The organism is Aerococcaceae bacterium zg-252, assembly GCA_016237705.1.
Taxonomy (GTDB): domain Bacteria; phylum Bacillota; class Bacilli; order Lactobacillales; family Aerococcaceae; genus Globicatella; species Globicatella yangjingiae.
Genome location: CP066204.1, coordinates 346,028 through 403,698 on the forward strand (window position 1 = coordinate 346,028; position 57,671 = coordinate 403,698).

At 35.1% G+C, this 57,671-nt stretch carries 47 protein-coding genes and 1 tRNA gene (1 of these 48 cut by a window edge); 38 read left to right on the forward strand and 10 right to left on the reverse strand.

Annotated features, from left to right (window positions below; all coding sequences use genetic code 11):
- The first annotated feature begins 101 nt into the window (after positions 1 to 101).
- The 9 genes from spxA to JDW14_01755 all read left to right on the forward strand — a co-directional run bounded on the left by spxA (position 102) and on the right by JDW14_01755 (position 9,577).
- Positions 102 to 500, forward strand: a complete 399-nt coding sequence (gene spxA / locus JDW14_01715) for a transcriptional regulator Spx (protein ID QQD65865.1) — start codon at positions 102 to 104, stop codon at positions 498 to 500.
- Positions 501 to 623: 123 nt separating this feature from the next.
- Positions 624 to 1,325 (forward strand): adaptor protein MecA, encoded by a 702-nt coding sequence (locus JDW14_01720; GenBank protein ID QQD65866.1) that lies wholly within the window; start codon positions 624 to 626, stop codon positions 1,323 to 1,325.
- A gap of 52 nt (positions 1,326 to 1,377) precedes the next feature.
- Positions 1,378 to 2,448 (forward strand): hypothetical protein, encoded by a 1,071-nt coding sequence (locus JDW14_01725; GenBank protein ID QQD65867.1) that lies wholly within the window; start codon positions 1,378 to 1,380, stop codon positions 2,446 to 2,448.
- A 126-nt stretch (positions 2,449 to 2,574) separates the two neighbouring features.
- Positions 2,575 to 4,383: an oligoendopeptidase F gene (gene pepF / locus JDW14_01730; GenBank protein QQD65868.1), complete on the forward strand. Its 1,809-nt coding sequence runs from the start codon at positions 2,575 to 2,577 to the stop codon at positions 4,381 to 4,383.
- 191 nt (positions 4,384 to 4,574) lie between these two features.
- Positions 4,575 to 4,766: a hypothetical protein gene (locus JDW14_01735; GenBank protein ID QQD65869.1), complete on the forward strand. Its 192-nt coding sequence runs from the start codon at positions 4,575 to 4,577 to the stop codon at positions 4,764 to 4,766.
- A 296-nt stretch (positions 4,767 to 5,062) separates the two neighbouring features.
- Positions 5,063 to 6,745, forward strand: a complete 1,683-nt coding sequence (locus JDW14_01740) for a ribonuclease J (protein ID QQD65870.1) — start codon at positions 5,063 to 5,065, stop codon at positions 6,743 to 6,745.
- Between the two features lie 67 nt (positions 6,746 to 6,812).
- Positions 6,813 to 7,421 carry an energy-coupled thiamine transporter ThiT gene (locus JDW14_01745; GenBank protein QQD65871.1) on the forward strand — a complete coding sequence of 203 codons (609 nt, stop codon included), beginning with the start codon at positions 6,813 to 6,815 and terminating at the stop codon, positions 7,419 to 7,421.
- Positions 7,422 to 7,646: 225 nt separating this feature from the next.
- Positions 7,647 to 9,383, forward strand: a complete 1,737-nt coding sequence (locus tag JDW14_01750) for a hypothetical protein (GenBank protein QQD65872.1) — start codon at positions 7,647 to 7,649, stop codon at positions 9,381 to 9,383.
- 121 nt (positions 9,384 to 9,504) lie between these two features.
- Positions 9,505 to 9,577, forward strand: a tRNA-Val gene (locus JDW14_01755).
- 119 nt (positions 9,578 to 9,696) lie between these two features.
- On the opposite strand, the gene trmB is transcribed toward JDW14_01755, so the two are convergent.
- The 4 genes from trmB to JDW14_01775 form a co-directional block, all read right to left on the reverse strand.
- Positions 9,697 to 10,338 (reverse strand): tRNA (guanosine(46)-N7)-methyltransferase TrmB, encoded by a 642-nt coding sequence (trmB, locus tag JDW14_01760; protein ID QQD65873.1) that lies wholly within the window; start codon positions 10,336 to 10,338, stop codon positions 9,697 to 9,699.
- The gene (locus tag JDW14_01765; GenBank protein QQD65874.1) at positions 10,322 to 11,143 is read right to left on the reverse strand and encodes a phosphotransferase family protein; all 822 of its coding nucleotides are present in this window, start codon (positions 11,141 to 11,143) and stop codon (positions 10,322 to 10,324) included. The genes trmB and JDW14_01765 overlap by 17 nt, the downstream gene beginning before the upstream one ends.
- An 80-nt stretch (positions 11,144 to 11,223) precedes the next feature.
- Positions 11,224 to 11,556: a PepSY domain-containing protein gene (locus tag JDW14_01770; GenBank protein ID QQD65875.1), complete on the reverse strand. Its 333-nt coding sequence runs from the start codon at positions 11,554 to 11,556 to the stop codon at positions 11,224 to 11,226.
- 137 nt (positions 11,557 to 11,693) lie between these two features.
- Positions 11,694 to 12,767 carry a GntR family transcriptional regulator gene (locus tag JDW14_01775; GenBank protein ID QQD65876.1) on the reverse strand — a complete coding sequence of 358 codons (1,074 nt, stop codon included), beginning with the start codon at positions 12,765 to 12,767 and terminating at the stop codon, positions 11,694 to 11,696.
- 228 nt (positions 12,768 to 12,995) lie between these two features.
- Here JDW14_01775 and JDW14_01780 point away from each other — a divergent pair, with 228 nt between their 5' ends.
- From JDW14_01780 to araA, 3 genes are read left to right on the forward strand one after another with little or no spacing between them, the layout of a single operon-like run.
- The gene (locus JDW14_01780) at positions 12,996 to 14,582 is read left to right on the forward strand and encodes an FGGY-family carbohydrate kinase (GenBank protein ID QQD66472.1); all 1,587 of its coding nucleotides are present in this window, start codon (positions 12,996 to 12,998) and stop codon (positions 14,580 to 14,582) included.
- A 46-nt stretch (positions 14,583 to 14,628) separates the two neighbouring features.
- Positions 14,629 to 15,324, forward strand: coding sequence for an L-ribulose-5-phosphate 4-epimerase (locus tag JDW14_01785; protein QQD65877.1), 696 nt, complete (start codon positions 14,629 to 14,631; stop codon positions 15,322 to 15,324).
- A 38-nt stretch (positions 15,325 to 15,362) separates the two neighbouring features.
- Positions 15,363 to 16,781, forward strand: coding sequence for an L-arabinose isomerase (gene araA / locus JDW14_01790; GenBank protein ID QQD65878.1), 1,419 nt, complete (start codon positions 15,363 to 15,365; stop codon positions 16,779 to 16,781).
- Between the two features lie 180 nt (positions 16,782 to 16,961).
- On the opposite strand, the gene JDW14_01795 is transcribed toward araA, so the two are convergent.
- From JDW14_01795 to JDW14_01805, 3 genes are all read right to left on the reverse strand, one after another.
- Positions 16,962 to 18,506 (reverse strand): family 43 glycosylhydrolase, encoded by a 1,545-nt coding sequence (locus JDW14_01795; GenBank protein ID QQD65879.1) that lies wholly within the window; start codon positions 18,504 to 18,506, stop codon positions 16,962 to 16,964.
- A gap of 90 nt (positions 18,507 to 18,596) precedes the next feature.
- On the reverse strand, positions 18,597 to 21,398 hold the full coding sequence (locus tag JDW14_01800) for a family 78 glycoside hydrolase catalytic domain (GenBank protein QQD65880.1): 2,802 nt from the start codon (positions 21,396 to 21,398) through the stop codon (positions 18,597 to 18,599).
- 26 nt (positions 21,399 to 21,424) lie between these two features.
- Positions 21,425 to 23,119, reverse strand: a complete 1,695-nt coding sequence (locus tag JDW14_01805; protein QQD65881.1) for a glycoside hydrolase family 3 protein — start codon at positions 23,117 to 23,119, stop codon at positions 21,425 to 21,427.
- A gap of 148 nt (positions 23,120 to 23,267) precedes the next feature.
- On the opposite strand from JDW14_01805, the gene JDW14_01810 reads away from it, so the two are divergent.
- The 25 genes from JDW14_01810 to JDW14_01930 all read left to right on the forward strand — a co-directional run bounded on the left by JDW14_01810 (position 23,268) and on the right by JDW14_01930 (position 52,873).
- Positions 23,268 to 24,287 (forward strand): helix-turn-helix domain-containing protein, encoded by a 1,020-nt coding sequence (locus JDW14_01810; GenBank protein ID QQD65882.1) that lies wholly within the window; start codon positions 23,268 to 23,270, stop codon positions 24,285 to 24,287.
- 90 nt (positions 24,288 to 24,377) lie between these two features.
- Entirely contained in the window at positions 24,378 to 25,271 is an 894-nt protein-coding gene (locus JDW14_01815; GenBank protein QQD65883.1) for a family 43 glycosylhydrolase, read from the forward strand.
- A gap of 357 nt (positions 25,272 to 25,628) precedes the next feature.
- Positions 25,629 to 27,011 (forward strand): MFS transporter, encoded by a 1,383-nt coding sequence (locus JDW14_01820; GenBank protein QQD65884.1) that lies wholly within the window; start codon positions 25,629 to 25,631, stop codon positions 27,009 to 27,011.
- Positions 27,012 to 27,152: 141 nt separating this feature from the next.
- Positions 27,153 to 29,567 (forward strand): DUF4982 domain-containing protein, encoded by a 2,415-nt coding sequence (locus tag JDW14_01825; protein ID QQD65885.1) that lies wholly within the window; start codon positions 27,153 to 27,155, stop codon positions 29,565 to 29,567.
- A gap of 215 nt (positions 29,568 to 29,782) precedes the next feature.
- Positions 29,783 to 30,859 carry a glutamyl aminopeptidase gene (pepA, locus tag JDW14_01830; protein QQD65886.1) on the forward strand — a complete coding sequence of 359 codons (1,077 nt, stop codon included), beginning with the start codon at positions 29,783 to 29,785 and terminating at the stop codon, positions 30,857 to 30,859.
- A gap of 10 nt (positions 30,860 to 30,869) precedes the next feature.
- Complete coding sequence (locus JDW14_01835) at positions 30,870 to 31,499, forward strand: DUF4479 domain-containing protein (GenBank protein ID QQD65887.1); 630 nt, start codon at positions 30,870 to 30,872, stop codon at positions 31,497 to 31,499.
- Between the two features lie 40 nt (positions 31,500 to 31,539).
- Positions 31,540 to 32,100: a hypothetical protein gene (locus tag JDW14_01840; protein ID QQD65888.1), complete on the forward strand. Its 561-nt coding sequence runs from the start codon at positions 31,540 to 31,542 to the stop codon at positions 32,098 to 32,100.
- Between the two features lie 19 nt (positions 32,101 to 32,119).
- Complete coding sequence (locus JDW14_01845; GenBank protein QQD65889.1) at positions 32,120 to 33,454, forward strand: UDP-N-acetylmuramate--L-alanine ligase; 1,335 nt, start codon at positions 32,120 to 32,122, stop codon at positions 33,452 to 33,454.
- 30 nt (positions 33,455 to 33,484) lie between these two features.
- Entirely contained in the window at positions 33,485 to 34,405 is a 921-nt protein-coding gene (locus JDW14_01850) for a LysR family transcriptional regulator (GenBank protein ID QQD65890.1), read from the forward strand.
- A gap of 529 nt (positions 34,406 to 34,934) precedes the next feature.
- A complete protein-coding gene (gene trpB / locus JDW14_01855) occupies positions 34,935 to 36,122 on the forward strand; it encodes a tryptophan synthase subunit beta (protein ID QQD65891.1) in 1,188 nt (395 codons plus the stop codon).
- Between the two features lie 268 nt (positions 36,123 to 36,390).
- Positions 36,391 to 37,485: a glycerol dehydrogenase gene (locus JDW14_01860; GenBank protein ID QQD65892.1), complete on the forward strand. Its 1,095-nt coding sequence runs from the start codon at positions 36,391 to 36,393 to the stop codon at positions 37,483 to 37,485.
- 240 nt (positions 37,486 to 37,725) lie between these two features.
- A complete protein-coding gene (locus JDW14_01865) occupies positions 37,726 to 40,614 on the forward strand; it encodes an insulinase family protein (protein QQD65893.1) in 2,889 nt (962 codons plus the stop codon).
- 113 nt (positions 40,615 to 40,727) lie between these two features.
- On the forward strand, positions 40,728 to 41,876 hold the full coding sequence (locus JDW14_01870; protein QQD65894.1) for an AI-2E family transporter: 1,149 nt from the start codon (positions 40,728 to 40,730) through the stop codon (positions 41,874 to 41,876).
- A gap of 228 nt (positions 41,877 to 42,104) precedes the next feature.
- Positions 42,105 to 43,568 carry an alpha-amylase gene (locus JDW14_01875; GenBank protein ID QQD65895.1) on the forward strand — a complete coding sequence of 488 codons (1,464 nt, stop codon included), beginning with the start codon at positions 42,105 to 42,107 and terminating at the stop codon, positions 43,566 to 43,568.
- A gap of 123 nt (positions 43,569 to 43,691) precedes the next feature.
- Positions 43,692 to 44,414 (forward strand): hypothetical protein, encoded by a 723-nt coding sequence (locus tag JDW14_01880; protein QQD65896.1) that lies wholly within the window; start codon positions 43,692 to 43,694, stop codon positions 44,412 to 44,414.
- A gap of 204 nt (positions 44,415 to 44,618) precedes the next feature.
- Positions 44,619 to 44,720, forward strand: a complete 102-nt coding sequence (locus JDW14_01885; GenBank protein ID QQD65897.1) for a putative holin-like toxin — start codon at positions 44,619 to 44,621, stop codon at positions 44,718 to 44,720.
- Between the two features lie 325 nt (positions 44,721 to 45,045).
- Positions 45,046 to 45,147, forward strand: a complete 102-nt coding sequence (locus JDW14_01890; GenBank protein ID QQD65898.1) for a putative holin-like toxin — start codon at positions 45,046 to 45,048, stop codon at positions 45,145 to 45,147.
- Between the two features lie 323 nt (positions 45,148 to 45,470).
- Complete coding sequence (locus tag JDW14_01895) at positions 45,471 to 45,572, forward strand: hypothetical protein (protein ID QQD65899.1); 102 nt, start codon at positions 45,471 to 45,473, stop codon at positions 45,570 to 45,572.
- 312 nt (positions 45,573 to 45,884) lie between these two features.
- Entirely contained in the window at positions 45,885 to 46,373 is a 489-nt protein-coding gene (locus JDW14_01900; GenBank protein QQD65900.1) for an Lrp/AsnC family transcriptional regulator, read from the forward strand.
- Complete coding sequence (locus JDW14_01905; protein QQD65901.1) at positions 46,370 to 47,545, forward strand: aminotransferase class I/II-fold pyridoxal phosphate-dependent enzyme; 1,176 nt, start codon at positions 46,370 to 46,372, stop codon at positions 47,543 to 47,545. The genes JDW14_01900 and JDW14_01905 overlap by 4 nt, the downstream gene beginning before the upstream one ends.
- Positions 47,546 to 47,573: 28 nt before the next feature.
- Complete coding sequence (pepF, locus tag JDW14_01910) at positions 47,574 to 49,373, forward strand: oligoendopeptidase F (GenBank protein ID QQD65902.1); 1,800 nt, start codon at positions 47,574 to 47,576, stop codon at positions 49,371 to 49,373.
- A 329-nt stretch (positions 49,374 to 49,702) separates the two neighbouring features.
- Positions 49,703 to 49,918 carry a hypothetical protein gene (locus JDW14_01915; GenBank protein QQD65903.1) on the forward strand — a complete coding sequence of 72 codons (216 nt, stop codon included), beginning with the start codon at positions 49,703 to 49,705 and terminating at the stop codon, positions 49,916 to 49,918.
- Entirely contained in the window at positions 49,906 to 50,229 is a 324-nt protein-coding gene (locus JDW14_01920; protein ID QQD65904.1) for a hypothetical protein, read from the forward strand. The genes JDW14_01915 and JDW14_01920 overlap by 13 nt, the downstream gene beginning before the upstream one ends.
- Positions 50,230 to 50,528: 299 nt before the next feature.
- On the forward strand, positions 50,529 to 52,223 hold the full coding sequence (locus tag JDW14_01925) for an ABC transporter ATP-binding protein (GenBank protein ID QQD65905.1): 1,695 nt from the start codon (positions 50,529 to 50,531) through the stop codon (positions 52,221 to 52,223).
- 203 nt (positions 52,224 to 52,426) lie between these two features.
- Positions 52,427 to 52,873 carry a pyridoxamine 5'-phosphate oxidase family protein gene (locus JDW14_01930; GenBank protein QQD65906.1) on the forward strand — a complete coding sequence of 149 codons (447 nt, stop codon included), beginning with the start codon at positions 52,427 to 52,429 and terminating at the stop codon, positions 52,871 to 52,873.
- A gap of 68 nt (positions 52,874 to 52,941) precedes the next feature.
- Here JDW14_01930 and rpsP read toward each other — a convergent pair whose 3' ends face one another.
- Positions 52,942 to 53,205: a 30S ribosomal protein S16 gene (gene rpsP, locus JDW14_01935; GenBank protein ID QQD65907.1), complete on the reverse strand. Its 264-nt coding sequence runs from the start codon at positions 53,203 to 53,205 to the stop codon at positions 52,942 to 52,944.
- Positions 53,206 to 53,523: 318 nt separating this feature from the next.
- On the opposite strand from rpsP, the gene JDW14_01940 reads away from it, so the two are divergent.
- Positions 53,524 to 55,554, forward strand: a complete 2,031-nt coding sequence (locus tag JDW14_01940; protein ID QQD65908.1) for a M13 family metallopeptidase — start codon at positions 53,524 to 53,526, stop codon at positions 55,552 to 55,554.
- 61 nt (positions 55,555 to 55,615) lie between these two features.
- On the opposite strand, the gene JDW14_01945 is transcribed toward JDW14_01940, so the two are convergent.
- Together JDW14_01945 and JDW14_01950 are read right to left on the reverse strand one after the other, a co-directional pair.
- The gene (locus JDW14_01945; GenBank protein QQD65909.1) at positions 55,616 to 56,791 is read right to left on the reverse strand and encodes an iron-containing alcohol dehydrogenase; all 1,176 of its coding nucleotides are present in this window, start codon (positions 56,789 to 56,791) and stop codon (positions 55,616 to 55,618) included.
- 107 nt (positions 56,792 to 56,898) lie between these two features.
- Positions 56,899 to 57,671, reverse strand: the 3' portion of a protein-coding gene (locus JDW14_01950; protein QQD65910.1) for an MATE family efflux transporter. It continues 601 nt past the right edge of the window; 773 of the gene's 1,374 nt are visible here — the last part of the coding sequence; its start codon lies off the right edge, out of view; the stop codon is at positions 56,899 to 56,901.

Genomic DNA, 57,671 nt, shown 5'->3' on the forward strand with positions numbered 1-57,671 from the left:
TAATCATGAAGACAAGTGATTGATTCTTATTAAAAAATTGAAAAATTATAAAGAATTTGTTTTTGTTTCTACCGCCACAGATCGAAAGGATGATCAAATAAATGGTAACTTTATACATTACACCAAGCTGTACATCTTGTCGTAAAGCAAGAGCGTGGTTAGAAGAACATAACATTCCCTATGTAGAGCGTAATATATTTACTGAACCTTTATCATTAACTGAAATTAAAGAGATTTTACGTATGACAGAAGAGGGTACGGAAGATATTGTATCGACTCGTTCAAAAGCATACAGTGAGTTAAATATGGACATTAGTGAAATGCCTTTAAATGACTTTTTTGAAATTGTTCAACAAAAACCAGGATTATTGCGACGTCCAATTTTAATTGATGAAAAAAGATTACAAATTGGATTCAACGAAGATGAAATTCGTCGATTTTTACCACGTGAAGTGCGTGCATTAGAATTAGCACGTGCTCAGGCTTTAGTCAATGAATAGTATACAAGCAACGCTGAGTATTATTGCTCAGCGTTGTTTGTTTTAATTGAGTGGTTCAGCAAAGTTGCGTTGATAAAAGCAGTATAGTATAATTAACCATGAACTTTTAAGGGGGTGACGTAGATGGAAATGGAACGTATCAATGAAAATTTAATTAAGGTCATCATTGATGTAGAAGACTTAGAAGAACGTGGTATTAATTTTTTAGATTTGATTAGTGACCAAGCGAGTGTAGAGAAGTTTTTCTATTCAATTCTAACGGAAGTAGGCGTTGAGCAACAATTTTATGATTCTGAAACGATTACTTTCCAAGTAATTCCAAGCAATAATGGTATTGAGTTATACATTAGCCGTGCGAGTTTTGATGAAATGGAAAACTTTTGGGATACGGAGATATTTAAGCGTCTACGTGAACGTAAAGCAGAAAACTCTTCTGCCTCAATGACGCCACGTGAACGCATTGAGCAAATTAGAAAAAGTATGTTAGAAAACGGAAATGACTCAGATAGTGAAACTGATGAATTAGATGAGGATGCCTTTTATAGTTATCCAGTTGTGTGTTTTGAAACATTAGATGATTTTATTCAATTCGCACGTTTGGCTAAGGATTATGGTTTAGAAGGTGACTTATATGAAATGAATGGTCGCTATTTCTTCCATATTTATCATTTTGAAGATTTGGTTCCAGGCACTGAACCGTACTTTAGTGTCTTAAAAATGCTGGATTATGGAGAAGCACACCCAGCTACGCTTGCTATCTTGGAAGAATACGGTGATTTAATTCGCTCGGTAGACAGTATTTATTATTTTGGAACGCATTTTTAATAGAGTAATTTGCTCCTTACTTGTGTATTTACTCAAGTAGGGGGTTTTTAGTATGTATGCAGCATTAGATGAGGAAAATAATTTAATTTATGCACAGCAATTACAGTCACCATCAGGACGCTATGTTTGTCCGAAATGTCAACAGCCAGTAATCGTTAAAATGAGTAAAAAGCAGAAGTATTATTTTGCTCATCTTGAAGCTTGTCAATTGGCTGGACGAGCAATGAAACGACAAGGTGAGAGTCAACAACATCAAGCTGTAAAAACATTATTAGCTCAAGGATATGGCGGTGCACAGATTGAATATTGGCTTGATACGATTCAACAACAAGTTGATGTATGGTATGCAACAGAGCCGCCGATGATATTGGAGTTTCAAAAGTCAAAAATAAACGAAGAGATATTACAGAAGCGACATCAAGCGTATCGAACGGTAACACCGTATGTCTATTGGTTTGGTGATAATGCTGAGTGGCAAAGGTCGAAATTATCAAAGTGGCAAAAGCAATTGCTTTACTATCATCACTCATACGGCTATCATGGCTATGCTGTGGATATTTCAATGCAGGAAATTATTATTTATACCCATTTACCGATAATTTACTGTGCAGAATCTTGGCACTGTTGTCAGACTGTCATTTCGGAGATGAAACAATTACCGTCTGTTTTAACTAGTTCACCTTTACCGAATGCCACGAAACTTCATTATCGTACAAAACGAGATGTTCAGCCAAATCGTTTAAGACAAAGTTTGATGCAGGCAGAACTATATTTTCCTTTTCTCAATGGGTTACGAAAGCAGGGGGTTACTTTATATGATTTACCAGAATGGGTATTTGCTCACACATGGGAATGCTTGTTAATTGCTACACCAACTTGGCAATTATTCGGACTGGTTTGGCTCTATTTATATCGTCAAGCACCTAATGATTGTATTACATTTGAAGAGCTTAAAGAGCAGTTGAATGTATTAGTGGAGCAGCAACAGATTCAACTCTTGTCTATGCCGCTGGTTAATAAGGATAAGATAGATGATTTAACGCAGGCACTTATTCAATGTTTTGCTTATTTTGGGCATTTGGAAAGAAAAGAAAAAAATGTTTGGTTTGTCAAACATGATTAGCTATGTTAAACTTTGATTATAAATTAATTAGTGAGTTTGAGGATAAGTAAAGACAGTTGACAGTGACGATGATTTTGTCGGTGGGCTGGTTTTACTTTGAATCTCGAATTATCATAGTATGGAGGAATGACAGTGAGTACTTTAAAAACTCGTGAAGAAATGGACGTACAATACACTTGGGATTTATCAAGTATGTTTGAGTCAGACGCTGAACAAGAGGCTGAATTAGAAACGATTAAAGCCTTATTACCAGAAGTAGCAGCATTGTCTGGTACATTATCTCAAAGCAGTGAGCATTTAGCAGATGCGATTGATGCTTATTTGGCATTATCACGCAAAATATCAAAAGCCTATGTGTATGCACATTTAAAAAATGACCAAGATACAGCCAATGCAACTTACCAAGAATTAAATGCTCGTACTTTACAATTATATAGTCAAGTTGAAGAAGCAACAGCCTTTTTCTCACCTGAAATTAATAGTATCGAAGAAGAAACATTAAAAGCATTTATCGAGGGTAATGAACGTTTACAAGCTTATGCTCAATTTTTAGATAACATCACTCGTAAACGTGCACATGTGTTATCAAAAGAAGCTGAAACATTATTAGCACAAGCTGGAGAAATTTTCCAAGGTGCAAGTAGTACATTCAGTTTGTTAAATAATGCTGATTTAGTATTCCCTGAAATTGAAGATGAAAATGGCAATAAAGTTCAATTATCACATAGCTTATATGGAAAATTGTTAGAAAGCTCAAATCGTCGTGTGCGTAAAGATACTTTTGAACAATTTTACTCTGTCTACAATCAATTTAAAAACACAATGGCATCAGTATTATCTAATAATATTAAAGTCAATAATTTTAATGCGAAAGTTCGTGGCTTTAATTCTGCACGCCATGCAGCTTTGTTTAATAATAATGTACCAGAATCTGTTTACGATACATTATTAGATACAGTTGGGAAACGTTTGAACTTATTACATCGCTATACAGCGTTACGTCAACAATTATTAGGTATTGATGACTTACAAATGTATGATATGTATACTCCATTATTAGGCGAAGCACCAATTGAAATGACATATGATGAAGCAAAAGAAATCACTATGAAGGCATTGGCGCCATTAGGTGAAGAGTATTTAGCGATTATGGAAGAAGCATTTAATGAGCGTTGGATTGATTTATATGAAAACAAAGGTAAACGCAGTGGTGCTTACTCATCTGGTATGTATGATACAAAACCATATATTTTAATGAATTGGCAAGATAATGTTAATTGGTTATATACATTAGTGCATGAATTAGGTCATAGTGCCCATAGCTATTTAACACATAAATATCAACCGTATGTATATGGTAATTACTCAATTTTCTTAGCTGAAATTGCGTCAACTACGAATGAGAACTTGTTGACAGCCTATTTATTAGATAAATACGAAGATCCAGCAGTACGTTTATATATTTTAAACCATTTCTTAGATGGATTAAAAGGAACTATCTTCCGTCAAACACAATTTGCAGAGTTTGAACACTTTATGTATACATCAGATGCAGCTGGACAACCATTGACACAGCAATTCTTATCGGATAATTATCGTGAATTGAATAAGAAATATTATGGTGACGCTGTAAATTCAGATTCTGAAATTGCATTAGAATGGTCAAGAATCCCACATTTCTACTATAATTACTATGTATTCCAATATGCGACTGGATTCTCAGCAGCTACTGCATTCTCTAAGGCAATTTTAGAGGGTGAAGCAGGTGCATTAGAACGTTACTTAGGTTTCTTGAAATCTGGTAGCAGCCAGTATCCGATTGATACGATTAAAACTGCTGGTTTAGATATGACACAAAGTGATTATATTGATGCAGCATTAGATGTATTTGAAACACGCTTAAATGAATTTGAAGCCTTATTAAAAGAACAATAATTGTAAGCAAATATATAGGACTGTAATCAAAACATGGTTGCAGTTCTATTTTTATGTTTATCGTCATAACATGGTGAAATAAGTCAAAAATTTTAGTTATGCAATGTCTTTTTATTTTTATTGTGTGCTATAATTAATATTGTTGTAATCGTTTTATTTTGATTGAAATCACAAAATGGAGGCTGGACTGAATGAAGTATTTATTAATATTGTTATGTGTCATGCCATTGGTTAATATTGTTAACCAAACAAAGCGGGATATAGCTTTTTTTAGCGAACGCTTTTTATTAGATACAGAAACATTGTATCCTGAACCGTTTAATGACCGATTTTTGCTAAGTGAGGAAGAAATTGTTGAGCCTTATTATCAAAGTCTAGATTAAATAAGAATGTAGTTAAATTTAAAATAGATAATGATGTATCGTGTTATAAAAAAGATGCTAATTTGATTGATTAGTATCTTTTTTAGTATGTAAAAATGAGTTTAATAGTATAAATTCTGAATTTCCTTATCTCATTATAAAGCTGAAATTCAAAATGTATTGAGTTGTGCAAATTTAACGTAGTAATCTAATATATTTAACATGAAATTGTGGTATAATAATTCTTAACGAAAAGAGAAAGCTGCAAGTAGCATAACTCTTTTAAAAACAGTGGAAAAATAATTTAGAGGTGTAAAATGAGCAAAATACAAATCATCCCACTTGGTGGGGTGCGTGAATCAGGAAAAAATTTATATGCAGTTGAGGTGAACCAATCGATTTTTGTTCTTGACTGTGGATTAGTATATCCAGAGGGAGAAATGTTAGGGATTGATTATGTAATTCCAGATTTTTCTTATTTGGAAGAGAATAAAGAACGTATTGTTGGTATTTTCTTAACACATGGGCATGCTGATGCAGTGGGCGCATTACCGTATTTATTAGAAGTGGTAGATGCACCTGTTTTTGGGACAGAATTTACGATTGCGATTGCGTCCATTACAGCTAAGGCAAAAGGATTAGGTGACCGTTTAGAAAATTTCTTTAAAATTGATGAAAAAATGGAAATCGAATTTGAAGACGCACAGGTTACATTTTTTAAAACGACGCACTCGATTCCAGATTCAGTAGGGATTGTCATTCATACAGATGAGGGACAAATTGTTTATACGGGTGATTTTCGTTTTGATGCTGGTGCGACACCATTGTATCAAACCGAATTTGGTAGACTAACCGATATTGGTGAAGCAGGGGTATTAGCATTATTAAGCGACTCTGCTAATGCGGAAAGCAGTTTTGAAAATGTGAGTGATTTACGAGTATTGGATGAAATTGTTGAAACATTTTCGAATGCTGACGGCCGTGTCATCGTTGCTTGTATCGGAAGTAATATTTCACGTATCCAACAAGTAATGGATGCAGCTTACCATACGAATCGTAAAATCTTTTTCTCTGGTACTGAGTTATATGATATTGTTGATACAGCTTTAAAAATGGATAAAATCAAAATTCCTAGTCGCCGTATTTTAGGGCAAATTAAGCAGTTGAATACGACACCTGATGAAGAAGTTGTTATTTTAGAAACAGGTGATGTAGGCGAACCACTGAAAGCTGTTGAAGCAATGTGCCGTGGTCAACATCGTCAGGTAAAGATTAAAGAGGGCGATTTAGTCTATATCGCATCAACTCCGTCATTGGCATTTGAAACGACAATGGCACGCATTAAAGACCAAGTGTATCGTTGTGGTGCAACGGTTCAAGAGATTACAGACCATATTAGTACGAGTGGGCATGCTAGCCAAACGGATTTGAAATTAATGTTGAATTTCTTAAAACCAAAATATTTAATTCCAGTAAATGGTGAATATCGCATGCAAAATGCTCATGCAGTGTTGGCACGACAATTAGGTTATAAAGATGAACAATTATTGCTGCCGGCATTAGGTGATGTAATTGAATTGCATCAAGGTGTATTGCAAATTACAAAACAAGTTGAAGCCGGAGATGTGTTAGTTGACGGTATTGGTGTGGGTGATATTGGTAGTGTCGTTTTACGTGACCGCCGTATTTTGAGTGAAGAGGGAATCTTTATTGTAGTGGCAACAATTTCCCGACGCTTAGGAAGAGTTTTAGTAGGTCCACAAATTACTTCACGTGGTTTCATTTACGTTAAAGAAAATATTGAAATTTTACAAACATGTTCGACGATGACATTGGACACATTGGATAAACATTTAGCGAGCGATAATTTTGATTGGAATGAATTAAAGCAAGACATTCGTGATCAAATTGGACGCTACTTGTATCAAGAAACAAAACGTCGTCCAGTTGTATTGCCGATTATTATGGAAGCATCAAGCTATCAGATGCCAAATGAATAAATAGAATGTGAGTGTGGGTGTATGGGCTTGATGTCTACCTAAGCGAGCATAAATAAGGAGAATATATATGAACAAACGAATCGTTCGTTTATTAATGGACGGACTTATTGCGTTGGGATTAGTCGTTTTATGGCGTTTTCTCAATGTAGAACAAGGATTACGCTTGAATTATTCACTGCCTTTAATGTTAGGAATAATTCCATTGATTTGGTTAGCTCTCCGTCATGGAGGGGCATTTGCTATTCTAGTGGCAGCCGTTACTGGCTTAGTGAACGCTTTAATAACTTTTGATTCTGAATTGCCGGTGTTATCACGTTTATTACTAGAAATGACACCATTATTAGCAGTTGGATGTGCAGGATTCTTTGCAAAATACACGCAAAAAACACTGAATAACCGCCGTCTTTCATCAACACGGCTTAATATTGCAACAGCTAATTTAATTGTAGCGATATTAGCTTTTATGATTCGCTATATTGCATTGCCAATCATTTTAGTACTTCCACTACAAGGTGTTTTATGGAATGACTTAATTGCTTGGGGAGGGGCATTATTAACTGCTATCCTTTCATTTGTCGTGTTATCTGTCATAGCACAAATTAAACCAGATTGGATTATTCCTAAACGTAGTAAGTATTTATCACGCAAAGAGACGTCTCGCTTATTAAATGATTAAAACTTTATCAAAACAGCTTAGTTGACCAGTAGGGTATAACTAGGCTGTTTTTGTGATAGAGTGAAATAAGAATTTTTTATGATAATTGAATTAAAAGTTATTATTACTATTTACAATCGGTGCAATCATTGGTAAGATAAAAGTGTTCTTTATTAAATTGTAAATAATACGTTTTATGATTTGGTGTATAGAAAATAGAAATAATTGATTATGAGGAGAATTAAAATGAAAATAAAACGTTCAATATTAATTAGTGCATCGGCAATTTTATTAGCAAGTTATACTTCGCAGGCAGTTTTTGCAACAGCGAATATGAGAACGGTTGATGATATTAAACAAGAATTAGTGCATTTTGAAGATAAAGAAGATGTTCTTATTTATCAAATTAAAAAAGGTGATGAGCTTGAACAAATTGCAAAAGTTTTGAACATTGATGCAGATGTATTAAAAGCCATTAATACACGAGTAGAGGATCGAATTACTTTACTAGGAACATTTATTACGCTTGTTGAGGAGCGTTATGTTATTGTTGCTGATGCCTTTTTCCATGATGCAGTTGTTTTTGATTTAAATACGCCAGATGAAGAAACACATGAATCTTTTTCAAAAATTAAGCCAACAGAAGAATTGAAAAACTTAATTGATGAATTACATGAACATTATCATTCACATGGACATCACGAGCATGACCACGGACATGAAGGACATCATCACGACCATGACCACTCGCACGAGGGACACAGTCATGACCACGGACATGAAGGACATCATCACGACCATGACCACTCGCACGAGGGACACAGTCATGACCACGGACATGAAGGACATCATCACGACCATGACCACTCGCACGAGGGACACAGTCATGACCATGGACATGAGGGACATAATCATTCACATGACCATGCAGATGAGGAGCATAGTCACGATCATGAACATTCACATGACGGTCATGAAGATAGTGGGCACGAGCACCATGAAGGTCATAATCATGATGATTTAAAAGTTGGAATGGAAGCATTAGAAAAAATGGGTATAGATCATGAAATAGTGCATGCTTTAGTACATGCTGATTCAACAATACCATTTCCTGCAAATGAAACGGACCCTGTAAAATTAAAAGAGTATTTAGCAAGTGTTAAATCGATTAATATTGGTGAAATTGCTAATCCACTAACACGCAAAGGTTTAGAGCTTATTCCAAATATTGAAGTGTTAGGAATTGGATTTACAAAAATTGATGATGTAACGCCTGTATTACAATTCAAAAATCTTAAACAGTTATGGATGACAGCGACGGGTATTAAAAATTATGATTTCTTGCATCAATTTAAGTATTTAGAGGGCGTTGATATTTCGCAAAATGATTTAGAGTCTATTGAATTTTTACGTGATTTCCCTGATTTAAAAGTAGTGGCTGCAGCTGGAAATAAATTAACAAATGATAAGGTTGAGGTATTAAAATCTTTACTAAAACTTGAGGGGCTAAATTTAGATTATAATGAATTAACTTCATTAGATTTCTTGAAAGAACATCAAAATTTACGTCTTCTTTCTGTTGAGCACAATCATTTGACTTCATTAGAGGGTGTAAATAGTGCACAATTAGAAGGTGTTTATGCGAGTCATAATCATATTTCTGATTTAGCACCACTTGCAAATAAAGAAAAATTAGAATCTGTGGTAGCTTCGGATAATGAAATAGCATCACTTGCAACTTTAACGAATGTACCGAATTTAGGCCAGTTAAACGTTGATAATAATAAACTAACTTCTGATTCTGATATTAAACGCTTAGAAGCCGAAAATGTGAATGTTTCAGCTGAAAATAATCCAGTGTTAGAAGTAGCAAACGAAACAACTGCGTCTGAATTAAGTACTGAAATGACTCCAACTGAGACTAGTGAATTTGAAAAAGTTGTTGAGGAAGAAGTCACAACACCAGTAGTAGAGAACGAATAAGTCTTCTACAAAAATAAAAATGCCAGTAAGCGAGTATACTTACTGGTATTTTTTGTGTAGTTACAGTTGTTATGGTAGGATTGCAATCTTACCGTAATTGCGTATAATGAAATTATAGTTTGGTTCATTAGCTCAGTTGGGAGAGCACCAGCTCGACAAGCTGGGGGTCGCTGGTTCGAACCCGGCATGGACCATAGATGTGTGTGGAGATTATGCGATGTTGTTGCGTAATCTCCATGTTTTTGTGTTAGGGTAAATAAAAAATTTATCGCTCTGTAAGTAACGAGTAATCTTACTTACAGAGCGATATTTTTCATTCTCCAAAATATGCCTCAAGTCGATAAATTCTCTGACCACGACTTGAAAATTTCTCCTCATATTCCGTCATAATATTACCGTCAAAATTAGACTGATGTAAATCTAACCAAACTTGCTTCAATTTGACACCGTATTGCGAGAAAGCAAAGAGTGAATATTCGAATAAGCCTTGGTTATCGGTTTTGAAATGAATTTCGCCGTTCTCTGTTAAGATAGTTTGATACTGACTTAAAAAGCTTGGAGAAGTTAAGCGTCGTTTTTCATGACGTTTTTTAGGCCATGGGTCTGAAAAGTTTAAGTAAACACGACTGACTTCTCCGGGTGCAAAATATTGGTCAAGATTACGACCGTCAGCATGCAAAATTTGTAAATTAGGTAATTGAGCTTCTAATTGTAAGTCAAGTACGCTGACAATGACGCTTGTTTGAATTTCAATACTAATATAGTTCACATCTGGATGAGCTTTTGCCATTTCAGTAATGAAACGACCTTTACCAGATCCAACTTCGATATGGATTGGTTGGACTTTACTAAAGCGAGTTTGCCATTTTCCTCGTAAAGATTCAGCTTGTTGTGGTACATATTCTGGATGAGCATCGAGTTTGTCTTGTGCCCAAGGTTTATTTCTCAGTCGCATGCGTTTCCTCCTTTGATAAATCTTCTGCATCGTAGATTTTTTTTAATAATAATATATAGTGGTTCATTTGTTGTGGTCTATTTTCAATGGAGAATTGCTTAATCAATAATAAACAATTCATTAGGCTATACCATTTAACACGCTTATAAAATGTCTCATCAATTTCAAAGTCATATAATTCAAACCAATTCATCCATTCACTCGGCTGATAATATTGAAGTAAGAGCCAAGTAATATCACTAATTGGGTCAGCGATTTTAACTTCTTCCCAGTCAACTAAAAAGATTTCTCGTGAGTCATCAATCATAAAATTATTATGATTTAAATCTCCATGACACACAGCGTAACGGCAATGATAAAAATCATCATCTACCATATCTTCTAATGAACGAATTACCTGATTAAAAAATTGATGTGAATATAATGAAGGGGGTAGATTGTCAAAATAACGGTCGATAAAATCAATGGGAATAAAGGCTTCATTTTGAACTCGGCGTAACAACATTAGTAAATGATCCGATTGATGTATGTGTCGAATTAATTGAATAACTCGCTCATCATTCATATGTTGCTTGGTTAATTGTGTTGCATTTTTCCATTCTTGTGCTGTTAATAAATCACCAGAATAAGTGCGTTGTGTCCACATTAATTTTGGTGCTAAACCTTCAGCTGATAAGGAAGGAATAAATGGTGATGAATTGCGTTTGAAAAAGACTTTTTCATTATTACGAACGCCCATAAATGCTTCGCCAGATCCACCACTTAATGGATACATTTGCCATTCATTTCGGCCGTCAAATGCCATTCTATTATCCTCCTTATCAATTAAAATAAATAACACGCAACTTTCATTGTATCAAAGTATGCGTGTTGGTCAAGTGTAAATTATGCTTGGTATTCAAAAATATCTAAAATTTCGCCGGTGTAAGCATCACATGCAAATTGATAGGTCACAATTTTATCATCTTCTTTACGAGAGATGCCACCAAAATAAACAAGTGGTTTACTTTCAAATATTTCATACTCAACGGCGTCATAGTCAATCCATGAGCCGGTAATCGTTCCTTGTTCTTTAAATTGCTGTTTGACATCTTCTAATATTAAGGCTGGATTTTTTAATTTGATTTCTTTATAAAACAGTGCACCTGCTGCCCCGATGACTAAACCAGTTGCTAATAAAACTAGTCCTGCTAAGGTATTATTTTTATGTTTTGACATCTCATGAACCTCCGTTATTAAAAAACTGTTTGCTTATAGTAGTATACCATAATTTTAGCGTTTTGGCAGAGAAATGCCAGTCGTGAAAAGAAGGGATGAAGAACGGAATATTTATATTGAGATATCCCCTTCTTCATTTAAATAACTGTTAATTTTGCGACAGATTCTCTTGTTTTTAAGTGAGGTGGGTATAGTTTTGTGTGTAATGCTTTATGTTTTTCTAAAGAATCAATAATGTTTTGTGCTGCTTCGATGCCTAAATCTTTTTGAGGGTGAATAATGCTTGTTAAACGAAATACTTTAGCTAAATATGAATTGTCATGACTGATAATGGAAATATCTTTTGGTACATGTAGGTTACTTTTTTCAAGTTGCTGAATTAAATAACTAGCTACTTCATCGTTATAACAAACAATTGCAGAAGGGCGATTTTTTTGAATAACCAATTGGTGAGCAAATTGCTTAATTTTTTCTTTTTGGTTATGGGTATTAAATTGGATGATATTTTCCATTGTAAAAGTCAGATTATTTTTTTCATGAGCCCTAATGAAACCCTTCATCCTTAATTTTCCTTGAATGTCATCTGATTTTGTTAAGAGTGTTATATTGGTATGACCATATGTGATTAAATGTTGAGTAGTCATTTCTCCAGCGCTTGAGTCATCGATACTAATATAGGGCATATCCAATAAGTCGTAGTAAGCATTAAAAAATAAAATAGGGATATTTTTTTCTTTTAACTTCGAATAATAAGCAATATTAGGATTGAAAAGATTACTTGAAGTAGGTTCAATTAATAAGCCTTCAACACCTTGCTTAAGCATGGATTGAATGCAAATTTCTTCCTGTACAGGGTCATTGTTTGTGGCACCTACGAGCATTGAGTAGCCTTGAGCACGTAATGTTTCTTCGATGCCCTCAATAATTTTAGGGAAAATATAATCAGATAAATAGGTAGTGATCACACCAATTGTTTTTGTATTTTGAGCGCTGTCTAATTGAGGTTCCAGTACAAAAGTACCAATTCCTTTTTCAGCACGTAAATACCCTTTTTCTACTAATAAACTGATGGCTTGTCGTATCGTATGGCGACTAACTTGATATATTTCTTGCAGTTTACTTTCGGGAGGAATCATAGTGCCAACTTCAAATTCTTGATGAATGATTTTTTTTTGTATATCTTCTGCGATACGGCGATATTTTACAGTCATAATGAACCTCTTTCTATCATATACGTACATCTTATTCTATCCAATATTGAAGATGTATGCAATATTCATTCTAAGGCATTATTAGATGACACTGTAAAAATGTAGAAATAGTGCAAATTATAGCCATTAATTCACTTCTAGATGTTCGAACATTTTATTGAAACAGTTTTACATATACGTACATCTGTGTTAAAATTTTAATTACTAGAAAACGTTTTAGGAGGTATTATCATGGGTCAAGTCACACAAGCGATTCAAGAGGGGAACACAGCCTTAGGAATTGAATTAGGCTCAACACGGATAAAAGCGATATTAATTGATGACGAGCAAAATGTTATTGCGTCCGGTAATTATGAATGGGAAAACCAATTGAAAGACGGTATTTGGACATATGATTTAGAAGAAGTATGGAATGGTATTCAGTCGGCATATTCTGAACTTGCTGCAAAGGTTCAAAAACAATATGGTGTTGCGTTAACGACGATAGGTAGTATTGGCATTAGTGCGATGATGCATGGTTATTTAGCATTTGACCAAGAGAATCAATTATTAGTGCCATTTCGCACTTGGCGTAATACGATAACACATCAAGCTGCCAGTCTGTTGAGTGAAATATTTGAATTTAATATTCCAGAACGTTGGAGTATTGCCCATTTGTATCAAGCAATGTTGAATAAAGAACCTCATGTTGAGAATGTTGCCTATCTGACAACCTTATCTGGCTATGTTCATTGGTGTTTAACTGGTGAAAAAGTGTTGGGTGTAGGAGATGCTTCAGGTATGTTTCCGATTGATGCCAAGACAGCAGATTATCGCCAAGCATTTCTCGAACAATTTGATAGGCTAGTTTCTGAACAGGTGCCATGGCAATTGGTAACACGATTACCGAAAGTATTATCTGCTGGACAGGTTGCAGGAATCTTGACGCAAGAGGGAGCAAAACGTCTAGACCCAACAGGAGTATTAGAGGCAGGTATTCCATTATGTCCACCAGAAGGGGATGCAGGAACGGGTATGGTCGCAACGAATAGTATCGCACCTAAGACGGGAAATGTTTCAGCTGGTACTTCTATTTTCTCAATGGTTGTATTAGAACAAGATTTAAATTCTCAATACCCTGAAATTGATATCGTGACAACTCCGGTAGGGGATAATGTTGCGATGGTACATGCTAATAACTGCAGTTCGGATATTAATGCATGGGTCAAACTCTTTCATGAATACAGTCAATTCTTAAATCCACAACAAACATTAAGTGATACGTATGCACTTTTATTTAATCAAGCACTTGAAGGCGATAAAGATTGTGGCGATGTGATGAGTATTGGATATTTTTCAGGGGAGAGTATTACGAATGTTCAAGAAGGACGACCGCTTGTGATACGCACACCAGAGAGTCGTTTAACAGTAGGGAATTTAATGCGAAGTCATATTCTATCAGCTTTTACGACATTGGCGATTGGAATGGAGATATTGACTGAGAAAGAACAGATAAAGATAGAACAAATCTTAGGTCATGGGGGTATTTTTAAAACACCACGAGTGGCACAGACATTATTAGCAGCAAGTATTAATACACCGGTGTCGGTAATGGAAACGGCAGGAGAAGGTGGAGCGTGGGGGATTGCCTTATTAGCAGATTATCTTAAATATAGTGAGATGAGTTTGGCTCAATATTTAGATGAGATAGTGTTTAAAAACACAGTGATTGAAACGATTGAACCGAATGAAGCAGATGTGGAGGGATTTAAACGATTTAAGCAGCAATTCAAGTCAGCGATACAAGTAGAGAAAATAGCAGGAGAAGCGTGGTGAGTTTGAATAATTCAAGCTTACTTAGTACAAAGAGGTAGGTAGTAAAATGTTAGAAAAGTTAAAAGAAGAAGTGTTTCAGGCGAATTTAGAGCTGCCTCAACGGGGGTTAATAAAATATACTTGGGGAAATGTGAGTGCAGTTGATAGAGAATTGCAAGTATTTGTAATTAAGCCATCTGGTGTTGATTATGAACGAATGACTGCAGAAGATATGGTAGTATGTGATTTTGACGGTAATGTTGTAGAAGGAAAATTACGTCCTTCATCTGATATGCCAACACATGCTGTTTTATATAAAAATTTTGATTCGATTGGTGGTATTGTTCATACACATTCACCATGGGCAACAAGTTGGGCGCAATCTGGACAAGATGTACCTGCAATGGGAACAACACATGCAGATACGTTTTATGGAAGTGTTCCTTGTGCTCGTTTCTTAACGGCAGCTGAATTAGCAGCTGGATATGAACGTGAAACAGGTAATTTAATTGTAGAGACCTTTAAACAACGAGCAATTGATCCTGTTGCGATTCCTGCTATTTTATTGCAAGGGCATGGACCTTTTACATGGGGGGAAAATGCGAATGATGCGGTAATGCATGCTGTTGTTTTGGAAGAAATTTGTAGAATGAATTACTATACACGAATGTTAAATCCATTTGCGCCAGAATTGCCGCAGGAAATATTAGATAAGCATTATTTACGTAAACATGGTAAAAATGCGTATTATGGACAGAAATAAGTTTAATATAAGTAAAAATATTACGGAGGTATAATTTTATGGAAAATAAAGTATTTTGGTTTATTGTAGGAGCACAACACTTGTATGGACCGGAGGCATTAGAAGAAGTTCGTGAGCATGCGAGAGAAATGGCAGAAGTATTTAATCAGTCTGGTAAATTACCTTATCCAGTTGTGTTTCAAGAGGAATTAGCAGTTTCAGCTAAAGTGATTACTAAATTGATGAAAGAAATCAACTATCGTGATGAAGTAGCAGGTGTTATTACTTGGATGCATACTTTTTCACCTGCAAAAATGTGGATTCGTGGAACTTCTTTATTACAAAAACCTTTGTTGCATTTAGCGACTCAATATAATGAATCGATTCCTTGGGCATCAATTGACATGGATTTTATGAATTTAAATCAATCAGCTCATGGAGATCGTGAGTATGGCTTCATTAATGCGCGTTTGAAAAAGAATAATAAAGTGATTGCTGGCTATTGGCGTAATGAGTCGGTTCAAAGAGAAATTGGTGAATGGATGGATGTAGCAGTAGCCTATAATGAAGGATTCTCAATTAAAGTAGCACGATTTGGTGACAATATGCGTGATGTTGCTGTGACAGACGGTGATAAAATTGAAGCTCAAATAAAATTTGGCTGGACTGTTGATTATTTTGCTATTGGGGATTTAGTTGAAGTTGTCAATGCTGTGACGGAAGAAGAAGTTGATGCATTATTTGAATCTTATCGTGATTTATATGACTTTGATTACGCTGATTATGATATAGAAACATGGGAGCATCATGTTAAAGTGCAAGCGAGATATGAAATTGCATTAAAACGTTTCTTAGAAGAAGGAGGTTATACGGCATTTTCTAGTAATTTCCAAGATTTATATGGCTTAGAGCAATTGCCTGGATTGGCAGTGCAAAGATTAATGGCAGAGGGTTATGGCTTTGCTGGAGAGGGAGATTGGAAAACAGCAGCGCTTGACCGCTTTATGAAGATAATGTCACATAATCAAAATACAGGATTTATGGAAGATTATACGTATGAATTAAGTCAAGGGCATGAAGCAATTTTACAATCACATATGTTAGAGGTGGATCCAAGTTTAGCAAATAACAAACCGAAGATTTTAGTGTCTCCTCTAGGTATTGGTGATAAAGCAGATCCTGCACGTTTGGTTTTTGATGGTAAATCAGGTGCTGGAGTGGTGGTTTCAATGGCTGATTTTGGAACAGAGTTCAAATTATTGATTAATGAAGTTTCTGCCTTTGAGCCAACAGTAGATGCGCCTAAATTGCCGGTAGCTCGTGTACTTTGGACAGTAAAACCGAATTTCCAAGAAGGTGTCAAAGCATGGATTGAAGCAGGCGGTGGGCATCATACGGTTCTATCATTAAATGTAACCAGTGACCAAATTATTACATGGGCGAAAATGGTTGATGTTCCTTATGTATTGATAAAGTAGTAATTTAAGTGGAAAGTACCTGAGTGTAACAACTTGGGTATTTTTTAATATCTTATACATTGTATCCCTCACCAAAATTAAGTGTCAAATTTTGATGAGGGATAAATTATTGATTTTTATTTCTAGAAGATATGAATATCATATGTTTTTACAAGAATAAATAACACTTCATTGTATTCATTATTCTTCTATAGTTTCTCTCATCGCTTTCGTCACAACTGCCTTAGCATCACCTAATACATAAATCCCTTGCATATCACCAGTATTTAATGCTGCAATCGCCTCGTTTGAAAAATGCATCGCATGAACAGAGTACTCAACTGCTTCACTTTGATTACTTACATTGAATACTTTAGCGTCAACAGTATTGGTTAAGCTAAAAGTTGTTGGTTTTTGTCCCAATGTACCAATTTTTTCGTTGATTTCTAAATCTAAGATAGTAACTGCTTTATACACATCGTAACTACCCATTTCGTTTTCGGAAACTAAAATAGCAGCATGATGTGTATTATTAATCATACAAGCAATACCAATTGAACCATTTTGACAAGTGCTGTTCTCAGAAATCTCGATGTGGAAGACTTCTTGATGTTCAGTTTGTCGGATAGCTAAAAAACTTGGTGTCGCAATATCGGATAAGGTAAATGGACTACCTAATAAAGTTAGTTGATTCTTACTTAATGCCAAACGTTCACCTAAAGGCTGTCTTAAAGTAATCCACTCAGGATTTAATTGTTCATGCTCAAAGTTATCGATAAAGGCATTGATTTGTTGCTCGCCTAACACTTTTGCATGTTCACTAAAATCTTTTAGCGAAACCATTTCTTCGGGCACACCATTATAGATAACTGGCCATTCATCTGACCAATCGACAGGGTAGAGTAAAGTTTCACGACCGATATTGGTATAGTTAACAAATCCAACGGTAGCAGGGCGAGTACCTAAACAGGTTAGCCACCAATTTTGATGTTGGTCTTGGAATAAATCAGCATGGCCGATATTTTGTAATGGTTGACTTGCTCGGTCTCGGTTAGTGAAAAGTGGATTAGTTGGAGCACTTTCGAAAGGCCCCCATAATGATTTACTTCTAAACATAGTAATCATGTGTCCAATACCTGTTCCACCTTCAGCAGCGAGTAAATAATAATAACCTTTTTGGTTGAGAATGTGTGGGCCTTCTACATCACGTCCACCTGTTCCAAAACTGATAACTTCTGGGCCACGTAGAATTTCTCCGGTTGTTAATTCGATTTCTACTTGTTGAATCGCTTTAGTGCCTTTGTCATCAATATATCCAGTAAATTGAACATATGTACGGCCGTCTTCAAAATATAAATCAGGGTCAATACCCATAATGTTTAATTCAGTACGTTTAGATTCCCAAATAATGCTTTGTCCGTCTGCTGCTAATTTTCCTGCGATAATAAAGTTTTTAAATTCTGCAAAGTTTGTGGTAATAACATAAAATGTTTCATTAATGTAGCGAATACAAACGGCAAAAATACCTTCATTCGATTGAGCTTTTTCTAAATCAGCTTGACTTTTTTCTTGAATAATACTTGGTAATTTTGTCCAATTTAATAAATCTGTTGATTTAGATAAGGCGATTCCTGGAAAATATTCGAATGTTGAGTTTACCATATAATAGGTATTATCCACTCTGACAATGCTAGGGTCTGGGTACATTCCACGTAATATAGGATTGGTATAGTGTGTGACTGTCATCTTCTAAAATCCTTTCTGTTGTTATTAGTAAACTTGCTTTGACAACTTTAAACTACGCAAAAATAGTACTTTTTGCGTAGTAATTCAATATTATTTTCTTTGTGCTAATATCGGAGTGCTTTCTAGTAGTACATTAATTTTTTCTAAGTTCTCATCGGTAATATTGATGAATGGTAAGATTGAATTTACTTTTGTTAAGGACATTTTTCCGAGACCACCGTTCAATGCGTCGGCATCATTTTTAAAGAAATTTAAGACTGGGTCGATTTCATCGATTTGTTGTACAAGTTCGCTATCGGCAAAGATTTCAACTACCGATGTGTGACGTGAATAACGTTCAATATAGTTTTCCTGTGGAATGTACTCAATCTCATAATGTCCTGCATTTAACAGAATTTTTTCTTCAGAATGAAGTTGTTGATTAATATGAATATCAGAGCCTTTAGAACGTGGTAAGACAACATTTGCTTGACTTCCAAATGGCACATCAATAGAAAGTTTAATCAAGTGGTCTTTATTTGTTTCGATTTGGTAGGCAACGTTAATTTTTCCGTATGGGGAATCAAAGTAACCTGACACTTGGCTCAAGCGATAATCAAATTCTGGTGCAATATCAAAGGTTTGATAGCCATTTTGTGGGTTGCGAATACCTAAAACGTATTGATAACCCCAGTCCATAATCGCTCCGATAGAATAATGGTTTAATGAATTCATACCCTCTGGGTTCATACTGCCGTCAGCCTCAACTGAATTCCAACGTTCCCAAACAGTAGTTGCACCTAAATTAACGGCATACAACCATGATGGATAATCTTCGTGTAAGAAGATTTTAGTTGCTAATTTATGTTGACCGAATTTTGATAACATTTTGTTTAAGTATGGTGTTCCGACAAATCCAGTTTTTAGATGGTCATCGTCTTTATGCAATCGTGTCATTAAATCATTGACTACACGTAAATTTTGTTCTTCAGGTAATAATTCAAATTGTAAGGCTAGGGCATAGGCTGTCTGCGTATCAATGGTTAGACGGCCATTTTTTGAAATATATTCATCTTGTATTGCAGCTTTAATTGCAGCTGATAATGTAGTGTAATGGTCAGCCTCTGCTGCTAAATCTAACATTTTAGCTGTTTCTGCCACAATATGTGCTGAATAGTGATAGTAAATCGATGCGATAAAGTCTTCGTCTGTTTTACCAGTTGGCATGGCTGGGTTTTCACCGTCTAATGCTAACCAATCGCCGAATTGGAAACAGCCAGTCCACAGATTTTTTGTTTTAGTATTACGAGTAATCCAATCCACCCAGTGTTTCATTGAGTCGTAATATTCGATTAATAGACTGTTGTCACCGGTTGCTAGGTAAGTATTCCAAGGGATAAAGGTAACGGCATCTCCCCAAATTGCACCACCACCGTCCGGATTACCAAATGACGGTGCATACATTGGAGCACGTCCGTCATTTAGCTCTTGTTCAATCGCAATATCTTTTAAATATTTACGGTAAAAAGCAAAGGCATCCATATTGTGTAAGGCTGTAGTTGAAAAGACGTTTGCATCACCAGTCCAGCCAAGACGTTCATCACGTTGTGGGCAGTCGGTTGGCACATCGAAGAAATTACTCTTTTGTCCCCAAATAACATTTTCAAATAAGCGATTTACTTTTTCATTTTGTGTACGAATTTGTCCGGTACTTTCCATATCGGAATAAATAACTTTGGCTTTAAAATCATCTGGATTAAGCGATTGTGTTAGCCCCTCGACTTTGATATAGCGATAACCATAATAAGTAAAACGAGGGGTAACCCATTTTTCAATACCGTCTGAAATATACTCAAAGGCAGCTCGAGCTTCTCTTAAATTGTCACGATAAAAATTGCCGTCTTGTAAAATTTCTGAAACTTGTAAAGTAATCTTAGTACCTTTTGGCTCACGATTATAGAAAGTAAAGATACCAGCATGGTTTTGCCCAAAGTCTAAAATAGTTTCACCTTTTGGTGATTGAATCACTTCTTTAACTGATAAAATTTCTTTTTCTACTAATGGTAGGCTTAGACGGTCAGTTAATTGCTCGTATGATGCGTCGAGAATTTGTACAGGTTCCCAATTGGAAACAATAATGGTATCATCTAAATCTTCACCATAATAGATAGCTGATTTTGTTACTTTACCAGAAGTTGTCAACCAACTGTCATCGGTTTGGATGATTTCAGTACTGCCGTCGACATATTCGATATGATATTCAGCTAGGGCACGATGTTGGTCACCGTAGATACAATCTTTTCCTGCGATAAATCCATAGGCACCTTTATACCAACCGTCAGCAGTTGAAATAAGTAATTCGTGCTGACCTAATGTTAATTGATTCGTTACATCATAGCTTTGCACTTGCACCCATTCATCATAAGCTGTTTGTCCAGGTGCTAAGTATTCATTTCCAACTTTTTGTTCGTCAATGTAAGTTTCATAGACTCCTAGAGCTGTCATATAGAGTCGAGCTTTTGCGATAGGTTTGTCAATTGTTACTTCTTTTTTGAATAAAGTATTTTGAATTTCTTTATCTTGATTTGCAATCCATTTTGCAGTAAATGGTTCATTCATTTTCCCTGTTTCAAAGAAAGTATCTTGATGCACGTGAGAGCCGTCAGCTAATGTTAAATTAATGGTAACGTTATAGCGTGTACGAGGCTTTAGAGCAAAATCAGCAATAAAATAATTGTTATCAAAAGGTAAATGTTCTGTTTGGTAAACAATTTGCTCAGCATCTTTAATAATTAATTGTTTTTGAATTTGCTCAAATTTGTCAGATTCTACTTTAAAATCAATGCGAATACCGTTGAGGTCAAAACCAAGTGGTTCGATTAAATGGTTAATTTTAATACTTGAAATGTTCATGTTATGTTCTCCTCATTATTACTAAATTATAGTTTTGCGATAAAATCGCCACAGAAAGGGTCGACTGGATTGATTCCTTCAAATGTTTCTTTACCAGTTATTTTTCGTAAAACAGCTTGAATGCTTGGGATATTACCACTATATGCATTGATATAAGTAGAAATATATGGCACATCAAACAAATGATATGGATTGGCAGTCGAGATAAATAGTGTTGGAATACTTTGACAGAACCATGGACTATTGGCAGCCATTAATTGAATCCAATTAATACGAGTCGTTGTTTGGTTGCTGGCAGTTTCCACATTGGCAACATAAATTGCTAAATCAAATTTTGCTTGTAAGTCAGTTGGGCCTTCTTCAAATATTTCGTGGAAGTCCATATGGAACATCGATACTTCAAATCCTAATTGTGCTAAACCTTCTTTAAAGTGGTCAGTTACTTTACCACCTTCTTTAAAGCCGCCTTCATCGCTATCTCCTAATACTACTAAACGAACACGTGGTGTTTTTTCAGGTGAAATTGGTAATAATTTATCACGGTCTTTGACTAAAGTGATTGATTGTGTAGCGATTTTGTGAGCAATTTCAAGATGTTGTTCCGTTTCTAATTCTAATTCAGCAGGAATAGTATTGATGAATTTGCCGTCAGTATCCATTAAACCATGAGAGAGTTTAGTTGCTAAAATTCGTGTAACAGCTTCATCTAATCTTTCGCTCGAAATAATACCATTGTTAACAGCGTCTGTAATAATGGCATAGTCTTCATCAATATTTTTATTAAAGAGAATCATATCAATTCCGGCATTAATCGTTGTCGGTAATAAATCTTTACGTGGCATAATGACATTGTATCCTACCATTGGAGTAGCGTCAGTTATAGCTAAACCATTGAAACCTAACTTATTACGCAGAACTTGATTAATTAATTTTTCTGAAGCAGAAGCAGGTAAATGGTCTGCTAATGTCATTTGTGGGTCAATCAATTTTTCCATAGCTGGTTGGTAAATATGTCCAATCATCACACAAGGTACACCGTCTTCGATTAGGCTTTGATAGATATTACCATAAGTATTCAACCATTCATCAGCTGATAATGAATTGATACTTGATAATAGATGTTGGTCACGTTCATCAACGCCGTCACCTGGAAAATGTTTGATAGTAGGGATAATGTGATTCTTATTAAAACCAGATATTTGTGCTTTTGACATTTCTAGCACTCGTTGAGGGTCTGAACCGAAAGTACGAGTGTTCGTAATCGGATTTTTAAAATTATAGTCAATATCGACAATTGGTGAAAAAGCCATATTGCAGCCAACTTGTGCTGCTTCAAAACCAGCAACATTACCGAGTTGATAAGCATTGTTAAGGTCGTCAGTAGCAGCAATTTGTAATGGATTACCAATCCATGTTCCTTCACTAATAATTCCATTACCACCAGCTTCTAAATTCGCTGCAAAAAACAAAGGAATTGAACTTGCTGCTTGCATTGTCAAGATTTGACGTTTAATACTTTCAGCAGGACCAGGGCGAAACATTAGTCCACCGGGTTGATATTTATTGATATATTCTGCGAGATTCACATGTTGTTCATCCGGTGCAATACCAAAAAATAATTGACCAATTTTTTCTTGTTGAGACATGTTTGCTAATTTATTTTGGATAATGTTAATTTCCTTTTCAGAAAGGTTGTAAGGTTTTTCAGCTAAATTTATCATATCTATTCCACCGTTCTTTTTTGTATTTTAGTTAATTTTAGTATAGTAACCGTTTTATAACAATTGCGGAAGATTAGAATGCGTATGTTCTTTTCATAGATTTATTTTCTTTTGTGGTATAATAATATTCAAAAGGAGGTTTATCAGTATGCATGAAGCAGTATTCAATTTACTGAAAGAAAAGAATGTTCCAAGAGATTGGGATATGCTAAAAGAAATATGGAATCCTCAACCGTTTACTTATCACAATGGTGAACCGGTTTATCAGTTTTTTGAAACCTTTGATGATTCATTAGATATGAGCTTACAACCTATTTCATTATCTGTGAATCCGATAGAGTCCTTTGTTCCGTATCATATGCATAATTATGTCGAAATTATTGTACCGCTCAAGGGCTCTGTTCGCATTTTAACTGAAACGGAAGATTTATTAATTAGTGAAAATGATATTTTTATCGTAGGGCCTAATACGATGCATCAAAATTTACCGATTACGAAAGATGACTTAATTTTAAACATTGCGATTAAACAGACGGCTTTCTCGCAGTCCGATTTGGAGTTTTTACGTCGAGGGGGTAATTCAGATGTGTTATCAGACATGTTATTTTTCCAAAATCATGCTGATTCGCATTTAAAAGAAATCTATACGATTTTTACTTCAAAGGACGAAAATGGGTTAAAGCACACACTAGCGAATATGGTGTTTGAATATTATCGTGCCTCCGATTTGTACTCTAGTCGGATTATTCGGTATGAATTATTAGTTTTCTTAACGAAATTAATGCGTCTTAATCCGAGAATTAGTAAAGATTTGAAAAATTCCAAAAACACCGAATCAACGTTATTCTCTATCTTGATGTACATTGAAAAGTATTATGCTGATTTGTCATTGGAATCGTTAGGGGAGGAGTTTGGCTTTAATGCTAATTATTTATCGACTTATTTGAAACAAAATACAGGACACTCCTTTATTAAATTAGTACATATGCAACGAGTGAAAGTAGCATGTGAGTATTTAACTTATACACAATCGCCAATTGAACAAATAGCGATGAAAGTAGGCTACGAAAATCCATCGTATTTCTATAAAATTTTCAAAAAAATATTAGGAATGTCACCGGCTGAATATCGTATTCAAAATAGTAAAGAACGTTATCAGGCGAGATAAGTTTATCAGAATTTGAGTTGAGTCTAACGGCATTTAGTGCTACTCTAATATAAAGTGAATTATGACAAATATTTACTTAGGAGCATTGAGATGAAAAGAGAAGCAGTTAATATTCGAGACCCTTATGTTGTTGTACATAATCAGATGTATTATTTATATGGGACACGTAGTGAAACAACGTGGAGTGACGCTAATGGATTCGATTGTTATACGTCGAGTGATTTAGAAAATTGGGACGGTCCGATTGAAATATTTAAACGAAGTGATGAATTTTTTGCTACACAAAATTATTGGGCACCGGAAGTGTATTATCATATGGGTGAATTTTATTTTGTTACGACCTTTGGAGCTAAAGGAATTAATAAAGGAATTTATATGATGAAGTCAGCGAAACCGACTGGGCCATTTGAATTAATTAGTGGACGTTTGACTCCAGCAGATTGGTCTGCCATTGACGGTACGCTATATTTTGAAGACGGGAAAAATTATTTAATTTTCTCGCATTCATTTGAAACGTCACCAGACGGCGATATGTGTGTGGTTGAATTATCAAAAGATTTAACACAGACAGTTACGCAGCCTCAAAAATTATTTTCTGCTGCTGAAGCTGTTTGGGCACAGCCGATTCCTTTTGCTAAAGCAGAATTCGGATTAGACGGCGATGTTTATTTTACCGACGGACCTTCTCTTTTTAAAGATGAGGACGGAGAACTTTATATGTTATGGTCTAGCTGGGGAACGGAAGGGTATGCGGTAGGCTTGGCAGTATCAGAGTCAGGGAAAATATCAGGTCCATGGAAGCAAATTTCTGAACCAATTTTTAATAAGAATGGTGGGCATGCTATGATTTTTGAAGATTTAAGAGGGAAAAAGCGTTTCACCTATCACTCACCTAATGACATGCTTCATGAACGATTACAGTTTGCTGATTTAGTAAAAGAGAACGGCACCTATGTATTAAAAAATCGAACAGATAATCAATAATATAATTTTTTTAGTGGTAATTGACCACTACATGATATTAAACAGCACTAATTGCAGGTGAAGAAACTTTGTAATTAGTGCTGTTTTTATTGCAAGTATATAGCAGAAATATTCGGTACATAAACTTTGAAATGGATAGTTTCATATTGTCTAAATGTTTTAAAGAAAATTACATCACATAAGTAACTTATATTAATAAGGATTTTAAGGAAGATTTAATCTATATTGTTATGAATAAAATAATATCATCTACGAAAAGAACATACTGCTTCTGAAAATACAGTATAGAGTAATCGGTTTCTTGTGGATATACTGAGAGTGTCATAATTCATTAAATTAAGAAAAGGAGACATTATTATGAACAGTAATCAACCACAAGAGAAAATGGATTGGAAATTTGCTTGGTCACATGCTACATCAGTAAGTGGAGCTGCGATGATGATTGCAGCGACAATCGCTAGTTTCTTCGGTTTGTATATGACTGATAATATTGGTTTGTCAGCCGGTGCAGCAGCTAGTATTATGTTTATTGCAACTTTATGGGATGCTATCAATGACCCGATGATGGGTGTTCTTGCTGACCGTACTAAGTCACGTTGGGGACGTTATCGCCCATACTTTATTCCGGCACCATTATTATTAACATTTTTTGCAACAATGATTTGGGTGATTCCTAATTTTTCAACAACTGGAAAATACTGGTGGGTATTAGTAATGTACATTGGCTATGGTATGACAAGCACAATGTATACCATGCCTCAAATGGCAATATTACCGGCTCATGTGAAAGAAGATAGTCAACGTAACTTAATTATTGCAATGGGTGCTGCTTCAACAGCGATTGCTTTCACACTAGGTTCTTCTTTCGGTTTAGACATCAAAAACTTCTTTGAAACACAATTTGGTTTCTCAAATGGGTATATTCCTTATATGATTATGTTAGGAGCATTATCTTGCGTTTCATTTTGGAGTTTATTTGCAACGTCTAAAGAAAAATATATTGAACCACTTCCTGAGCGTCCATTGACAGATGATTTAAAACGTATTTTAAAACATAAAGAGTTATCACCATTCTTATTAGTTTGGGTATTAGCATCTTTAGGATATGGATTAGGTTTTGCTTCTTCTGTATATTATGTGATGTACTACTGGGCACGTCCAGATTTAATCGGTCTTTATATGGCAGCAACAGGGCCAGCAGGAATTTTATCAATGGCTGTCGTAATGCCTTTAGCGCTTAAATATTTGAAGAGTGCTCAAAAAGCATTAGCTTTCTCAGTTATTGCATCTGGTGTTTTCTTTGTAGGCTTATTCTTCTTTGGAAAAACAAACTTTACATTATTAATTGTATTAAGTTTCTTAGCATCAATGTTTTCAACAATGCAAAATGCATTAGTTAACGTTTTAGTTAATGATGCGATTGACTATATTCAATTTACAGAAGGAATTTCAGCGAACGGTATTATTTCAGCAATTAAAGGATTTGCACAAAAATGCGGTAATACATTAACCAATTCAGGACTTTTATTTGTTTTAGGTTTAGTAGGTTATGTGCCAAATGCTATTGGACAACAAAATGACGCTACGATGTTTGCGATTAACTTCTTACGTTTTGGTGCTCCAGTTGTTTTAGGGTTAATTATGTTATTCGCTTTACGCTTTAACCCAGTTGACAAACATCGTGAAGATATTGCATTAATGAAATCAATGATTCGTGACCATTCGAATGATAATCAATAATATAAATCTTTTAGTATAGAAAATCGTGACAACAATTGCTGTTGATAATAGCAGTTGTTGTCCTTTTTAATAGAGTGTAGGTATTGCACTGGAGATTTTTGACGTAGAAGACAATCTAAATGTGTTATAGGAGTGATAAAAATGAAGAAAAAACAGTTTAATGATAATTGGTTGTTTTGGAATAGTGGCGATTCATTTGCATTAGTATGGAATGTGCCAGAGCACGCACGAAAAGTGAATTTACCACATGATGCGATGTTGGAAGAGCAACCTTATGCTGAAAGTAAAAATGGTGGTAACACAGGGTTTAGAGATGGGCACAATTATGTGTATTTAAAACATATTGATTGTACGCAAGAAGATTTAGCCACAGTCAAAATTTTAAAATTTGAAGGTTCTTATATGAACACCTTTGTTTATGTCAATGGACAATTAGCAGGAAAACACCATAATGGTTATACAGTATTTTATGTACCGATTCATGAGTACTTACATATCGGACAAAATGAAATTCGTGTTGAAGTACGTAATGCAGCGATGAATAACAGTCGCTGGTATTCAGGTAGTGGTTTGTACCGAGATGTGTATTTATTAGAAAGTGATACCTTATACATTAAAGAAACTGGAACAAGGGTAACGACGCTTTCAGTTGAAAAAGATTTTGCTGAAATTGAAGTAGCTGTTCCAGTTGTAAATGCTAATTTTGGCTCAAAAGCATTTTCTGTCAAATTAGAGGTGTTCAATGCACAAAATGAAGTGGTACAAAGTGAATTGAGACCGTATTATATTAAATCACACGAACAATCTGATATTAAGCTGTGCTTAGGAATTGAAAATCCAGCCTTATGGTTTGCTGAAACACCGAATTTATACCAAGTGAAAGTACAATTGTTTGTCAATGAAGTAATTGTAGATGAAGATAGTCAAACATTTGGTATTCGCACGATTCAAGTAGATAGTCGACATGGGCTACGTATTAATGGTGAAGTCACTAATTTAAGAGGTGCGTGTATTCACCATGACAGTGGTTTATTGGGTGCAGCAACCTATGAAGCAGCGCATCGACGTCAAATTAATATTTTAAAAAATGCTGGTTTTAATGCGATAAGAATGTCTCATCATCCAGCTGCTTCAGCTTTATTAAAGGTATGTGATGAGCTAGGTATGTATGTGATGGACGAAACTTTTGATATGTGGACTCGCTTTAAGGGAGATTTCGATTATAGTTTAGTATTTGAAGATTATTGGCGTAAAGATGTTTTGTCAATGGTGCAAAACGATTATAATCACCCAAGTGTGATTTTATATTCGATTGGTAATGAAATTCCTGAAATTGCGACATTGGAAGGTAGTTTACTGGCGAAAAATATTCATGATTTTATCAAACAATATGATAAGACACGTCCAACTTTAGCTGGTATTAATGGGGTCTTTGCATCGGGAAATCAAATTCCGCAAATAACAAGAGATGTTGTGGAGCAAAATAAAGCTGAGGGTCAAGAAATTGTTGGTAATGTGAATGACTTTATGTCAATTATGGAGTCTAGTATGGACAAAATCGTTGTGCATCCTGCTATTACCAAAAATCTTGAATGGGCGACTGCTGCAACGGATATTGCTGGATATAATTATATGTCAGCACGTTATGAATTAGATGCTCAACAGTATCCGAATCGTGTAATGGTTGGTAGTGAAACTTATCCACCTGAAATTGCACGCAATTGGAAACTTGTTAAACAACTTCCTAGTGTCATTGGTGACTTTACATGGACTGGTTGGGATTATATTGGTGAAGCTGGTGTTGGTGTGCCGGCATATCAATTTGGCGAAGGTGGTTTTGGTGCACAATTCCCATGTCAGCTAGCTTATAGTGGTGATATTGATATTACTGGAACACGTCGTCCATTATCATACTATCGTGAAATTGTTTTTGGTCTAAGAAACGAACCGTATATTGCTGTTCAAAAACCAGAACATTACGGCAAAAAATTGATTAAGACACCTTGGGTATTGTCAGATGCGATTAGTTCATGGAACTGGAATGGTTTTGAAGCAAAACCGATTATTGTTGAAGTGTACGCACCAGGTGATGAAGTGGAATTGTATCTCAATGACCAACTGATTGCTAAAAAAGCTATTGGTGAGGCACTAGACTATCGAACATTGTTTGAATTAACTTATCAACCGGGTGAATTAAAAGCTGTCAATTATGCTAATGGAGAAAAAATAGCTGAAACTATTTTACAAACTGCTGATAGTGATAATCTTTCGATTGCAACTAAGGTGGAACAATTCGATGATTTGTCCTATGTGGAAATTGAATTGCATGATGCTAAAGGCAATCTGATTACGAATAGTGACCAAAATCTTACAGTAGAATTGAATGGTGCAGAGTTGCTTGGTTTTGGAACAGGTAATCCTAAGCCGGTAGAACATTATTTAAGTAATCGTACGACAACATTCTTCGGTAAGGCATTATTAATTGTGCGTAAACAGAATGCTCGTGCAGAAGTAAAAATTATGAGCGATATGTTACATAAGGAAATTGTATTTTAGTAAGTGCTAAATTTGGGATTTTATCTCACTTGAAAGACTATGCAGTTAATACTGTGTAGTCTTTTTTTAGTCTATATATTTGAATGGAAACATATAAATTATTCTCGACGAGTATGCGAGTGTGAGGAATAAATTCTTCAACTCCATTATTTGATTTTATACGCATTTTATGCGAAACTGTATAAGATAGAAATAATGAATGGAGACGATTCTAAGTGAATAATCAAACATTTCAATTAATTAAACAATTAACCGAAGTACAAGGGATTTCAGGTAATGAAAGACGTGTGCGTGAAGTCATTCGTGAGAAGATGACACCTTTAGTTGATGAAGTTCACCAATCGCCATTAGGAAATTTATTTGGGGTTAAACATAGCCAAATAGCAGATGCCCCACGTTTAATGGTAGCTGCGCACATGGACGAAGTTGGATTCATGATTAGTCGTATTACGGATAATGGGCTATTTGCTGTTATTCCAGTAGGTGGGTGGAATCCATATAGTATTTCAGCACAACGTTATACTTTGCAGACAAAAAAAGGGGATTATGTCTGCATTTCATCATCTGTTGCCCCTCATTTATTGCGTGGTAAATCAGAAGGACAAAGTGTGAAAGCAGAGGATATTCTCTTTGATGCTGGATTTACAAGTAAAGAGGAAGCTCTTGAGTATGGTGTGCGTCCAGGTGATTCAATTGTGCCACAAACGGAAACAGTCAAAACTGCGAATGGAAAAAATATTATTAGCAAGGCTTGGGATAACCGTTATGGTTGTGCCGTTATGTTAGAGACATTAGCATCTGTAAAAGATTTAGTTTTGCCGAACCATTTAATCGCTGGAGCTTCTGTACAAGAAGAAGTTGGTTTGCGTGGGATTAAAGGGGCAGTACATCAATTCCAACCAGATTTATTTTTAGCTGTTGACTGTTCTCCAGCTGGTGATGCGGAAGGTAAGAAAGATGAATTTGGTCAATTAGGACAAGGATTTTTATTACGTATGCAAGACCCAGGTCATATTACTCATAAAGGATTAAGAGATTATTTATTGGATATAGCTGAAAGTAATCATATTCCGTATCAATATTTCTTTTCTAAAGGTGGAACGGACGCTGGGGCTGCACATGTGATGAATAATGGAGTGCCAAGTGGTGTCATCGGTGTTCCAGGACGTTATATTCACGGACATCAGACATTATTTAGTATTTCAGACTATGAAGCAGCACGTGAAATGCTGTTGAAAATTGTGACAACATTTGATAGAACAACATTAAATTCAATTTTAAAACAAGGGTAGAGGTGTGACTATGTGGTTAGCATTTTATAATCAAGAGGGTATCGGTGATGTTTTATTATTAACAAGTGGAACGGTTGCTGATGAACATATCGAAACGAAGTCGAATGACAATGTTACAGTTATTTATGATGAAATAACAAAACAGCCAGTGTCGATTAATATTTTTGGTGTTGCTGAGACATTGGGTTTAACTGGTAATGGTGCGATTGAATTGCATGATGAGCAAGTTAAATCTGTAAATCAGTTGATTCAGAAAGCGGGATTCGATATTGAAATTTCGGTTGATAATTCGCCTAAATTTGTGGTTGGACATGTGGAAACATGTGTGCCACATGAAGATAGCGACCATTTGAGTGTCACAACCATTCGAGTGGCAGCAGACGAAGTATTACAAATTGTGTGTGGTGCTCGTAATATTGCCAAAGGATTAAAGGTATTGGTTGCCTTACCTGGTGCCGTAATGCCGAGTGGGTTAATTATTTGGCCAGGAGAATTGCGTGGTGTGGTAAGTAATGGTATGGTTTGCTCGACACGTGAATTAGAGTTAACACATATTGAAGATTATCCAGGCATTTGGGAATTGAAATCAGATTTGCCAATAGGTATGCCATTATCTGAAGTAGTTGCGCAATATGCGTAAATATGTAGAGCCAGTCGATATTAGAAAGTAGGTCGGATAGATGAATTATGATGGTCCTGTTTATAAAAAGGCAAACGAACAGAAAAAAAGACGATTTCAGTCACACTCTGTAAAGCAAAAACGTCAATTTGAATTGAAACAACCATCATTGCTTGATGATACTGCTCGTTCTACTACACGCTATACCTTGCCTGAGAGTGCAAAAGGATTACGTCAGTACCAAAATTTAACGCCACCAGTTAATGCTAAAACGCTTAATCATCGGATTGAACAAGCGAATTTAACTGATTCGGAAGCAATGGTGCCAGAGAGTGAGTACCAAGTCCCTTTTTTAAATAAAACAAAAAAGACGGCAGTGTGGAAGACAGCTGTCGCACAAGAAAGCGATGAGAAAGTAAGTGCTCCAAATAATAAACGCACACTTTCACATCACTATCAGCCGGCATTAAAATCTATTTTTAGTGAAGTTCCAAAAGTTACAGAAAGTGTAGTTGAAGCATCACCTGTAAAGTCGATTGATACGAAAAATATTCGGACTATTTCGACACGATTAATTAAAGATAAGAGTAGTTACTTATTGTTTGTTGAAGTAAGTAATTAGCATTGTAAAGGAGCAAATTATGTTATCACATGATACCCTATATCATTTTGTTGGAATAAAAGGTTCTGGAATGAGTGCATTGGCATTGATTATTCATGACAGTGGCTACAAAGTACAAGGTAGTGATATTCCAAAATATTTTTTCACACAACAAGAGTTAGAAAATAAAAAAATTACATTATTGGAGTTTGATGCAGCTAATATTCAAGCAGGGCAGACGATTATTGCAGGAAATGCGTTTACAGATGAGCATCCAGAATTGGTTCGTGCACGTGAATTAGGTTTGCCGATTTATCGTTACCATGAATTTTTAGGTAAATTAATTTCAGGTTATACTAGTGTTGCGATTACTGGTTCACATGGAAAAACATCAACAACTGGTTTGATGTCGCATACATTAAGTCACTTAGCTCCAATTAATTATTTAATTGGTGACGGAACAGGATTTGGTCAACTAAATGCAACCTATTTTGCGTTGGAAGCATGTGAATATCGTCGTCATTTTTTAGCTTATCAACCTGATTATGCTGTGATGACGAATGTTGATTTTGACCACCCTGATTACTATCAATCGATTGATGATGTTTTTTCAGCGTTTCAATCTTTTGCGAAACAAGCTAAAAAAGCTATTGTTGCTTGTGGAGAAGATGCGTATTTAAGAAAATTAGAAGCTGATGTTCCAGTTTACTACTATGGTTTCTCAAATGAATCTGATTTTTATGCTAAAAATATTGTGCGTACCGTTGACGGCTCGACCTTTGATGTGTATCGTGGTGAGCAATTATTGGGTCATTTTTCAATTCCAACTTATGGCGAACATAATATATTAAATGCGTTGTCAGTTATTGCGGTGTTGACACTTGAAGGATTTGCTCCAGCAGACATTAAAACTCATTTGGCGACATTTGGTGGTGTAAAACGTCGTTTTTCAGTTAAACAAGTGTATGATTTAACAGTGATTGACGATTATGCACATCATCCGTCTGAAATCCGCGCAACCATTGATGCTGCTAAGCAAAAATATCCGAATCGTAAAGTTGTTGCGATTTTCCAACCACATACATTTAGTCGAACAGTTGCCTTATTAGAAGAATTTAGTGAAGCATTGAATTTAGCTGATGAAGTTCATTTAGTAGATATTTTTAACTCTGCTAGAGAAAGTAAAGGCGCTGTGACGATTCATGATTTAGCAGCAAAAGTTAAAGGTGATGTTGAAATCATTTCTTCAGAACATTTATCACCACTGATGAATACTCAAGATGCCGTATTATTATTTATGGGTGCTGGAGATATTGATAACTTGGCACGTCAATTCGAAACGGCTTATGGGCAATTAAAAGGTAATAAATTATAGTAAACGAATGAGTTAGATTGGAGGAAGATGATGCGAATTCAACAATTGCAATATTTAGAAAAAATTGCTGAAACAGGGTCAATGAATGAGGCGGCAAAACAATTATTTGTTTCTCAACCCAGTCTAACTCAAGCAATTAAAGAGCTAGAAAAAGAGTACCAAATCCAATTGTTTTATCGCAGTAAGACAGGAATGACTTTGACGAATGAAGGGCGTGAGTTTATTAATTATACTCGAGCGATTCTTGACCAAGTGAATTTATTGGATACTAAGTATAAGTCTGGTACGATTCGTAAACAAATTTTTAGTGTATCGGCTCAGCATTATGCCTTTGTGGTACATGCTTTTGTTGAATTAGTAAAATTGGTCGGTGGCGATGAATATGATTTTACATTGCGAGAAACCATGACGCAGCATACGCTCGATGATGTGCAATCGTTTAAGAGTGAAATTGGTGTTATCTATTTAAGTCATTTTAATGAATCAGTATTGAAAAACTTAATTAATGAGAAAGAATTAGAATTTATTCCACTGTTCGAAGCATTTCCACATGTGTTTGTGGGACGAGATAATCCTTTAACGCAAAAAGAACGAGTGACATTAGAAGATTTAGAAGAGTATCCATATCTTTCATACGAACAAGGTGATACCAATTCGTACTATTTTTCAGAAGAAATTTTAAGTACATTGTATCGCAAAAAACATATTCAAATTAGTGACCGTGCGACGATTTTTAATTTAATGGTTGGATTGAATGGTTACACAATTAGTTCAGGAATCATTAGTAGTGCACTCAATGATGAAAAAATCGTAGCAATTCCTCTAGATGTTGATGAATCAATGACATTGGGCTATATTAAGCACAAAAAGATTAGTTTAAGTGCAATGGGTCAACAATATATTGAGTTATTGAAGCAAAATATTAGTGACTATGGATTTAATTTGTTATAAAGATAATACAAATTTTGGCTAGCTTGAACTATTGGGTTAAAAGGTTACGGATATATTAGGTGTAATGGGTAAGATGAAAAAAGGGACTGTGCAGAATGTCCAAAAATTTTAACAAATGAAATTAAAGATGCTGATTTAACAACATTCTTTTTCTTTAGATTGTTGAAATTTCTGACTTTTTGCCCAGTCCTGTTTGTGTTTTGAAAATTTTTTCATTGACATCGAATGTAAGCGATGTTATGATAGGGCTATCAAAAAGGAAGGAGCCACATTTATGTTATTCAATAAATTTACAAATGTATATCGTTGGCAAGCTTGGCATAGATAGGTTGTAGACTTGGAGAAACATAATCCATGGATACAGCCCAGTTTTGACTGCAGTTGTATCTATGTGGCGATTTTATCAGTTTACCACGTAGATGTTTTTGATACATACTATGTGGTTTTTTTGCTTAGCAATTTGTATCCATGTAGTATGAATACAAATTGTTAAGCGTTTTTTATATTTTAATATTAGGAGGAAATAAATATGTCAAATCAAGTGCAAAAAGGTTATTTTGGTGAATTTGGTGGAAGTTTTGTACCGCCACAAATTCAAACATTATTAGATGAGCTAGAGTCAGCATTTAATCAATATAAGGATGACGCAGCATTTTTAGAAGAATTTAGATCAAATTTACACGATTATTCAGGTCGTGAAACACCACTTTACTTTGCAGAGAGTTTAACAAAGCATTTAGGTGGAGCCAAGATATATTTAAAACGAGAGGATTTAAATCACTTAGGTTCGCATAAGCTAAATAATGTTTTAGGTCAAATTTTATTAGCTAAACGCATGGGAAAAACTAAAGTAATTGCAGAAACAGGTGCTGGGCAGCATGGTGTTGCGACAGCAGCAGCGGCAGCTAAATTCGGAATGGAATGTGATGTCTACATGGGTGCGGAAGATGTTGAACGTCAACGATTAAATGTCTTTCGAATGGAGATGATGGGGGCAAGAGTTCATTCAGTTGAAACAGGAACTAAAACACTAAAAGATGCTGTGGATGCGGCTTTTGGCGCATGGATGGCAGACCTAGATGCTTTTTATGTATTAGGTTCAGCTGTTGGACCACATCCATATCCAACAATTGTACATGAATTTCAAAAAGTAATTAGTTTAGAATCCAAACGACAAATTTTAGAAAAAGAAGGTAGATTGCCAGATGTTGTGATTGCATGTGTGGGTGGTGGTTCAAATGCTATTGGTGCTTTTTCGCAATATATCAATGAATCGAATGTACGCTTAATTGGTGTTGAAGCAGCAGGAAAAGGGGTTAATACTAACTTACATGCAGCGACTATGACGAAAGGTGTAATAGGGATTGTCGATGGCATGAATACAATTGTCCTTAAAGATGAAAATGGCGAGGTTGCACCTGTTTATTCAATTTCTGCGGGGTTGGATTACCCAGGAGTTGGTCCAGAACATGCGTATTTGAAAACTTCTGGGCGTGTAGAGTACCTTGCTGCTACAGATGATGAAGCGGTGGATGCTTTATTATTACTTTCTAAAACAGAGGGAATTATTCCAGCGATTGAAAGTTCGCATGCAATTGCTAAAGCTATTCAATTGGCACCGGCAATGTCCAAGGATGAAATTGTGATTATCAATGTATCTGGTCGTGGAGATAAAGACGTTGCTTCAATTGCGAAATATTTAGAAACACGACAATAATAATTCAAAATAGGGACTAGGCAAAAATTTTTATATTACACTAATGTAAAATGTATTTTCAGTTTGTTTTATTGTAATTAGCAATTTTTTGTCTAGTCTTTATATTTTAAAATAGATTCCTAGTACAATATTTTAAAGCTTCATTTTGTAATTTTTACGATTAAAACGATTGCAATAAACGGCATTTTGTTGTATGATTTAATCAAACAAAAGCAACTATGCTTTATAACACAATATGTGAAAATGGTCACATGGAAAGAAGGAAATTATGAAAGTTTTTGCAAGTCCATCACGTTATATTCAAGGTAAAGATGTTTTATTTACAAGTTTAGAACATATTAAAGCATTGGGTACAAAGCCACTCGTACTTTGTGATGATGTTGTATATGATATTGTCGGCGAAAAATATTTAGCTGCTTTAACAGAAAATGGCTTTAATGCGACTCGAGTAGCTTTTAATGGTGAAGCATCCGATAATGAAATCAATCGTGTTGTGACAGTTGGAAAACAAGAAGGTAATGATGTGGTAATTGGTCTTGGTGGAGGTAAGACATTAGATAGTGCCAAAGCAATAGCTGATTTAATGGTTGTACCAGTAGTGATTGCACCAACAATTGCTTCAACTGATGCTCCATGTTCTGCTTTATCTGTTATTTATACTGATGAAGGTGCATTTGATAAATATATTTTCTATTCGAAAAACCCAGAATTGGTTGTTGTGGATACACAGGTTATTAGCCAAGCGCCAACACGTTTGTTAGCATCAGGTATCGCAGATGGTTTAGCAACATGGGTAGAGGCACGTGCTGTCTTACAGAAAAATGGTGAAACAATGGCAGGTGGCTATCAAACACTTGCAGGAATTGCAATTGCTCAAACATGTGAACGGACATTATTTGCTAAAGGTTTAGAGGCAATGGCAAGTAATAAAGCAAAAGTGGTAACAAAAGCTTTAGAAGAAGTGGTTGAGGCTAATACTTTGTTAAGTGGTCTTGGTTTTGAAAGTGCTGGTCTTGCAGCGGCACATGCTATCCACAATGGATTTACAGCCTTAACAGGTGATATTCATCATTTAACTCACGGTGAGAAAGTTGCGTACGGAACATTAACACAACTTGTATTAGAAAATGCACCGAAAGAAGAATTGGATAAATATATTCATTTCTATCAAGCACTTGGTTTACCAACAACATTAAAAGAATTACATCTTGAAAATGCAACGTATGAAGATTTATTAAAAGTAGGTCAACAGGCTACAATTGAAGGAGAAACGATTCATCAAATGCCATTCAAAGTGACAGCAGAAGATGTAACAGCAGCAATTTTAGCAGTAGATGCTTATGTAACTAATTTAGCAAAATAATTTTATCTCTTTTTATTGAAAAATAATAGTAACATCAAACAAGGTTTGAATCCTATTAGTGATGATAACCTTGTTTTTATATGTACTTTTAATGGTGCCCACCACAACCATTTGTGTTTACTTTATTTTTATAAAACGTTACAATAATATCAATATTTTAAACAGATTCTTGACAATTATTTTGTTTTTATGTGGGTTATTGTCAGATTATGATATTAAAAATAAGTAGGAGTGATTTGCATGGTTTTTAAATTAATCGAAGAACGATTATTAGAAGATATTCAATCGTATGGTAAGTTATATGAACATGAAGAAACAGGGGCACAAGTGCTACGTTTAGAAAATGATGACCCTAATAAAGCATTCATGATTGCGTTCAAAACACCACCATATAATGATAATGGGATTGCCCATATTTTAGAACATTCAGTGTTGAATGGTTCTAAAAAATATCCGACTAAGGAGCCATTTGTAGAGTTAGTAAAAGGTTCGTTAAATACTTTTGTCAATGCGATGACATATCCAGATAAAACTTTATACCCAGTTGCATCAACGAATCAACAAGACTTCCAAAATTTAATGGCTGTATATTTAGATGCAGTTTTTCAGCCTAAATTATACGAAGATGCTCAAATTTTACAACAAGAGGGTTGGCATTATCATTTAGAACAACTAGAAGATGAATTGATTTATAAAGGGGTTGTGTATAATGAAATGAAAGGAGCATTGGCTGCACCTGAGCAACAACTATTTCATGATGTGATGCGTCATTTATATCCAGACACATTATATAGCTTTGAATCTGGTGGAGTTCCTAAAGCAATTCCGTCATTGACGCAAGAAGAGTTTGCTGCCTTTCATAAACGTTACTATCATCCAAGCCAATCATTGACTGTATTATATGGTGATTTAGATGATGCAGCTGCGTTTGAATCATTAGAAGAGTATTTTACAGGTGCAGGAAAAGGTGCTGAAAAAGTGAATTTAGCCATTGATGTGCCTTTCGTCGAAGATCATCATATTGAAGAATTATATTCGATTGCTGAAGGTGATGACGCTACGGATAAAGATTTCTTAGCATTAGCATGGCATACGAATGTAGCAGATGATATTTTAGAAGGCTTTGGTTTAGGTGTAATGATGGATGTTCTATTTGGGAACAACCAAGCCCCTGTGAAAAAAGCTCTTTTAGATGCTGGTTTTGCAGGAGATATTGTAGCCTATCATGAGTCAATTGGGTACTTTAGTATGATTAATATTATTGCAAAGTACACGCAAACAGAACATTTAGATAGATTTAAGCAAATTGTTGAAGATACTCTAAAACAAGTTGTGGCTGAAGGTATTGACCAAGAACTTGTGATGGCATCATTAAATGCATTTACGTTTAAGCAAAAAGAAATGGTAATTTCTGAAAGTAATCCACGTGGGGTGCTTTATGCGATAACAGCAATGCAAACATGGCTATATGATTTGAATCCCTTTGATAGTCTAGGTTTTACATCGTATTTTGATGAATTACGTACTCGTTTTGAATCAGGATATTTTGAAGAATTAGTGACTAATTACTTATTAGAAAATCCACACCGTATTTCCGTTGCGTTAAAAGCCACTCCGGGCTTAAATGACCGTTTAGAAGCTGAGCAACATGAAGCATTACAAGCATATAAAGCAAGTTTATCTCAAGAAGAAATTCAAACAATTGTTGATACAACACAAGCATTGATTAAACGTCAAACAACACCAGACCGTGAAGAAGATTTAGCGAAAATTCCAATGTTAACACGTGATGATTTGACGACCGAAGTAGAAGATTATCCACTTGAAGTATCCCAATTTTTAGGTGAGCAAGTCTTCTATCATGCACCACAATTTACAGCTGGAATTGATTATGTAGAATTATTATATCGTATTGATGATTTTTCAGCTGATGAGTTGAAATGGTTGAGTTTATTGTCACAAATTATCAATAAGTTAGCGACTAAGCATTACTCAAGCAAGGAATTACAAACAAAAATTGATTTGTATACAGGTGGTATCGATGCAGCTGTACAAGCATTCGAAAAAGAGGGAGGTCTTTCAATTTACTTTACAATTCGTGGTAAAGCATTGGAAGAAATGGATAGCCACTTACTCGATTTAATGCATGAAATTGCTGTAAATGTTAATTTAAATGATGTTGAAGAGATTACGAATATTGTGCAACGTGCGATTTCAGTATTTGAGCAACGAATGAATTATCGTGCTGACTTATTAGCAAGTCAACGAGCGCTTAGTCAAGTGAGTGTTGCGTCAAAATTAACGGAGTTATTGAGTGGTTTAGATCAATATTATTTCTTAAAAGAAGTATTGAAACAATTAAAATCAGAACAAGCTGCAGAAGTGATTGAGGAGGTACAAAACTTATACAGTCGCTTAGCAAATAAAGCACGATTGAATGCTTTCTACATCGGAAGTCAAGAACGTAAAGAGAAATTAGTGCCGATGATTGAAGAGCGATTTGATGATTTAGCAATTGCAACAATTGGCGAAAAAGTAATTCATCAAACCGGAGAAAAGCAAAAAGAAGCCTTTATTGCAGCTCAAGATGTCAACTATGTGGCGACAGCTAATGCTGTTAAGCCGTTTGAATACAAAGGTTCGAATCAAGTGATGATGAAAATCTTAAACTATGACTATTTATGGAATACGATACGTGTTCAAGGTGGCGCTTATGGTGCAGGGCATGCATTGCGTCGTAATGGAAATGTGACCTTTGCAAGTTATCGTGATCCTAATTTAGTTAATACATTAAATGTTTACCAAGGTGTGCCACAATATATTCAAGAATTTACAGCTAATGAAGAAGCATTATTGAAATATATTATCGGAACGCTTAGTGACATTGACCAGCCATTATCGGCAGCTGATAAGGGACATCAAGCGTTTGTGATGTATCATATTGGTTTGACAACAGACGAACGTCGTCGCTTTAAAGAACAAGTATTGAATACAACTTTAGAGGACTTGCAGCAAATGGCAGTCATTTATGAACAAGTTTTGACTAATCCAGCTATTGCAGTTATTGGTAATAAGACACAAATTGAAGCAGTAAAAGACCAATTTGATGTTATCCGTGAATTATATTAATTTGATGCTATTATGAAGTAGTATGAAAAGTACTGGAGTGCATTAGCACTCCCAGCTTTTTTGAAATATACGGTATTTTAGCTCACATAGAAACTGGAATAGGAGGGATATTGATGGCATACAATCGAAAGCAAGTGATTGGATTAGGTGTGTTTTTAGTCATCTGTTTTATTATTGTCCGTTATTGGAGTATTGCTGAGTCATTATTAGTTACTATTTTTAATGCGTCGAAACCATTTTTTGCTGGGGCAATGATTGCTTATATTGTTAATATTTTATTAGTAGGCTATGAGTCGTTATTTGAACGTTTTATTAAGATGCCTAAACTGTTAAAATTTAAGCGTGGATTGAGTTTATTATTGGCATACAGTACTTTTATAGTGGTTATTGCGATATTACTGGGTATTGTCATTCCAGAGTTGATTGGTGCGATACAGTCATTACTATCCATTGACCCAAGTAAGTTTCAAGAATTATTTGCTAAAGTTGAAAAAAATGAAACAATTCAGCAAGTATTGAAACTACTGCAAAGTGAGAATGGTGGTAGAATGGATATTGCGTCGACCGTAACGAATTATATCCAACAAATGTTATCGACATTAGGAAATCTATTACTTAATATTTTGACGTCGGCAACGGGTATTTTTTCAGCTGTGTTTAATGTGTTTATGAGCATTGTCTTTTCGATTTATTTATTAACAGGTAAAGAAAAAATTGCAGCTGAAAGTGAACGTTTAATTCTTGCTTATATTCCAAAATTATATCGATTAATTGTAGGTATCTTATCAGTGTTTGACAACTCATTTAGAGGATTTTTTGTTAGTCAATCATTAGAAGCAGTGATTTTAGGGTGTATGTGCATGCTTGGTATGTGGTTATTACGTTTACCGTATGCGACAACTGTCGGAATATTAGTTGGTAGCTCAGCTTTTATTCCAGTCATTGGGGCGTATATTGGTGCGGGTTTAGGGACTTTTTTAATCTTTACGCAATCTCCGTCGCAAGCCTTAATCTTTTTGATTTATATTATTGTTTTACAACAATTTGAAGGAAATGTGATTTTCCCACGTGTCGTAGGTGGAAAAGTTGGTTTACCAGCGATGTGGGTTTTAGTTTCGATTACGATTGGTGGTGCATTATTAGGTCTAGTAGGGATGTTAGTTGCTGTACCAATCGCAGCGGCGTTATATCGCTTATTAAAGGCAAATATTAATCATCGTTTGAACGTTAATTCTTATGCGGAAAATGCGACGAAATTTTAAGTTCATTTTAAATAGATGTAACATAATGAAAAAGGTCATCGGGCAGTTGTCATAGAACTCTCTCTCCCCCAATCATAACCATTGGCGACAATTGATTTGATGATAATGTTGAAAGAGGTTATTTAAAGCCTTATTCAAATAGTAAAACGGGCGTTAATGACATCATTTGATGAATTTAACGCTCGTTTTATTTTAAGATAGGCATAGTAGCAATTGTGGAGGTATTGAATGAAAAATCATACAATAATGCAATATTTTGAATGGTATTTACCAAGTGACGGAAAGCATTGGCGTCGCTTAGAAGAAGATAGTGAACATCTAGCAGCATTGGGAATTACAAAAGTGTGGATGCCACCTGCATTTAAAGGAACGAATGAACATGATGTGGGTTATGGTGTTTATGATTTATTTGATTTAGGTGAGTTTAATCAAAAAGGAACAGTTCGGACAAAATATGGGCTAAAAGATGAATATTTAGCTGCTATTAATGCACTAAAGGCTAATGGCATAGCACCGATTGCTGATGTGGTATTAAATCATAAGGCAAATGGTGACCATTTGGAGCGATTCCAAGTATTGAAAATGAATCCAACGAATCGTCAAGAAGCTATTAGTGAGCCGTATGAGATTGAAGCATGGACAAATTTTGAATTTGAAGGAAGAAACAATCAATATAGTGATTTTAAGTGGCATTGGTATCATTTTTCAGGAACTGATTATGATGCACTCAATCAAGAAACAGGTATTTTTATGGTCTGCGGTGAGAATAAGGGCTGGGCAGATGATGATAAGGTTGACAGTGAAAATGGTAATTATGATTATTTGATGTTTACAGATATCGATTATCGTCACCCTGATGTAGTTCAGCATATTGAAGATTGGATGTATTGGTTTGTGGATACGACTGGGGTTGAGGGATTTCGTTTAGATGCGATTAAGCATATTGACCACCAGTTTATTCAGCAATTAATGGCGAAGGCTCAAGAACGTTATGGTGAAAGTTTTTATATTTTCGGTGAATATTGGCATGCCGATACTGAAATTAAAAGTGCATATTTAGCTGATACGCAATATACGTTTGATATTTTTGATGTTGGTTTGCATATGAATTTCTATAATGCAAGTCAATCGGGTGCTGAATATGATTTAACACAATTATTTGATAATGCATTAGTGCAGGAATTGCCAATGTCTGCCGTTACCTTTGTTGAAAATCATGATACGCAAAGAGGGCAAGCACTAGAATCAACGGTAGAAGACTGGTTCAAACCAATGGCATATGCGGCGATTCTATTACGTGAAGCAGGGTTGCCATGTGTATTTTATGGTGATTACTATGGTGTGCAAGGTGAGTTTGGACAACCAAGTTTCAAAGAAGATTTAGATAGTCTAATGCATTTACGACGTCATCACGCATATGGTGAACAAGTGGATTATTTAGATGACCCTAATTGTATTGGTTGGACACGATTAGGGACGGACGAATATCCAGACGGCATGGCTGTTGTGATGAGTAATGGGGACGATAATGAAAAACGTATGTTTGTCGGTGAGTTAAATGCTGGTAAACAATTCGTTGACTACTTAGGAAATCATGACGGCTCAATTATTATTGATGAAGAGGGTTGGGGTGTTTTTCCGGTAAATGGGGGTTCATTATCAGTATGGACAAATCAAGATATATTGGGTTAGTGGCGACTGATAGGAGCAAGTAGAGATTGAACTGGAATAATCAGTCTGATTTAAATAATGCATGAAATATGGTAAGATAGTTACTAAGTAGAAGTAGTTTATCTAAATGAGAAGAGGGATTAGATGAAAAGTTATGTCGAACACTACGTGGCATTTGACGAGATACTACTGCCAGAACCATATCGTGTAGTTGAAATTCCATCATGGGAAGCAGTAATTGAACCAGTCGTCAATGGTGTGCTAAAAGTTTATAATGAAGAATTTAATCAAACTGCTACTAAGTTAACTGATGAAATGGTAGCAGCATTACAAAATCCGGATTTGACGACAGTTCATGAATTGAAGCAATTTGCAATGGATGCGTATCAAGAGCGTGAACGAGAATTGAAGTTTCAACACCATATTTTTCCGTATTTATTGGTGTTTTTTGCGAATACTACACAAACGATTATTAATAGTGAAGAATCAGATGCTTACTACCAAGCGATGATTGAGAATTTTCGTGAAGAGGCTGAGAAATTAGGCTGGACACTTGATGATTTTATTCGTGATAGTTTTCAACTAGAGCCAAATCAACAAGAGGAATTGAAGGAGCGGATTCATGAATATTTTGTGTTTAAGTTAATTGCGTATGCACGTTTTGGTGAAAATCATGGTGATTTAGATGAAGCTAGTTATGATGCGTTCATTCAGCAACAAGTGGTTCATCAAATGGTAGATGAGATTGATTTGCGTGAACGTCTGCCGTATGTAGTGTATAAAGATATTTTCCCAGAAATTTTATTGACGGAAGAATTAAAAGATTACTTTAAATCTCAGATTACCTTTCAAATTAAAGCACAATAATGATGTTTGGTAATTAGCACTTGTAACCTTGTTTGGCTACAGGTGTTTTTTTGCAATGAAGTCATGTCAATTATTGACTGGCTGAAAGGTGTATATGATATAATAATCTATGTAGAAAAGTGAAGACGGTGGCTCCTGAAACCGAAAGAGAGGTGATGCCTATGGGCAGTTCATCAAAATCTACCGGAAAGGAGGGAGCATATTTTGACTGCATTTGAAGTTGTACAAACGATACTTAGCTTTAGTAGTTTTATTATTGCTTTGATTAGTTTGTGCTATAAAATCTTCAAAGACAATAAAAAATAATCCGTCCCCACTTTTGACACAGTAGGACGGATTAAATTCATCTGATGGTGTCGCCGTCTTTTTAACGGTTCTACGCTGGAGCTGGAGTGCAATCCAGCTCTTTTGTATTTTTATTATATAGCATAAAAAGAGTAAATTCAAGTGAGTGGAGAGATTAGTTAGTAATCAAATTCACAAAAATCTATAAACATGATGATTTTAAATAGGGAACTTTTATGATAAAATATTCTATGTAGAAAAGTGAAGACGGTGGCTCCTAACACCGAAAGAGAGGTGATGCCTATGGGCACTTCATCAAAATCTAACGGAAAGGAGGGAGCATATTTTGACTGCATTTGAAGTTGTGCAAACAATTCTTAGCTTTAGTAGTTTTATTATCGCTTTGATTAGTTTGTGCTATAAAATCTTCAAAGACAATAAAAAATAATCCGTCCCCCACTTTGGCAAAGTAGGACGGATTAAATCATCTTACGGAGCCACCGTCTTTTAACGGTTCTACGCTAGAGCTGGATTGCCGTCCAGCTCTTTTGTATTTTTATTATATAGCATAAAAAGAGTAAATTCAAGTGAGTGGAGAGATTAGTTAGTAATCAAATTTACAAAAATCTATAAACATGATGATTTTAAATAGGGAACTTTTATGATAAAATATTCTATGTAGAAAAGTGAAGACGGTGGCTCCTAACACCGAAAGAGAGGTGATGCCTATGGGCATTTCATCAAAATCTACCGGAAAGGAGGGAGCCTATTTTGACTGCATTTGAAGTTGTGCAAACGATTCTTAGCTTTAGTAGTTTTATTATCGCTTTGATTAGTTTGTGCTATAAAATCTTCAAAGAGAACAAAAAATAATCCGTCCCCCACTTTGGTCAAGTAGGACGGATTAAATTCGTAATACGAGCCACCGTCTTTTTAACGGTTCTACGCTGGAGCTGGATTGTCGTCCAGCTCTTTTTCTATATTCATTATAACATACAAAAATTGAATTTCAAGGAATTACAAGCTATCTGTTAAGCATTTGATTAGATTAACATCCAATCAAGTTATACATAACTATACCCGAAAATAGAAGTATACATCTTCATTAAAATTTAGCAAAGTTCTACTCTGTAAGTGCTAATTTTGTTATAATGGTAACATTAGTATAGAAAGAAGGCGTCAATTATGGACATTAGAGAAAAAATCTTAAAATTGATTGAGCATGATAGTCGTTTAACGCATAAAGAAATTGCGACCTTACTAGGTTTAGAAGAAGCCTTAATTTCTCAAACGATTAAAGAATTAGAAGAAGAAAAAATTATTTGTGGCTACCATACATTAGTGAATTGGGATAAAACCGATGATAATATGGTGTCTGCGATTATTGAATTACGTGTCAATCCACAACGTGGACAAGGTTTTGACCGTATTGCTGAGAAAATATATCATTTTCCAGAAGTGAAATCAATGTATTTAACATCTGGGGGATTTGACTTTTTAATTGAGTTACATAAAGCACCGATTCGTGAAATTGCCGACTTTGTTTCATCTCGATTATCAATAATTGAAGAAGTGCAATCGACAACGACACATGTTATCTTGAAGAAATATAAAGAATATGACACCTTATTCATTAAAAAAGAAAATAATCGTCGGATGGTGGTTACACCATGAGAAACTTTTTAAATAAAAAAGTTCAAGCCATTGAGCCGTCTGGTATTCGTCGCTTTTTCAGTATGGCGAGTGAAATGAAGGACGTCATTTCCTTAGGGGTAGGCGAACCTGATTTTGATACACCATGGCATGTTCGTGATGAAGCAATTTATACGATTCAAAAAGGACGTACTTTTTATACAGCAAATGCTGGATTATTAGAATTACGTCAAGCTATTGCAGAAAATATTATGCGATTACAAGGCGTGGCATATGACCCAGCAAAAGAAGTATTGGTAACTATTGGGGGAAGTGAAGCGATTGACTTAGTCTTTCGTGCAGTGATTGAACCGGAAGATGAAGTGATTTACACGCAACCTAGCTATGTGTCTTATTTGCCATGTGTGCAATTAGCTGGGGGTGTGCCGGTTGCTATCGACTTGAAAGAGGAAAATAATTTCCGTTTAACAAGAGAAGAATTAGAAGCAGCGATTACGGATAAAACTAAAGTATTAGTCTTATCATTTCCGAATAATCCAACTGGAGCTGTTATGACAAAGGCAGATTTAGAAGCAATTGTTGATTTGATTATTGAAAAAGATTTGCTTGTTGTTTCAGACGAAATTTATGACAGATTGACATATAATGATGATGAAGAACATGTCAGCATCATTAGTTTTCCGGGAATGCGTGAGCGCACGATTTATATTAACGGATTTTCGAAAGCGTATGCGATGACTGGATGGCGTCTAGGTTATTGTGCAGGGCCAGCTCAAATAATTGAACAAATGACTAAGATTCATCAATTTACGATTATGGCAGCACCAACGATGAGTCAATATGCAGGGTTAGAAGCGTTGAAATCTGGGGAACAAGATGTAGAAGAAATGCGTGAAAGTTATAATCAACGTCGCCGTTTCTTATTATCAGAGTTGGAACGTCTAGGTATTCCGTGTTTCGAACCATTGGGAGCATTTTATATTTTTCCAAATATTTCGCAGTTTGGCATGACTTCTGAAGAATTTGCGACACGATTAATTATGGAAAAACGTGTAGCTGTTGTTCCAGGAACTGCATTTGGAAAGAGTGGGGAAGGTTTCGTTCGGATTTCCTATGCCTATTCAATTAATGAGTTAAAAGCAGCGATTGAACGGATTGAGCAATTTATCGAAGAATTAAAGCAAGAAAAATAAAAATATTAATGAAAGAAGGGTTGAGCCTATGTCACAATTACCATTAAGAGAAGCATTACCTATTGAAGAAACTTGGGATTTAAGTTTATTATTCAAAGATAGCAAAGCATACCTTGAGGCACTTAATGAGGCGAAACAATTAGTAGTTGAATTTGAGCAACGTTTTAAAGGAAACTTAAATGATGTTGACACTATTATTGAATCGCTTGAAATATACGAGGACTTATCACGCCGTCAAGCATATATTAGTGCGTATGGTTCATTAGGTTATGAAACGGATAAATTAAATCGTGAATATGAAGAAAATCGTGCGAAATTAGTATCTGCCTATGAATTTATATCAGAGCATGTAGTATTTTATATTTCTGAATTGAGTGGGCAGTCAACAGAATTGTTGGAATCTGTTATGGCACATGCTAAAGGTGAACCATTTAAATATTTCTTGCAAGACTTAATTGAAAAGAAATCATATTTATTATCACCTGAAGCAGAGGCAGTGTTGAGCCGTTTATCACCAACATTAGAGCATCCGTATAGCCAATACTTGACGACTAAATTCCAAGATTTAACATTTGAACCATTTGAAGCAAATGGACAGACTTATCAAAATAGTTTCGTAACATTTGAAGGGGATTTTGAAGGGCATTTAGATACGCAAATTCGTCGTGAATCATGGAAATCATTCCACGAGGGCTTAGCTCGCTATCAACATACTGCGGCAGAAAATTACATTAATCATGTGAAAACTGAAAAACGTATTGCAAGTCTGCGTGGTTTTGAGTCAGTTATTGATTATCTATTATTGAATCAAAAAGTGTCACGAGAAGCCTATAATCGTCAGATTGATGTGATTATGGCAGAGTTCGCACCTGTTATGCGTCGTTATGCCAAATTATTAAAAGAAGAGCAACAATTAGATACAATAGGACTATGCGATATTAAAATGCCGTTTACAGCAGTAGAACCGGAAAAAATGAGTATTGCAGCATCACGTGAATTAATGGAGAACATCTTTAGTATCTTTGGTGAAGAATATTTATCAATTGTAAAACGTAGCTTTGACGAGCGTTGGATTGATTTTCCGATGAATCAAACGAAATCAACAGGTGGGTTCTGTTCGACTGTTTATAATGGACCAAGTTATGTGTTGTTAAACTGGACTGGTTTACTAAGTGAAGCATTAGTGTTAGCACATGAATTAGGTCATGCTGGTCACTTTAATCTAACTTATAAAAATCAATTGAATATTACACCAGAAGCAAGTTTATACTTTATTGAAGCACCGTCAACGGCAAATGAAGTGATTGCGTGTCAATATTTATTGAATCAACCAATTGAAGATACGCAAAAACGTGTATTAATTTCTGAATTTATTTCACGAACTTATTTCCACAATATGGTGACACATTTATTGGAAGCAGATTTCCAACGTAAAGTTTATCAAGCTGTTGACCGTGATGAGTTGTTGAATGCAACAGTATTAAATCAATTTTTCCATGAAACATTAACGCAATTCTGGGGTGATGCGTTAGAAGTGACACCAGGAGCAGAATTAACATGGATGCGTCAGCCACATTACTTCATGGGATTATACCCATATACTTATTCAGCTGGTTTGACAGTTGGTACACAAATAGGACAACGTATCGCAAATGGTGAACAAGCGGCAATTGATAGTTGGTTAACAGTCTTAAAAGCTGGTGGAACATTATCACCACTTGAATTGGCTGAAAAAGCAGGTGTTTCGATGAGAGATGCTGGTGCGTTACGTAGTGCAATTCAATATGTGGACGGCTTGCTAGACCAAATTGAAGCGTTGAAAGCGTAGAAATAGATTAGTTTAATTAAATAAATTTCAACCTATATTATAGAGAATTTCTGTAATATAGGTTTTTAAGATTGGGTTTTAATGCAGTCTTATTTTATGTATGTGTTAGTTAGTTTAGCACATAAAAGGTAAGTAAAGGTATGTCTTAAGTGTAAATTAAAGTAAGTGTAGTTGAGAAAATTTTGAGCTAGTGTCCGGATAGGATTCTTGATTAATTAGAATTGATGTGACTGAATGATTTTTTAGTGTGCTTCCATGTTTGTTCTTTCATAAACATGATTTTTTGTGTATAATAATTTAAACTTAATTATTTAAAGGAGTAGAATCCTATGAAAAAAATGATGAAGTGTATTACTTTACCATTGTTAGCTGTTACTTTGTCGGGAAGTGTTTTGCCACCTATTGAAGTTTTAGCTGATAGTAGTTCTAATGTTATTTATCAAGCTCCTAGAGAATTTGATTATCAATATTTGAAAGAAGAAAGAAGTATTTGGACAAAAGTTGGTAAAGCTGCTATTAGGGAGGCAGTTAGTTGGATACTATAGATGAATATGTTTTAGATAAGCTAAATTTGATAGAAAGTTCTATTTCTGAATTAGCTGAATTACATGGTCATTCAACTTTAAAACCAGTTTCTGCAAGTCTTTTTTGTTTGGAGAATGGTATTACTTTTGATGAACGAGGAAAAATTATTTTATTATTAAATAGACTATTTTCAGAAGATGAAAATTTTAGCTATTTAGAATTAAAAAGAAATCTAATTAGAGAAGTACCAAAGCTGGCTTTATTATCTGAAGAAGTTTTTGAAGGTATGGTTACCATTTTTAAGAAAATTTATGTTATCGAGGAAGATTAGTCAGACAATGGTGAGGCGGTCTGACTAGCACCCTTTTTGGAGGGGTTTTTTCAACCTATATTATGGAGAATTTCTGTAATATAGGTTTTTTATTTTTGAAACAAAATACACCCCTAAATAAATTAAAAACACATTGCATTTAGATTAGAAAACAGTTATTATTATAATAACTCAAAATCTATTTGAGTGATGTAGAAATTGGAAGAATATGTTAACGATATTTTCATGGAAAAGTAGTTATTTTTCAATTTTGAAGTTTCATTTAGGTGTTAATAGGATAGCTGAGAAAGGGTGTTTTTATGAATTTATTTACAACAAGGCAAAAAGTGAATTTATACTTTTCAATTTTTATTGGCATAATTGGAAGTTTTGTTTCGATTTTGATGCCGAAAATGTTATCAAAGTTGATTGATTTAGAATCATCAACGATTCCTTTGAATATCATTGCTGCCTTAATTGGTATTGTTTTATTACAAATCATCTTAGGTGCTATATCAAACTTAATGACTGTAAAAAATGTTGAATCTGTATTGGTTGGATTTATTAGCCGTGTGCAAGGGCACTTATTGAGAGTGAAAGAAAGTGAACGGCATCAGTTTAATAGTACTGAAATTTCCAGTTTAATCATGACAAATGCGGATATTATTAAAGCATTCTATTCAGTTAGTTTGGTAGAGGTATTAACTAGTATCTTCGTAGTGGTGCCGACATTGGTGTTGTTAATTCTCATTGATTGGAAATTAACTTTATTAATCTTTATACTCTTACCAGTATGGATAATTATTCTTTCACCTTTATCAGCTAGAGTTGAGAAATTATCTCAAGAAACCAATCAAGTAAAAAGTTTTACGATTAGTAAAATGGCAGAGTCATTTTTGCAACGAAAATCAATTAAAGTGAACAATGCAGAAACCTTTGCAAGTGAACAAGTGTTAAATAATTTAGATAAGTTAAAACAGCAGGCAATTAAGGAAAAATTCATTGATAGTATCACAAGACTATTAGCGATTATATTGCTTATTGCAGTTATTGCAGCTATTTTTTACTATGGTTCTCAACGTGTATTAACAGGTTCAATTACAATGGGGGAATTCATTTCATTTTTAATTTATATTTTTATGTTATTGACACCAATGTCTGCGATTAGTCAATTTAGTAATCAGGTTGGAAAGTATAAAGCTGCGATGCAATACTTTGATGAATTAAATCAACTTGTTGAAGAAGAAAAAGGTGGCGAGTTTGTAAGTTTACGTGGTGGAGATATTCGTATTGAAGATTTGAGTTTTAAATACCATGAAGATGAAAATAATGTGTTTGAAAATCTGTCGCTAACTGTTCAATCGAATCAATTAACAGCTTTAGTTGGGCCGTCAGGTGCAGGAAAATCGACTTTAATTCAAATGATTTTACGTTTATATGAGCCGACAGATGGTGCCATTGTATATAATGGGCAATTGTCAGAATCCGTATCCATTAAATCGTTACGAGAGCAAATTGCATGGCTATCGCAAGATAATGTGTTGCTAAATGCTAGTATTCGTGAAAATCTAATATATTCATTAGCAGCAGTGCCAGATGAACAGCAGTTATGGAATGTTTTGGAACGAGTTGACTTGAAAGAAATGGTAGAAAATTTACCGAATCAGTTAGACAGTGAAGTTGGAGAAATGGGTTCTAATCTTTCTGGTGGGCAAAAGCAACGTTTACAATTTGCTAGAGCATTATTAGAGAAAGCACCAGTCATTATTCTTGATGAGGCAACTGCTCATTTGGATAGTCAATCTGAAAAAATAATTGTGAATATTATTGAAGAGATGAGAAAAGAAACAACATTTTTTGTTATATCACATCGCTTGTCAACAACGCAAACAGCAGATAAAATTTACTTCCTAGATAAAGGTGGTAAGATTACAGGAGAAGGTACGCATTACGAATTGATGAATAATCATTCAACGTATGCAAAATTTGTAGAGAATCAGATGATTAATAGCTAAATTTATATTGAATTGGGCAAAAAGTTTGAATAATGCAACAGATGACATCGTGATTACTGAAATGAAGTCTGTTGGTATTTGGAACTTCTTGCTCTGTTTTTATTTGGCAAGGTGGAATTAGAAATCTGTAGATTAATCTTTTTGAAAAGGGTTTAATCATGTGGTGATTGTGATATAATTAATATAAAAGAAAGGGTGACAATATGAAAGTAAATGATATTTTATCCATTTTGCAAAAAGATATGAAAGTAGCTGTTTTTGCGACAGTTGATAAAGACGGAAAACCTCATGCTCGTCATGCACATATTGGGGTAGCGAATGAACAAGGTATTTTCTTTATGACAAGTCCAAAAACGAATTTTTATCAACAAATGGCTCATAATCCACATGTTGCCATTACAGCGATGTCACAAGATGATTACTTGATTCAAGTGATTCGTATTGAGGGGAAAGTCAGAGAAATTGGGCGAGAACGTTTGACTGAAGTGTTAAAAGATAATCCATTTGTTAAGCATGTTTACCCAACTGAAAGTGATATTGCGGGTGTTCAAGTGTTTCACTTATACGAGGGAGAGGGTTTCTACCATAGTATGACGCAAGGACATAAATATGTTTTTAAAATTAATGAGCATGTAACTGGAGTAGAGTAGGAAAGATACACAAAAAGACCGACTTGATAAGCAAACTTATCAAGTCGGTTTAATCATCTCACGATTCATTATTTTGATTCGTGGAATTTTTTCATGATTCCAGCTTTAGATAATAAGCTACGAACTGTGTCAGATGGTTGAGCACCATTTCCTAACCATTTTAAAGCTAATTCTTCTTTTACGTCTAAAGTTGCTGGTTCTGTTAATGGGTTGTAGATACCGATTTGTTCGATAATACGACCGTCACGTGGAGAACGAGAGTCTGCAACAACGATTCTGTAGAAAGGTTTTTTCTTAGCACCCATACGTTTTAAACGGATTTTTACTGCCATGTGTTTTTCACCTCCATAAATATCATTCACAATTAAGAATTATAGCAGAGAAAAAGAAGTCTGTAAAGTATTTTTCCTTTACAGACTAAAAAAATTTGAGCAATGTATCGTAAATTATCTAAAGAAGTACTCATTTGTTGTATAAAATGTTTTTTTTTTTTTGAATATTTTTTTGCAAACATTAGGTGAGAAAAGTATTTGATAAATCAATATTATAAACGGTTGCATAAATAAATTGAAGTTGATTATAATTATAAAATATGATAAATTACATTTATATCTAAAGATATTATAAACATAGAAAGAGAGAATGATGTTATGAAAAGAAATAAAAAAATCGCATTATTATTAGCGTCAACATTATTGTTATCGACAGTATCTTCTAGCTTTTTAGTAGACGGATTACTAGTAAGAGCGGAAGAAACAACGGCTGTAGAAGAATCAAATGCTGAATCTTTATCTCCTAAGACGGATTTATATCAATTTGTAAATGCAGATTGGTTGGCACAAGCAACAATTCAAGCAGATAGTTTATCAGTGGATAGCTTTTCTGAGATTCAAGACAAAGTAGAAGAAACATTAAAAGAAGATGTGAAAAAGATTGTGGCAGGTGAGATTCAATTACCTGATACCTATCATCAAAACTTCGTAAATCTATATCAAATCGTTAACAATGTTGAGCGTCGTAATGAAGAGGGTGCAGCACCAGCAAAACCATATTTGGATAAAATTGCTAGCATTGCATCTGTTGATGATTTAAGAAATTATATTATTAACGAATCAAGCAACTTTGCTTTACCAGCTCCAATTACTTTTGGTATTATCAATAATCCAAAAAAATCAGATGAACAAATGTTTGCAGTAGGACAACCAAGTTTATTATTACCAGCTAAAGATTATTATGCTGATGAAACGCAAAAAGCTCAATTATTTGATTTATTAACACAAACAACGATTCCAGTTTTAGTTGGTATGGGATATTCAGAAGAAGAGGCTGCAACCTTAATGCAACAAGCGATTACTTTCGATGCATTATTAGTTCCATACGCACGTACTTCGGCTGAATCGGCAGATATTACAACACAAATCAATGAACGTTCATTGGAAGAATTAGGTGGCTATTCTGAAAGTTTAAAATTAAATGAATTAGTTACGACAATTTTAGGAACAGATGATGTAGAACATTTAATTGTGACGCATCCAGAGTACTATGAAGCGATTAATGATGTAGTGAATGAAGAGAATCTTGGATTAATTAAATCATGGATGACGGTTTTAACAGCAAGAGAATTAGCAAGTTTCTTATCTGAAGAGTTATATACTGCGAATCAACAGTATACAATGGCTTTAACAGGGGTTCAAGAATTTTCAACAGGTGAAGATTTAGCCTTTGATGTCGCAACAGCTAACTATGATGAAGTTATTGGTCAATATTATGGTCAAACTTATTTTGGTGAAGAGGCACGTCAACAAGTAACTGAAATGGTAACGAATATTATTGCCGTTTATCGTGAGCGTTTGGCGAAAAATGACTGGTTAAGTCAAGCGACAATCGATGGTGCGATTAAAAAATTAGATAATTTAAGTGTCAATATCGGTTATCCTGATAAAATTTCAGATGTATATGACTTATTAAGTTTTGATACTGAAAAATCATGGTTAGAGAATGTAATGGAAAATCGTCGTGTCCGCAATGAGTATGCTATTGAACATTATTCAGAGCCAGTGGATAAGAGCTTATGGGGTATGGGCGCTCAGACCGTCAATGCGTTCTATTCACCATTAAGTAATGGTATTTACTTCCCAGCAGCCTTTTTACAAGCACCATTTTATAGTATTGAACAAACACCAAGTCAAAATTATGGTGGAATTGGTGCAGTTATTGCACATGAGATTTCGCATGCTTTTGACACAAATGGAGCTTTATTTGATGAAAATGGTAATATGAATAACTGGTGGACAGAAGAAGATTTTGCGAAATTCGAAGAAAAAACACAAGCGTTTGTGACACAATGGTCTGGTTTAGAAGTAGCTGGCAATCCGGTAAATGCAGAATTAACATTGACAGAAAATATCGCTGATGCAGGGGGAATTTCAGCATCATTAGAAGCATTAATGAAACAAGAAGGTGCTGATGCAAAAGAATTTTTCTTCAGCTGGGCTCGTAACTGGCGTCAAAACATTCGTCCAGAAGCCTTAGCGATGATTATGGCAACAGATGAGCATGCACCAAATCCATTGAGAGCTAATATGCAAGTTCGTAACTTAGATTTATTCCATGAAGTGTTTGAAACTAAAGAAGGCGATGCAATGTATTTAGCACCAGAAGAAAGAATTAGTTTATGGTAATTTACAATTAGAATTATAACAAGCCGTATCGAAATGGATACGGCTTGTTTGTCTTTTTTGATTAAAGCATCATACGAAAAATAGCTGCAACATCTGCTTCGTTTAAGGAAACGAAACCACCTATATGACCGGAACGGTCATTGCCATAACAAGCACGATGTGCCATTTTTTCGATGTCTTCTTCTTTTCCACCTAATTCAGCTAAGTTTTTCGGCATGCCAATTGAAATTAAAAATTGGCGGAATGCCTCAATACCTGCTTTAGCAGTGCGTTCAGGATTTTCAAAATCCATTTGACAGCCCCATACACGAACAGCTATTTGTGCAAAACGCATGACATTATGGGATAAGTTATACGTAAAGACAGCCGGCATAACGACAGCAAGGCCTGCTCCATGTGCACAGTCATATTCAGCGGATAATTCGTGTTCAATATCATGGCTTGCCCAGTCATGAGTACGTCCTACGCCACAAGAATCATTATGTGCCATCATACCCGCCCACATTAAGTTTGCACGTGACTCGTAGTTATCGGGATTTTCCATTGCCTTTTGCCCCTCAGAAATCAAAGCTAATAATAAGCCTTCAATCATGCGGTCGGTTACTTCGACATTTTCAGTATTTGTTAAGTAACGTTCGTACAAATGTGCCATCATATCAGTAATCCCACAGGCAGTTTGATAGGCAGATAAGGTTAAAGTTAAGGACGGATTTAAAATCGAAAAGACTGGTCTTAATGCCTCACCGGAAGCGTCACGTTTCAACATATCTTCCTCTTTGGTAATCACAGCGTCAAGCGACCCCTCACTACCGGCTGCTGAAATAGTTAAAATTGTACCGATAGGCAATGCCTTATTAACGGGCTTTCCTGTAAAAAAGTCCCAAAAATCTCCGTCATAAATAGCTCCAGCTGCAATAGCTTTTGCAGAGTCAATTGCACTGCCACCACCGACGGCTAGTACAAAGTCAATGTTTTCTCTTTTACATAATTCAATGCCCTCATAAACAAGACTACTACGTGGATTTGGCATTGCACCTCCTAAGGTTACATAGTCGATATTTTCAGTAGCGAGAGCATGGGTAACTCGGTCTAATAAACCTGAGCGTACAACTGAACCACCACCATAATGAATGAGAACCTTTGTTCCGCCGAATCGTTTTACTAATTTGCCAACTTCGTGTTCTTTATCTTTTCCAAAAGCAAAATAAGTTGGGGCATAAAAATTAAAATTATCCATGACCAATCCTCCGTCAAATTTGATAGTACTATTATATAACGGAGTTAAGTATTTCGAAAGAAAAAACATACCCTTAAAGTGACAACAATAAGAGTATGTTCGATAAGTTAAATAATTTCTTCCCATTGATAGTAGCGATAAGCGATATAGGCAAATAATACGGTTAATCCATTGGATAGTAACATGGCTATCCAAATACCAGTGGACTCTAATGATGTAAAATGGCTGAAAATCCAGATGAATGGTAAACGTAAAAACCATAAGCGTCCAATTGCCATATACATAGAATAATTCGTTTTCCCTACACCTTGGAAAAAACCACTAAATCCAGAGAATAAGCCCATAAAGAAGATAATAAAGGCAGAAAAATATAAATATTCGCTGGCTTGTATCCATAGATTGTGATTGCTGCTATCTGTAATAAAAATTGACAGCAATGGGTCTTTGAATAAAAAGATTGCTAGCGATGATACGGCGGAAATCAATAAGACGATGTGCAATGTTTTTGTAAAGATTGCTTTAGCACGGTCAAATTGTTTTGCTCCGACATTTTGCCCAATCAATGATGTTAATGCCATTCCAATTCCCATTTGTGGTTGTGTCATTAAATCTGATAGGCGATTACCCATTGAAAAGGCTGCTAAGGTATCTGTTCCGTATGATTGAATTAAACCATTCAAGACAGTAAAGCCCATTGCTGCTCCACCATAACCGAAAGCACTTGGTAGTGCAATTTTACTAAGTGTGTGGATGCTTGCCCAATTAAAGTGAAAATTAAGCGTTAATCGTGGAATGCGTGAGCGATTTTGTACGGTATATGCAGCGAGTATGAGTAAGACTATTTTTGAAATAACCGTTGCCCAAGCTGCTCCAGCGATTC

What these genes read in the sequence shown, in the direction of transcription:
- JDW14_01915 (QQD65903.1), top strand. Translation starts at nt 49,703, where the DNA reads ATGAAAAAAATGATGAAGTGTATTACTTTACCATTGTTAGCTGTTACT.
- JDW14_01905 (QQD65901.1), top strand. Translation starts at nt 46,370, where the DNA reads ATGAGAAACTTTTTAAATAAAAAAGTTCAAGCCATTGAGCCGTCTGGT.
- JDW14_01770 (QQD65875.1), bottom strand. Translation starts at nt 11,556, where the DNA reads ATGTCAAAACATAAAAATAATACCTTAGCAGGACTAGTTTTATTAGCA.
- JDW14_01940 (QQD65908.1), top strand. Translation starts at nt 53,524, where the DNA reads ATGAAAAGAAATAAAAAAATCGCATTATTATTAGCGTCAACATTATTG.
- JDW14_01740 (QQD65870.1), top strand. Translation starts at nt 5,063, where the DNA reads ATGAGCAAAATACAAATCATCCCACTTGGTGGGGTGCGTGAATCAGGA.
- JDW14_01800 (QQD65880.1), bottom strand. Translation starts at nt 21,398, where the DNA reads ATGAACATTTCAAGTATTAAAATTAACCATTTAATCGAACCACTTGGT.
- spxA (QQD65865.1), top strand. Translation starts at nt 102, where the DNA reads ATGGTAACTTTATACATTACACCAAGCTGTACATCTTGTCGTAAAGCA.
- pepF (QQD65902.1), top strand. Translation starts at nt 47,574, where the DNA reads ATGTCACAATTACCATTAAGAGAAGCATTACCTATTGAAGAAACTTGG.
- JDW14_01835 (QQD65887.1), top strand. Translation starts at nt 30,870, where the DNA reads ATGTGGTTAGCATTTTATAATCAAGAGGGTATCGGTGATGTTTTATTA.
- JDW14_01815 (QQD65883.1), top strand. Translation starts at nt 24,378, where the DNA reads ATGAAAAGAGAAGCAGTTAATATTCGAGACCCTTATGTTGTTGTACAT.
- JDW14_01865 (QQD65893.1), top strand. Translation starts at nt 37,726, where the DNA reads ATGGTTTTTAAATTAATCGAAGAACGATTATTAGAAGATATTCAATCG.
- JDW14_01860 (QQD65892.1), top strand. Translation starts at nt 36,391, where the DNA reads ATGAAAGTTTTTGCAAGTCCATCACGTTATATTCAAGGTAAAGATGTT.
- JDW14_01925 (QQD65905.1), top strand. Translation starts at nt 50,529, where the DNA reads ATGAATTTATTTACAACAAGGCAAAAAGTGAATTTATACTTTTCAATT.
- JDW14_01775 (QQD65876.1), bottom strand. Translation starts at nt 12,767, where the DNA reads ATGACTGTAAAATATCGCCGTATCGCAGAAGATATACAAAAAAAAATC.
- JDW14_01875 (QQD65895.1), top strand. Translation starts at nt 42,105, where the DNA reads ATGAAAAATCATACAATAATGCAATATTTTGAATGGTATTTACCAAGT.
- JDW14_01720 (QQD65866.1), top strand. Translation starts at nt 624, where the DNA reads ATGGAAATGGAACGTATCAATGAAAATTTAATTAAGGTCATCATTGAT.
- pepF (QQD65868.1), top strand. Translation starts at nt 2,575, where the DNA reads ATGACAGTGAGTACTTTAAAAACTCGTGAAGAAATGGACGTACAATAC.
- JDW14_01745 (QQD65871.1), top strand. Translation starts at nt 6,813, where the DNA reads ATGAACAAACGAATCGTTCGTTTATTAATGGACGGACTTATTGCGTTG.
- JDW14_01805 (QQD65881.1), bottom strand. Translation starts at nt 23,119, where the DNA reads ATGATAAATTTAGCTGAAAAACCTTACAACCTTTCTGAAAAGGAAATT.
- araA (QQD65878.1), top strand. Translation starts at nt 15,363, where the DNA reads ATGGAAAATAAAGTATTTTGGTTTATTGTAGGAGCACAACACTTGTAT.
- JDW14_01900 (QQD65900.1), top strand. Translation starts at nt 45,885, where the DNA reads ATGGACATTAGAGAAAAAATCTTAAAATTGATTGAGCATGATAGTCGT.
- JDW14_01795 (QQD65879.1), bottom strand. Translation starts at nt 18,506, where the DNA reads ATGACAGTCACACACTATACCAATCCTATATTACGTGGAATGTACCCA.
- JDW14_01880 (QQD65896.1), top strand. Translation starts at nt 43,692, where the DNA reads ATGAAAAGTTATGTCGAACACTACGTGGCATTTGACGAGATACTACTG.
- JDW14_01870 (QQD65894.1), top strand. Translation starts at nt 40,728, where the DNA reads ATGGCATACAATCGAAAGCAAGTGATTGGATTAGGTGTGTTTTTAGTC.
- JDW14_01765 (QQD65874.1), bottom strand. Translation starts at nt 11,143, where the DNA reads ATGGCATTTGACGGCCGAAATGAATGGCAAATGTATCCATTAAGTGGT.
- rpsP (QQD65907.1), bottom strand. Translation starts at nt 53,205, where the DNA reads ATGGCAGTAAAAATCCGTTTAAAACGTATGGGTGCTAAGAAAAAACCT.
- JDW14_01820 (QQD65884.1), top strand. Translation starts at nt 25,629, where the DNA reads ATGAACAGTAATCAACCACAAGAGAAAATGGATTGGAAATTTGCTTGG.
- JDW14_01825 (QQD65885.1), top strand. Translation starts at nt 27,153, where the DNA reads ATGAAGAAAAAACAGTTTAATGATAATTGGTTGTTTTGGAATAGTGGC.
- JDW14_01750 (QQD65872.1), top strand. Translation starts at nt 7,647, where the DNA reads ATGAAAATAAAACGTTCAATATTAATTAGTGCATCGGCAATTTTATTA.
- trmB (QQD65873.1), bottom strand. Translation starts at nt 10,338, where the DNA reads ATGCGACTGAGAAATAAACCTTGGGCACAAGACAAACTCGATGCTCAT.
- JDW14_01930 (QQD65906.1), top strand. Translation starts at nt 52,427, where the DNA reads ATGAAAGTAAATGATATTTTATCCATTTTGCAAAAAGATATGAAAGTA.
- JDW14_01725 (QQD65867.1), top strand. Translation starts at nt 1,378, where the DNA reads ATGTATGCAGCATTAGATGAGGAAAATAATTTAATTTATGCACAGCAA.
- JDW14_01735 (QQD65869.1), top strand. Translation starts at nt 4,575, where the DNA reads ATGAAGTATTTATTAATATTGTTATGTGTCATGCCATTGGTTAATATT.
- JDW14_01945 (QQD65909.1), bottom strand. Translation starts at nt 56,791, where the DNA reads ATGGATAATTTTAATTTTTATGCCCCAACTTATTTTGCTTTTGGAAAA.
- JDW14_01850 (QQD65890.1), top strand. Translation starts at nt 33,485, where the DNA reads ATGCGAATTCAACAATTGCAATATTTAGAAAAAATTGCTGAAACAGGG.
- JDW14_01810 (QQD65882.1), top strand. Translation starts at nt 23,268, where the DNA reads ATGCATGAAGCAGTATTCAATTTACTGAAAGAAAAGAATGTTCCAAGA.
- JDW14_01845 (QQD65889.1), top strand. Translation starts at nt 32,120, where the DNA reads ATGTTATCACATGATACCCTATATCATTTTGTTGGAATAAAAGGTTCT.
- trpB (QQD65891.1), top strand. Translation starts at nt 34,935, where the DNA reads ATGTCAAATCAAGTGCAAAAAGGTTATTTTGGTGAATTTGGTGGAAGT.
- JDW14_01840 (QQD65888.1), top strand. Translation starts at nt 31,540, where the DNA reads ATGAATTATGATGGTCCTGTTTATAAAAAGGCAAACGAACAGAAAAAA.
- JDW14_01785 (QQD65877.1), top strand. Translation starts at nt 14,629, where the DNA reads ATGTTAGAAAAGTTAAAAGAAGAAGTGTTTCAGGCGAATTTAGAGCTG.